Origin of the sequence: Acetobacter sp. (genome assembly GCF_047723915.1) — a bacterium.
Lineage (GTDB): Bacteria > Pseudomonadota > Alphaproteobacteria > Acetobacterales > Acetobacteraceae > Acetobacter.
Genome location: NZ_JBDOBQ010000004.1, coordinates 113,598 through 170,374, shown reverse-complemented (window position 1 = coordinate 170,374; position 56,777 = coordinate 113,598). Strand labels below are relative to the sequence as shown.

The window sequence follows — 56,777 nt, the reverse complement described above, 5'->3', positions numbered from 1 at the left end:
AAAATGTCATGCGTCAGGTTTACCGGCCGCTGGTGCAGGCGGCGGCTCCGCTGGTGTTCACCGGGCTGGAAACGGCGGAACTGGCCAAATACGCCGCCAACTCCTTTCTGGCGATGAAGATTTCCTTCATCAACGAAATGGCCGATCTGTGCGAAAAGCTGGGGGCGGATGTGGAAGATCTGGCCCGTGGCATGGGGCTGGACGCACGCATTGGCAAACGCTTTCTCAGCCCCGGGCCGGGGTATGGGGGATCGTGTTTTCCCAAGGATACGCTGGCTCTTTCGCGCATCGCGCAGGAAAACCAGAGCGGGTGCCGCCTGGTGGAGACCACCGTGCAGGTGAACGAGGCCCGCAAGGCCGCCATGGCCGGACGCATTATTTCGGCCTGCGGAGGGTCGGTTAACGGGCGCACCATTGCCGTGCTGGGGCTGACCTTCAAGCCCGAGACGGACGACATGCGGGAATCGGCCTCCATTCCCATCCTGCATCGTCTGGCGGAGGCCGGGGCCGTTCTCAAGGCCTATGACCCGGTGGGTATGGAGGCGGCAAAGCCGCTCCTGCCGTCCGACGTACTATACTGTGCGGATGCGATGGACGCAGCGGATGGGGCGGATGTGCTGGTCGTGCTGACGGAGTGGGACATTTTCCGCGCCCTGTCGCCCGAAGCTCTGGCCCGTCAGATGCGCACGAAAGTGATTGTCGATCTGCGCAATATTTTTGATCCCGCCGCCATGCGGGCGGCAGGCTTTGCCTACCAGTCCATGGGGCGGCCGTAAGGCTGCCTGTCATACGGGCGTTTACGAACCAAGGGGCATGACAAGATGGCCGTCACCTACGCCACCGTTACATGGGACCAGTTACACCGCGACGCCCGCAGCCTTGCCGCCATGCTGGTGCCGCGCATGCCGCTGCGCGGTATTGTGGCGGTCACGCGCGGGGGTATGATCCCGGCCGCCATTGTCGCGCGTGAACTGGGGGTCCGCCTGGTCGAGACCATATCCGTCGTGACCTATGACGAGGAACACAAGGGCGAGCCCAGTATCATCAAGCAGCCCGATACCGCGGGGGACGGGGAGGGGTTTCTGGTTATTGACGATCTGGTGGATTCCGGTGTCACGGCGCGCATGGTGCGCGAACGCCTGCCCAGGGCGTGCTTTGCCTGCCTGTACGCAAAGCCCGCCGGGCGGTCGCTGGCGGACCTGTTCGTGACCGAAGTGCCGCAGGAGACATGGGTGCTGTTCCCGTGGGATACCGCGCCGCTTTTCGTGCCCCCGCTTGTTGCGGGACAAAAACCTTCCGCTGGCTGAATTTTTACCGCACGGCCCTTGCCACGGATGCAATAGGGGCCTAGGTTCCCGCTCATTCGGGGCGTGGCGCAGCCTGGTAGCGCGCGTGTTTTGGGTACACGAGGCCCCCGGTTCGAGTCCGGGCGCCCCGACCATAGACAAAGCGGGAGGCACACCATGGCCGCGCGTATCTATAGACAATCCAAACCAGCAGGTCAGTCCGGTCTCGCGGGAACGCGGGAATGGATACTCGATTACGGGCAATCCGCCCCGCGTCGGCAGGACGCGCTCATGGGCTGGACCGGCAGCGCCGATCCGTTCGCGCAGGTCAGGCTCACGTTTGAGACGTGCGAGGCCGCTCTGGCCTATGCCGCGCGTGAAAACATTGCCTGCGAGGTCGAAAACCCGGCTCCGCGTATCCGTCGGCCAAAAGTTTACGCGGACAATTTCCGTTCTGACCGTATCCAGAACTGGACGCATTGATTTTCCGCCATTTCCCGATTATTCGAGAAACGCGGCTGCGCCCTTAGCTCAGTTGGATAGAGCAACAGCCTTCTAAGCTGTGGGTCGCTGGTTCGAATCCAGCAGGGCGCGCCAATTCCCCTTTTTCAGCCATCTTGCTATCCTGCCGCCTCCCACGGGGCGTGTGCGGTTTATATCCCGCAAGCCGGTCTGGCGGGCACGGCGCGGGATTGCGCAAACACCTCCGATACGGGCAAAGAAACCCTACGAACAAGCAAGGTGAGACTCGTATGGTGTTTTGTGTTGTCGGGGCAGGGTTCAGCGGAGCGGTTATTGCCAGACATCTGGCGGAGCGCGGGCATAAGGTCGTGGTCGTGGACGAGCGGCCCCATCTGGGCGGCAACTGCCATACCGAACGCGATGCGGAAACGGGTGTCATGGTGCACCGGTACGGGCCGCACATCTTCCATACTGCCGACGAACGCACCTGGGCGTATGTCCAGCGTTTTGGAACCTTTCGGCCCTATATCAACCGGGTCAAGGCCATATCGGGCGGCAAGGTCTATACGCTGCCGGTCAACCTTTTGACCATCAACCAGTTTTTCGGCACAACTCTGGGGCCAAAGGACGCTCTGGCGTTCATTCAGGCCAGGGCCGACCGTTCCATTACGGAGCCCCAGTCGTTCGAGGAACAGGCGCTCAGCATGATCGGGTCGGATCTGTACAGGGCCTTTTTTTACGGGTACACGCGCAAGCAGTGGGGGCTGGAGCCCACGGAACTGCCGGCCTCCATTCTCAAGCGCCTGCCGCTGCGCTTCAATTACGACGACAATTACTTCAACCATCCGTACCAGGGCATGCCCGAGAACGGCTATACGGCCATTATCGAGAACATTCTGGCCGTTGACGGGATCGAGGTGCGGCTGGGCTGCTCCTTCGAAAGCCTGGGCGACACGTTCGAGCACGTGTTCTACACCGGCCCCATCGACCGTTATTTCGGCTTCAGGCTGGGTCGTCTTGGCTATCGCACGCTGGATTTCGAACGCTTTGTGGACGACGGGGACCATCAGGGCACGGCGGTCATCAATTACTGTGACGAGCAGGTGCCCTATACCCGTATTTCCGAACACAAGCATTTTGCCCCGTGGGAGCAGGAACAGTTCTCCAAAACGGTCTGTTTCCGCGAATACAGCCGTCTGGCGGGGGAAGGGGACGTGCCTTACTATCCCATTCGCCTGGTGCATGAAAAACGCATGCTCGACAGCTATATTACCCTGGCGCGGGATGAAAAATCCGTCTCGTTCCTCGGGCGGCTGGGCACATACCGCTATCTGGACATGGATGTCACCATCAAGGAAGCTCTGGCCGCGTGCGATCTGATCGACACGCAGCTTGCTGCCGGCACGCTCGACCTGCCTGCGTTTTTTGTCGATCCGGGCTGAATCCGGGCTGGACGGTCCGCGTGCGGGGCGGGCCGGTGGCGGCGGTTGACGCAAGGGGTGTTTGGGGCAGGGTCGCGCACTTTGGCTCTTGACGCCATGGTGGCGTCGCCGCATTGCTTCGTGCATGCGAGTTGCCGCCATTCTTCTGGCTGCCGGAACGGGCAGTCGTTATGCCGCCACCACAGGGTGCGCCACGCCAAAGCAGTATGTGCTGCTGGCGGGCCAGCCTGTCATCCGTCACGCAGCGCAGGCCCTGTTGCCGCATGTCACATGCATCCAGCCCGTGGGCGATCCCGCGTCGCTGGAGCAGGCGCTGACCGGGCTTGACCTTCTGCCGCCCGTGGCCGGGGGGGAAACCCGCCAGGCCAGCGTGCGTGCAGGGCTGGAAGCGCTGGACCTGCTGCCCGAAGGCGAAAAGCCCGATCTGGTGCTGGTCCATGACGGGGCCCGCCCGTACGTAACGGCGGAGCTGGTGCGCAACGTGCTGGCTGCGCTGGGCGAACATCCCGGCGCCATTCCCGCCGTGCCGGTGGCCGATACGCTCAAAAAGGGCGCACACGGGGTGATCGAGGGCACGGTCCCGCGCGATCATCTGTACCGCGCCCAGACGCCACAGGGTTTCCGCTTCGGCCTGTTCATGGACCTGCACCGCGCAGCGGCCTCGGTCAGTGCCACGGACGACGCCAGGCTGCTGGAAGATGCGGGCCTGAGCGTCGCACTGGTGGCCGGTGACGAAGACAATATCAAACTGACTTATGAGGGTGATCTGGTGCGTCTGGAACGGCTGATCGGCCCCACGCTTCTGCCGCGTGTCGGGCTGGGGTACGATGTTCATGCTTTCGAGGAAGGGCGCCCGCTGATCCTGTGCGGCATTAACGTGCCCCATACGCTCGGGCTTGCCGGGCATTCCGATGCCGACGTGGGCATTCATGCGCTGTGCGACGCCATTTACGGCGCGCTGGCCGAAGGCGATATCGGGCGGCATTTTCCCCCCAGCCAGAACGAATGGAAAGATGCGGACAGCGCGCGTTTTCTGGTTCATGCGGGCCAGCGTATTCGCGAACGCGGCGGCATGCTGGTCAATGCCGATCTGACCCTGATCTGCGAACGCCCCAAAATCGGCCCGCACGCGCAGGCCATGCGCCAACGTCTGGCGGACCTGCTGGAAGTCGGGATCGAGCGGATTTCGGTCAAGGCGACAACCTCCGAACGTCTGGGCTTTACCGGCCGTGAGGAAGGGATTGCCTGCACTGCCACCGTGAGCGTACTGGTTCCCTGAACGGGCCAGGCCCCGCATGCGGGGCCGGAGCCTGGGCAGGCTGTCGTCAGGCTTGCCGCCAAACCTGCCGCCAAGCTGCCAGCCGGACTGGCGGGCGCGGGCCGAAAATGGTCGTATAGCCCCTATATCCTGCTCCGATTTTGGCCGTTTCGGGCTCTTGTCCTTGCGATTGCGGCTGTGGCGGGTTTCCCGATATTAAAATATTGCACGGGGCGCGTTCGCCCGGTATCTCTGCCTAATCTGTAGGCAACTGGAAAAGACCGTGCAAACGCAACCCCTGCTGCGTCCGATTGATCTGGGCGGCGTTCGTCTTGAAACGCCCGTTATTCTCGCACCCATGTCGGGGGTGACGGACCTGCCGTTCCGCAAGCTTGCGCGCAGGCTGGGGGCGGGGCTTGTCGTGTCCGAAATGATTGCGTCCTGGGCTCTGGTGCGTGAGAACGACACTACCCTGCGCATGGCCGAAAGTGCCGACGCCGCAGGCCCCAACGCGGTGCAGCTTGCCGGGTGCGACCCCGAGGCCATGGCAGAGGCCGCCCGTATTGCCGTGGGGCGCGGGGCAGACCTGATCGACATCAATTTCGGCTGCCCGGTCAAAAAAGTGGCGGTGGGCCAGCAGGCTGGCTCCGCCCTGATGCGTGATGAGGCCGCCGCTGCCCGCCTTCTGGAGCAGGTGGTCAAGGCTGTGCCGGTTCCCGTAACCCTGAAAATGCGCATGGGCTGGGACCACCTGCACCTGAACGCGCCTGTGCTGGCCCGGATCGCCCAGGATGTGGGTATTCGCATGATTACGGTGCATGGGCGCACCCGCCAGCAGTTCTATAATGGGACTGCCGACTGGGCTTTCGTGCGCCGCGTCAAGGATGCGGTCAGCCTGCCCGTTATCGTCAATGGCGATATTCTGAGCGTGGATGACGCCCGCAAGGCCCTGGCCCAGTCCGGGGCGGATGGGGTCATGATCGGGCGTGGCTGCTACGGTCGGCCATGGTTTCTGGCGCAGGTTGCCCAGGCACTGTGCCATGGCGTGCAGGTGGCCGACCCCACGCTTGTGGCGGAAAAAGCCATTGTGCTGGAACACTATGCCATGATGCTGGCCCATTTCGGGGACCGGCCGGGCCTGCGGCTCGCCCGCAAGCATGTGTCGTGGTACTCGGCCGGGTTGCCGGGTTCCGCACAGTTCCGCGCGGCCTTCAACCGGATCGACACGGCGGAGGAAGCCGTGGCTACGATCGGTGCGTTCTACGACCGGCAGATCGAAGCGGGAGCCGTGCGTGACGCCCGTACGTCCCGCCATGACGGGGAGCAGCAGGCGCAGGCCTGCGCGGCGTGAAGGAACGCGGGAACAGGCAAGGTCGGCCCGGCGCCGACAACCTGCTCGACAGTCTGCCCGTCCCGTTCCTGGAAGTCGGTCCGCAGAACGAGGTGCTGGCGGTCAACGTCGCGGCCGAAGAATTTTTCGCCATGTCGCGCCACCAGATCATGCAGGGGGGGCTACACGGCCTTGCCCCGCCCGATCACCCTCTTTTTCTGCTTATGGAGCACGTGCGCCAGCGCGGCGGGCGTGTGACGGAACATGACGTGGTGTTCGATTCACCGCGTTTCCATCATGCCAATGTCACGATCGAGGCCGCCGATGTGCCGGATTATCCCGGCATTACGGTACTGACCTTCCATGCTTCCCTTGCCGCGCGCGCGCTGGACCAGCAACTGGCCTATCGTTCCGCCGCGCGCAGTGTTTCGGGCATGGCGGCCATGCTGGCGCATGAAATCCGCAATCCGCTTTCGGGTATCAAGGGGGCGGCGCAGCTTCTGGAACAGGCGGTTACCCAGAGCGACAAGGAACTGGCTATCCTGATCTGCGAGGAGGTGGACCGGATCGATGCGCTGGTCGAGCGCATGGGCATGTTCGGCGAAGCGCAGATGCAGTACCGCGCGCTGAACATTCACCGTATTCTCGAACATGTGCGCCTGCTGGCCCTGAACGGCTTTGCACGCGGGATCCAGATTGTCGAACGCTACGACCCGTCTCTGCCTCATGTCTGGGGCGATCGGGACCGGCTTGTGCAGGTGCTGATCAACCTGATCAAGAATGCTGCCGAAGCCGTAAGGGAATCCGGGCGCGAAGGGCAGATCACGCTGGTGACGAGCTACCGCCCGGGCATACGGGTGGCGGCACCGGGCACAACGCAATGGCGGCACCTGCCGCTGGTGGTGACGGTGCGTGACACCGGCCCCGGTATTTCGCCCAGCGTGCGCCCGCATCTGTTCGAGCCGTTTATTTCCACCAAGGCCAATGGCCGGGGGCTGGGCCTCGCGCTGGTCGGCAAGATCATGGACGATCATGGCGGCACGATCGATGTCGAAAGCAGGCCTGGCCGCACGGAAATAAGCCTGTTCCTGCCCATAGCGGATGACACGGGAGGGGTTGCGCATGCCATGCCACCCCCCTGAACTCTCAGCCAGGCGCGTGTGTTCCCTGAGAGACCGCCAGCCTGCCCGTTGCCCCGTGTTTTTTCCGTCGCCCGTTCCCAGTTGGTTTTGCAGCCATGACCCCGCCCACCATTCTTGTCGCTGATGATGATCGTTCCATCCGGACCGTGCTGGGCCAGGCCCTGGGGCGGGCGGGCTATCAGGTGCTGAGCACGCCCTATGCCTCCACCCTGTGGCAATGGGTGGAGGAGGGCGAGGGCGATCTGGTCATAACCGATGTGGTCATGCCCGATGGCAGCGGGCTGGACCTGATCCCGCGCATTCACCAGATGCGGCCGGAACTGCGGATTATTGTCATGAGCGCGCAATCCACCCTGACCACGGCGGTCAAGGCCACGCAGCGCGGCGCGTTCGAGTATCTGGCCAAGCCGTTCGACCTCAAGGAACTCCAGGCCGTGGTGGCCCGCGCACTCAGCGCAACCCGGCAGGATACAGACAGGCCGGGTGCCGCTCCCCCGGCCCAGATGGAGGAACGCCTGCCACTGATCGGCCAGTCCATGGTCATGCAGGGCATCTACCGGTCCATCGCCCGGCTGACCACTTCGGAACTGACAGTCATGATCACGGGGGAAAGCGGCACCGGCAAGGAGCTGGTTGCGCGTGCGCTGCATGAATACGGGCGCAGGCGCAGCGGGCCGTTCGTGGCGGTGAACATGGCCGCCATCCCGCGTGAACAGATCGAGAGCGAACTGTTCGGCTATGAACGCGGCGGCACGCAGGGGCGCATGCCCGGGCGTTTCGAACAGGCCAGCGGCGGAACACTCTTCCTGGACGAGATAGGCGACATGCCGCAGGAAGCCCAGACCCGCCTGCTGCGCGTTCTGCAGGAAGGGGAATTTACGACGGTGGGCGGGGCGCAGCCCCTGCGGGCGGATGTAAGGATTATCGCCGCCACCCACCGTGACCTGCGCCAGTCCATCCAGCAGGGTACCTTCCGCGAGGACCTGTATTACCGGCTGAACGTGGTGCCCCTGCGCCTGCCGCCATTGCGTGAACGGCGTGAGGATATTCCCCTTCTGGCCCGGCATTTTCTCAACCAGTGCCGGGACGAGGGCGGCAGCCAGCGCCAGTTCGATGACGAGGCCATGGCCCGCCTGCAGGCATGGCGCTGGCCGGGCAATGTGCGCGAACTGGAAAACCTGATCCGGCGCATTGTCGCCCTGCATTCCCAGGACACGATCACCCCGGAACTGATCGATGCCGAACTGGCCGAACCCTGGGCGGTGGAACCCAGGGTCGAAACAGCCGAATCCGGCGAACCGCTGGCGGATGCGCTGTCGCGCCATATCGCGCGTTACCTTGCCGCAGGCCGTGAAGGCATGCCCATGGTCGATCTGCATGCCCGTATTGTTGCGGAAGTCGAACGTCCGTTGATACAAATGACCCTGATGGAAACCAAAGGCAATCAGATCAAGGCAGCCGCCATGCTGGGGCTGAACCGCAACACGCTGCGCAAGAAGATACGGGAACTTGAAATCCCGGTCGTGCGCGGCGCGGTCTGAGTGCGCCCATGACGCAGGGCACCCCCGTCATTCGCCCCTTCCTGTCGCGCAACCGGCTGCGCTGGCTGCTGCGTTCGCTGGAGCGGCGCAGTGTCAGTCTTATTCTGGCGGCACTGGCCCTTTGCCTGGGTTTTGCAACTTTTGTCGTGCTTTCGGCGGGCATGTCGTTCGGACATTACGCGCTGATGGAGCCGCTCATTCTCGTTCTGAACGGGGTGGTGCTGGCCCTGCTGCTGCTGGCTCTGGGTATTCGGGTCTGGCCGCTTCTGGCCGAACGCCGCAAGGGGCTGGCCGGGGCGCGGCTGCATGTGCGCCTGATGACCCTGTTCGGCATTGTGGCGGTCGCCCCTACGCTGGTGGTGGGGGTTTTTGCCACGCTGTTTTTCCATTACGGAATCCAGATCTGGTTTTCCGACAAGGTGAATACGGCGCTCAACGAGGCCCTGCAGGCGTCACGCGGGTATCTGGCCGAACATAACGCCAATATCCGCACCGACGCGTTTTCCATGGCCAACTATATCATGGGGGCCCAGAACGAACTGGCGGCCACCGGCACGGACCTGTTCCAGGATCATGACGCGCTGGCCCAGATGCTGGACAGCCAGACCACCATGCGCGGCCTGACCGAAGCCGTGGTCTATGACCCGATCACCAACAAGGTGGTGGCTGTCGGCGGGTTGATGAGCCGGGCGAACTCCCCGCAGGATCTGCCGCCACCCAATGCCACGGTCATGGCCCGTTCAAGCGATGTGGCCATTCTGGATTCCCCCGATGAACGCACGGTGCGCGCGGTGGTCGAACTGTCGCAGACACCCGCACTCATGCTTGTCATTACGCGGCTGGTGGACCCCGAAATACTCGAACACATGCACCGCACGGAAAACGTGGTGGCCGATTACAAGCGCCTGAACAGCAACAAGGCCAAGATCCAGCTTACCTTTATCATGATCTTTGTGCTGGTGGCGCTGCTGGTGCTGGCCGCGGCAGTGCTGATCGGGCTGGCTCTGGCCAACCAGATCGCCCGCCCGCTCGGCCTGCTGAGTGTCGCGGCCCGCCGGGTGAGCGAGGGCGATCTGGGCGTGCATGTGCCCGAGGTCAACCGTGACGACGAGGTGGCGTCCCTGTCGCGTGCGTTCAACCGCATGACCGAGGAACTGGCCAGCCAGCGCGCGGAACTGATGTCCGCCTACAGCCAGATCAACGAACGGCGGCGCTTTACCGAGGCCGTGCTGTCCGGCGTGTCGGCCGGGGTGGTGGGGCTGGATGTGGAACAGCGGATCGAACTGCCAAACAGGGCGGCCTGCGTGCTGCTCCAGACCGATCTGATGGACGCCATAGGCGAACCGCTGGCCCAGCGTGTGCCCGAGTTCGCACCCCTGCTGACAGAGGCGCGCACCGCCCCCGACCGCGTGCTGACGCGTGAGATCCAGACCGGGCCCGTAGCCAGCCAGCGTACGCTGCTGGTGCGGATCGGGGCGGACCTGCGCGGGAGCGAGATCGAGGGTTTTGTCATTACCTTTGACGACATTACCGCCCTCCAGCAGGCACAGCGCAAGGCCGCCTGGGCAGATGTGGCGCGCCGTATCGCGCATGAGATCAAGAATCCGCTGACCCCCATCCAGCTTGCGGCGGAGCGGCTCAAGCGTCGTTTTCTCAAGGAAATTACATCCGACCCCGAAACGTTCGCGCAATGCGCGGATACGATCGTGCGCCAGGTGGGGGATATCGGGCGCATGGTGGATGAATTTTCCGCCTTCGCGCGTATGCCCCAGCCTGTCATGAAAAACGAGGACCTGACCCGTATCGCGCGTGAAGCGCTGATCCTGCAACGCAACGCCCACCCCGAAATTCTTTTTCATTACCTGCCCGAACAGGACGCGGCGATCGCCCTGTGCGACAGGCGGCTTATCAGCCAGGCCCTTATCAATCTTCTACAGAATGCGGCCGATGCTATTGCCATGACCGAACGGGGCGGGGATGCTGGGGATGAGCACGCCGCCCTGAAGGGGGAGGTATGGGTTACGATTACACAGGATGGGGGACATTTCGCCCTTGCGGTGGCCGATAACGGAGTAGGTCTGCCGCGTGATGACAGGAGCCGCCTGACGGAACCCTACGTTACCCACAAGGCCAAAGGTACGGGATTGGGATTGGCTATTGTGAAAAAAATCATGGAAGATCATGGTGGAACGGTGCGTCTGGAAGACAGGGCGGAGGGAAAGGGAACTGTGGCTACTCTGATTTTGCCGGTGAAGGACGACCATGGCGCATGAAATCCTGATTGTTGACGACGAACCCGATATCAGAATGCTGATAGAGGGTATCCTGAGCGACGAAGGGTATGAAACGCGGGTTGCCGCCAGTTCCGATGCCGCATTGGCGGCCTTTCGGGTCCGCAGACCGGCATTGGTTATTCTGGACGTGTGGTTGCAGGGCTCCAGCATGGACGGGCTTGAAATCCTGCAGACCATGAAGGGGGAGGAACCCTCCGTTCCGGTGGTGATGATTTCGGGCCACGGCACGATCGAGACGGCGGTGGCCGCTCTCCAGCATGGTGCTTACGATTTTATCGAAAAACCGTTTCAGGCCGACCGGCTGCTGGTTGTCGTGCGCCGCGCGCTGGAAGCGTCACGCCTGGCGCGCGAGAACGAGGAACTCAGGCTGCGGGCCGGGCAGGATACCGAACTGTTCGGTGCCAGCACCCAGATCGCCACCATCCGCGCGCAGATCGAAAAAGTGGCGCCAACGGGCTCGCGCGTTCTGATCACCGGTGGCCCAGGCTCGGGCAAGGAGGTTGCCGCCCGCACCATCCATGCCCGGTCCCGCCGGGTGGATGGGCCGTTTGTCGCCCTGAACTGCGCCATTCTGGCCCCCGGCCGGTTCGAGGAGGAACTGTTCGGGCTTGAAGGCGGGGCAGACGGGGTGGGGCGGCGTACCGGCGTGCTGGAACGCGCGCATGGCGGTACGCTCCTGCTTGACGAAGTGGCTGACATGCCCATGGAAACACAGGGCAAGATCGTGCGCGCCCTGCAGGACCAGACATTCGAGAGGCTGGGCGGTGCGGCGCGCGTCAAGGTGGATGTGCGGGTTCTTGCCACCACCAATCGTGACCTCCAGGCCGAAATCATGGCCGGGCGTTTCCGCGAGGACCTGTATTACCGGCTGGCGGTGGTGCCGCTGCGCATGCCAGCCCTCAAGGAACGGCGCGACGATATTCCCGGTCTTGCCGCCCTGTTCCTGCGCCGGGCGGCGGAAATGGCGGGCCTGCCCTCGCGCGTGCTCTCGCCCGATGCGGTGGCCGCCCTGCAGGCCTATGACTGGCCGGGTAACGTGCGCGAACTGCGCAACCTTATGGAGCGGGTGCTGATCATGCAGCCCGGTGGCAGCAACGAGCCGATCCGCGCGGACATGCTGCCCACCACCGTGGGCGAAAGTGCTCCCGCCCTGCTGAAGTTCGATGCGTCGGCCGATGTCATGAGCCTGCCCCTGCGTGAAGCGCGCGATCTGTTCGAAACCCAGTACCTTCAGGCACAATTATTACGTTTTGGTGGCAACATCAGTCGCACGGCGTTGTTTGTTGGAATGGAGCGCAGTGCTTTGCATCGCAAACTCAAGCAGCTTGGTGTAACGTCCGAGGAACGGAGCGCTGGCTGACATGCCTGCATGGGCAGGCCAAGAACAATCAGGACCTGTAAAACACAGGGCCGAGAGAACGGGATAGGGTTTCACACTGTGGAAAAAGAGAATGTACATAATGTACAGGATGTATTTTTAAGCCAGATCCGCCGGGCGCGTGCGGCCGTGACGGTCTTTTTGGTCAATGGCGTCAAGTTGCAGGGGTACATTACGTGGTTCGACGATCAGGTCGTGCTGCTCCGCCGTGATGAACAGACCCAACTGATCTATAAACACGCCATCAGCACGGTCATGCCGAGCATTTCTGTCAATATTCCCGATTTCAACGGGGCGGACGCGAAAGCGGACAGGGACCTGACACTTGGCGACGAGCTTATTTGAGCAAAACCGGTCGCTCGCCACGCGCGCGGCCATTATTCTACCATGGGAACGTTCTGCCCATGGGCAGGACATGCGTGCCGCGGAATCCAGGTTGGAAGAGGCTGTTGGGCTGGCGGCCTCCATCGGGCTGATTATCGTGCGCAAGGCGGTTCTGCTGCTGCGCGCGCGCCGTTCCGCGACCCTGCTGGGCAAGGGCCAGATTGAATCGCTCCAGGTCGCGGTCAAGGCCGACGGGATCGATGTGCTGGTGGTGGACTCGCGGCTGACACCCGCCCAGCAACGCAACCTGGAGACCGAACTGGGCTGCAAGGTTATCGACCGGACAGGGCTTATCCTGGATATTTTCGGTGCGCGCGCGGCCACGCGTGAAGGGTCGCTCCAGGTCGAACTCGCGCATCTGGAATACCAGCGTTCACGCCTGGTCAGGCTGTGGACCCATCTGGAACGCCAGCGCGGGGGCTTCGGCTTTCTGGGCGGACCGGGTGAAACCCAGATCGAGGCCGACCGCCGCATGATCGGCGAACGGATCGTCCGGCTGAAAAAAGACCTTGAACAGGTGCGCCGCACCCGTGGCCTGCACCGTCAGGCGCGCAGGCGTGTACCTTTTCCCGTCGTGGCTCTTGTCGGCTACACCAACGCGGGCAAGTCGACCCTGTTCAATGCCCTGACTGGGGCTGCGGTTTACGCGCAGGACCAGTTGTTCGCCACACTGGACCCGACCATGCGGGCCATTACCCTGCCTTCCGGGCGGCAGGTCATTCTGTCCGACACGGTGGGTTTTATCTCGGACCTGCCTACGGAACTGATCGCGGCGTTCCGCGCCACGCTGGAAGAGGTGGCCGAGGCCGACATTATCCTGCATGTGCGCGATATCGCCCACCCCGACAGTGCGGCCCAGAAAAAGGACGTGCTGACCGTGCTGGAGGGCATGGCGCGTGACGGCATGCTGGAGCAGGACTGGCCGGGCCGTGTGATCGAGGTTCTGAACAAGGTGGACCTGCTGGGTGGTGCTGCTGCCCTGCCCGGAACGGATGAAACGGTTGCCATTTCGGCCATGACGGGCGACGGGCTGGACCGGCTGATGGCGCGGATCGACCAGCGCATTACCTCTGGCATGGAGGTTGTGCGTTACCGTCTTTCAGCGGCGGACGGGGCGGCACTTGCGTGGCTGTACCAGCATGGCGAGGTGATCGGCCGCACCGACCATGAGGAAGAGAGCGATATTACAGTGCGTCTCTCCGCCGAAGATCGCGCCCGTTTCGAGCGCCTGTTCACGCATGTCAGCCCCTGTCTGGTCTGACAGCCACACGCCACGGCGGCGTTTTTGTTGAACCTGCCGTGGATGTTGTCCCGCTGTTCCGGGCGCGTTTTGAGGGGGCTGTCCGGCAAGCCCCAACCCGTGTCTGACACGCTGACTTACGCGGGCGGGTCCGTTCAGTCGAAATCCGCTGGCAGGGCAGGGTCTGCGTGATGGGCGAACAGGCGCTGGATTTCATGCGGGGTAATCCGCCCGTATGACAGGTCTGGCGGGATCTCATCCGCGCCAAAAAAGCCGATTTCGCTGGTCTCGATACTGGTGGTGGCCGCGCCACCCGTAATTTCGCCGAGGAAAAACAGCTTGGTGACGGAAAACGCTTCAGGCGGTTCGTGGCCCTGCCGCGCCCGGTCCAGCGCCATGGCCAGGCGTGTAATACGTACGGTGTAGCCCGTTTCTTCCACAACTTCCTTGGCGGCGTTTTCGGCGGGGGTCAGGTTGACATCGGCCCAGCCGCCCGGAACGGTCCAGCGGTTGTCATCGAGCACTTCGCGCACCATCAGCAGCCGCCCCCGGGTGTCGAAAACACCTGTCCGCACTTCCAGCTTGGGGGTGGCATAGCCGCTCTGCCGGTCGAACAGGGTCTGGATAGTGGCGATATCTGTCGGGCAGCCTGCCGCCATCATCTGTGCCGCAAGGGCTGAAAGCGCCTGATAGCGTTCCCTGTCGAACGGGTCGCGCACATAGGTCAGTCCGGTCTGGGCAATGGCCTGTATGTCGCGCGCCCAGACAAGCCATGTCGGTTCGGGCATGCCTTTTCCTTTGTGTGGGGTCAGTCAAAAAAAACGGGAAGGCCATAAGCCTTCCCGTTCTGTTGTGCGGTCAATGGCCCGGTTGGTAAAGGGGCCGTTGCCGTAAAGGGCCTGCTGGCAGGGTCAGGCCTGGGCTTCTATCTCGGCATCGGTTTTGTCGTTGATCAGCAGCCCGTCGCCATTGGCGGAAACGGTGATCGTATCGCCGTCATGGATGCGGCCTTCAAGCAACTGTTCGGCCAGCGGGTTCTGCAGGTTCCGCTGGATCACGCGCTTGAGCGGGCGCGCGCCGTAAACCGGATCGTACCCTTCATTGGCGAGCCACGCCTCGGCCAGAGCGTCAAGGCGCAGGCCGATCTTGCGGTCATCCAGCAGGCGTTGCAGGCGGGCTACCTGAATATCGACAATCTTGGTCATGTCGGCTTTCTGCAACCGCGAGAACAGGATGATCTCGTCCAGACGGTTGAGGAATTCCGGGCGGAAATGCTCGCGCACCACCTTCATGACCTGTGCCTGAACCATGTCCGGGGTTTCGCCATCGGGCAGGTTTGCCAGATATTCGGACCCCAGGTTGCTGGTCAGGATAATAAGCGTATTGCGGAAATCCACCGTGCGGCCCTGACCGTCGGTCAGCCGGCCATCGTCCAGCACCTGCAGCAGAATGTTGAAAACGTCCTCATGGGCTTTTTCAACCTCGTCGAACAGGATCACCTGATAGGGGCGGCGGCGCACGGCTTCGGTCAGCACGCCACCTTCCTCATACCCGACATACCCCGGAGGGGCGCCGATCAGGCGGGCCACGGCGTGCTTTTCCATGAACTCGCTCATGTCGATCCGCAGCAGCGCCTTGTCGTCATCGAACAGGAAGCGCGCAAGCGCCTTGGTCAGTTCCGTCTTGCCCACGCCCGTAGGCCCCAGGAACAGGAAGGAGCCAATGGGGCGGTTGGGGTCCTGCAAACCGGCGCGGGCCCGCCGCACGGCATCCGCCACGGCCTTGAGCGCGGGTTCCTGCCCCACGACAGAGCGGCGCAGTTCGTCCTCCATGCGCAGCAGCTTGGCGCGTTCGCCTTCAAGCATGCGGTCCACCGGCACACCCGTCCAGCGCGAGACAACGGCGGCAACGCCCTGATCGGTCACGGCCTCGGACACCAGATTGTCCTTTTTCGCGACGTCTTCTTCCGTTTCGCGGGTCTGGGCGATCTGCGCTTCAAGGTTGGGAATAACACCGTACATCAGTTCCGATGCGCGGCCCAGATCGCCACGGCGCTGGGCCACTTCCACATCGGAACGGGCCTGGTCGAGCTGTTCCTGCAGTTTCTGGATCACATGCACGCGGTCTTTTTCGGCGTGCCACGCAGCACTCAGCGCGCCGGATTTTTCTTCCAGATCGGCCAGTTCGGTCTCCACCGCTTCAAGCCTGTCCTTGCTGGCCGAATCTTCTTCACGCCGCAGGGCTTCGCGCTCGATCTTGAGCTGGATGATCCGGCGGTCCAGTTCGTCCAGTTCCTCGGGCTTGCTGTCGATCTGCATGCGCAGGCGGCTGGCGGCCTCGTCAATCAGGTCGATCGCCTTGTCGGGCAGGAACCGGTCGGTGATATAGCGGTTGGACAGGGTGGCAGCCGCGACAATGGCGCCATCGGTAATACGCACCCCGTGGTGGAGTTCGTATTTCTCCTTGATCCCGCGCAGGATGGAGATCGTGTCCGCTACGCTGGGCTCACCCACGAAAACCGGCTGGAAACGGCGGGCCAGGGCTGCGTCTTTTTCAATGTATTTGCGGTATTCGTCCAGCGTGGTCGCGCCAATGCAATGCAGCGTGCCGCGCGCCAGTTCGGGCTTGATGAGGTTGGAGGCATCCATTGCCCCGTCGGTCCGGCCAGCGCCCACCAGCGTGTGCATTTCGTCGATGAACAGGATGACCTGCCCTTCGGCGGTTTCGATTTCCTTGAGGACGGCTTTCAGCCTTTCCTCGAATTCGCCGCGATATTTCGCACCCGCGACAAGAGCCCCCATGTCGAGCGAGAGCAGTTTCTTGTTCTTGAGCGCTTCGGGCACGTCGCCGTTTACGATACGCTGGGCCAGACCTTCCACAATGGCGGTCTTGCCCACGCCGGGTTCACCGATCAGCACGGGGTTGTTCTTGCTGCGGCGGGCCAGAACCTGTATGGCGCGGCGGATTTCCTCGTCACGGCCGATTACGGGGTCGAGCTTGCCCTGCTGCGCCACTTCCGTGACATCGCGGGCATATTTTTTCAGGGCATCAAAATTTGCTTCAGCGCCTTCGCTGGTCACGGTACGGCCTTTGCGCAGGGTGGTAATGGCTTTTTCCAGCGCCTCGGGCGAGGCGCCGTTGTCTTTGAGGGCCCGCCCGGCGGGGGAGTCAGTCGCACTCAGGGCAGCCAGCAGGCGGTCCTGGGCGACAAAACTGTCCCCGGCTTTCTGGGCGGTCTGTTCGGCGGCATCGAGCGCGCGGATCAGTTCCGGGGTTGCCGCGGGCTGTCCAGCGCCACCCCCCTGCACCTTGGGCAGTTTGGCCAGCGCCTGCTCCGTGGCGGCCTTTATTGGCTCGGGGTTACCGCCCGCGGCACGGATCAGCGACGATGCAGCCCCTTCGGGGTCGTCCAGCATGGCCTTGAGCAGATGTTCGGTCGTAAGCTGCTGGTTGAAATCACGCAGGGCAATGGTTTGCGCCGCCTGCAAAAAACCGCGCGAGCGTTCCGTAAATTTTGCAATATCCATAATATATTCCCTCTTGTCCCTTTTTTGTCAGGCGACTGAAGGCCCTTTGTTCCGTCCCATCAAAGGCAACGGTCTCAGGCTCTGTGGCTTCCTTTTCAAGATTGGAAATCCCGCGCCTGTAATCAAGGGGTTGGAGCCATGCAGGCGGGTAAAGTATGCCGCGCCTGCGTCGGGGCAGCGCCGGGGCAGGGCTGTCGCGCAGGCACAAAAAAGGGCGGAACCCCGGAAGGTTCCGCCCCGTCCTTACCCCATGGGGGAAAAGGGCCTCAGGATGCGCTGAGCTGGGCTTCGGCGAATTCATAGTTCGCCAGATTGTCGAGGAAGTTGGTCACGTAGTCGGGGCGACGGTTGCGGAAGTCGAGGTAGTAGGCGTGTTCCCACACATCCAGCCCGAGCAGCGTCTTGCCCTGGTTTTCCGCCAGCGGGTTGGAGCCGTTGGCCGTCTTGGTCACAGCCAGCTTGCCCGAAGGAGCCAGCACCAGCCAGGCCCAGCCGGAACCGAACTGCGATGTGGCGGCTTTCTTGAATTCGTCCTTGAAGGTTTCGACGCTGCCGAAATCTTCCTTGATCTTGGTTTCAAGCGCTGTGGGAATGGCCCCACCCTTGGGGGAGAGGTTGTTCCAGAACAGGATATGGTTCCAATGCTGACCGGCGTTGTTGAACACCGGAGCGATGGATGCATCGCCGCGCACGGCAAGAATGATTTCTTCCAGGGACTTGCCCTGCAGTTCCGGCTTGGCTTCCACAAAGCCGTTCAGTGCCGTCACATAGGCCTGATGGTGCTTGCCGTGGTGGAGTTCGAGCGTTTCCTGGCACATGCCGCGCGCAGCAAGCGCATTGGTGCTGAAGGGGAGGGCAGGCAGTTCGAAAGCCATTATACTACTCCAATATTAAGAGACTGGTCGCACGCAGAGCGCGTCTGTTCCAGAGCTATGAGCCCAGGCCCGGCGCGTCAAGGGTAAGGGGCGTGACACCGTTATTCTGCTCCGGCGATCACGGAAACTTGCCCTTCTGGCCGGGTGGGTTGCAGGGCGGGGTCTGGTGCGGCATTGCCCGGCGCGGCTACACCCACTTACGCACGGCGCGCGGCGGGGTTGCACGCTCCAGCCCGCGCAGTGCAACGGTGCATGGCCATGAAGGGGGAAAGCAGGCATGGGTGCGAACGCGACGGATATGGCGCAGGACGCGCTTTTTCGCATGGCTGCGGCAGACCCCGACCGCATGCTGTGCGCGCGTTTTCTGCCCCGGTCCTGCCGGTCTGGTGCATGGGCCGTTCTCGGATTCCATAACGAGGTGATCAGGGCCCTCGCACCGGGTCGCTCGGGGGCGGTGGCCGGTTCCATGGCGGGGTATATCCGCCTGCAATGGTGGCGCGACGTGCTGGAGGGGGTGCGTGGCCCCGAACACGAACTGGCCCCCCGCCTTGTGGCTCTGGTGGAGCAGGGGCTTGTGGCGCGCGCGACCCTGCTCAGGCTTGTCGCCTCGGCCGAGGCCGAACTGGCCCAGCGGGATGCCGAAGGCGCGGGCATTGCCCAGTGGCGTGGCATGCTGCGTGATGGCGCTGGCGCACTCCAGCGTGCCATGGGGGAACTGCTGGGCGTGCGGGATGACAACATTCTGCTGCGGCTGGAGGCCTGCGGCATGGCGTATGGGGCAGGGGCCATGCTGCGCCATGGGGCCGTTCTGGAGCGCGGTGGCCGGTTCCTGTTCCCCGGCCCGGCGGAGGACCTGCGGCGCGAAGGCCAGCGCCTGCTGGCCGAACTGGCGGGGCCCGGCCTGTCGGCCTCATGGCGGGCGGCGGCCCTGCCTGCCGTGCTGGCCCGGCGTGACCTGGCACGGGGGGGAGAACAGGCCGGGCACCCACGCGGGGTGGGCGACCGGCTTGCCGTCATGGCGGCGGGGGCAGGGCTGCTCCGTCCGTTCTAGTCGTCGTTGGCGACGATTTTTTCCATCACCCCGATCAGGGCGGAATAATCGGCATCCGGCGCGGCGCGGCGGGTCAGGGACAGCTGCTGTGTCACGGCCCCCATGGTGGGCACGGGTACGGCCAGCCGGGCTGCGGCGTCCAGCAGCAGGCGCATGTCCTTCTGCATCAGGCGGGTGGGGAACTGGGATGAAAAATCCCCAACCTTGGCCATGCGGATCTTGCGCTTGTGGTGGGGGGAGATCACGGCCAGTTCATCCATGGCGTTGAACAGCATGTCCCGTTCAAGACCTGCCGCCAGGCCGTAGGCAATGCCTTCGGCTACAGCGGCCAGCCCCGCGCCCATAATGCCATTGACCACCAGCTTGAGCCGCGCGCCGCTACCGGCGGGCCCCGCGTGAATGGTCATGCGCCCGATGGCGTCGAACACAGGTTTGGCCCGCGCGATGGCGTCATCGGTTCCTCCTGCCAGCACCAGCAGGTTCGCACTTTCGGCTTCCGGCGTGCTGCCCGAGACAGGGCAGTCGATCACGCAGATGTTTTTTGCCGCGCCCGCATCGAACAGGGCCTGCGCCGCCTCGGGCGAGACGGAGCTTGTGTTCAGCAGCAGCCCGTTTGCACTCATGCCCGCCAGTGCGCCATCGGCCCCGTACATACTGGCATCCAGCGCTTCATCGTCGGGTACGCAGACCAGAACGATGTCGGCCTTGCGCGCGACTTCGGCCGGGGTGGGCAGGAAAGGCGTATCGCCTTTGCCACCCTTGCCCGACGGCGTGTAAGCCACGGCGGCAAAGCCCGCCTTGGCCAGGTTTTCGGCCATGCGGCAGGCCATGGCGCCAAAACCGATAAATCCGACAGTCTGTTGAGATGACATGGTAAGCTAAAACTCCGGTAGAGTATGTGGTTACTTGAGTGCTATCAGGTATGCTTCAGGTTACTATAGACCGATCAGGGCAGAAGTCTTTCCTCAGCCGCTATCAAGGCAAGGTCCCGTAGCGGGAGTGCAAGCAGAATCTGCCAGCGCAGATGAGCGTGTGCAAACGCCGTGGGACGGGAAAGGCGCGTCATGGAGTGTCGCAAACATCAGGACCGGATACAGCCAGCGGCTTTGCGCAGGCGCTCGAGGGTGTCCCCCTTCATGCGCCAGATTCTGTTCTACCTGCTGTTCATGGCCCCGGCCATAACGGAAATATCGGGTCTCTGGCTGGGGTGGGCCGCGGCCCTGCCATGGCAGCAGGCCCTGGATGAGTTCGGGCGTTATGCGTTCCGTTTTCTGCTGGTGTCGCTGCTGGTGACACCGCTCAGGCGTTTTTTCAAGCTGAACTTCATGGTCTATCGTCGGCCTCTGGGCCTTCTGGCGTTCAGCTATGCGGTGCTGCATGTCGGCCTGTATGTCTGTGGCACGGCACGGCTGAACCTCATGCGGGTCCTGCATGATTTCGGCAGCCATCTTTTCATGCTGTTCGGTGCGCTGGCGCTGCTGTGCATGACGGTGCTGGCCGTTACCTCCACCCGCTCCGCGATCATGCAGCTTGGGCGCAAATGGACCGAACTGCACCGTCTGGCCTATATGGCCATGGTGCTGGCCTGCCTCCATTACAGTCTTGCGTTCAGGACATGGAAGATCGAACCCCTGCTTTACGCGGCCCTGGCGCTGGCTGTGCTGGGCACGCGCATGTTCAGGCCCCGGCGATGCGGCACATGCGCGCCCGCCTCCGCGCCCGCCCCGGCTCCCGTCCACGCCCCGTCACGACAGGACACCGCCCCACCCCACGGCTGAGCACAATGCCGCGGCCCGCGGGTTGGCATGGATGACGGAGACCGCCTTGCCCCGTTCCTGCAGGCGCGCAACTGTCTTGCCCAGCGTGTCCGCGGCACTGATATCCCAGATATGGGCGTCAGCCAGATCGATGATGACACTGGGGGAGGCGTCCTGAAAATCCACCGTGTCGGGCAGGATACTGGCGGAGGCAAAAAACAGTTCGCCCCGCACGCGGTATAGCCGTGTCAGCCCGTCGGGGCTTGTCTCCGGCGTGACGCCTGCCAGTTTCATGACCTGGAAGGAAAAGAACAGTCCGTTCAGCAGCACGCCACAGGCCACACCGGCGGCAAGGTCATGTGTAGCCACCACCACCGCCACGGTCACAAGCATGACAAGCGAAGACAGGCGCGGGTGGCGGGCCAGATCCCGCACCGAACGCCACGAAAACGTGCTGATCGACACCATGATCATGATCGCGACAAGGGCTGCGACCGGCACGCGGGCAACAAAACGGTGCAGCACCACCAGCAGAAGCAGCAGGAATGCGCCAGCCGTAAAGGTCGAAAGCCGGCCCCGCCCGCCATAGCGCAGGTTGCCTACGGTCTGGCCGATCATGCCGCACCCGGCCATGCCACCGAACAGGCCCACCAGCATGTTGGAGAGGCCAAGCCCCGTGCATTCCATGCGCTTGTTGCTGTGGGTGTCAGTTAGTTCATCCACCACGGCTGCGGTCATGAGCGATTCCAGCAGCCCCACCATGGCCATGGCAAAGGCATAGGGCAGCACGGTGGTGAAGGTGGCAACATTCAGCGGCACGCTGGGCAGCACCAGCCGGGGCAGGCCTTCGGGCAACGGCCCCAGGTCGGCCACCACATGCACGGGCAGGTTCAGCATGATGCTGAGCGCACTGAGTGCCAGAATGCAGACAAGGGGGGACGGCACGGCCGTTGTCACACGCGGCAGCAGGTAGATGATGGCCAGCCCCACGCCGATCAGGGCGTAGGTGTGCCAGGTGACATGCAGCATCTGCGGCACCTGGGCTGAAAAGATCAGAATGGCCAGCGCGTTGACAAAGCCGGTTTCCACCTCGCGCGAGACAAAGCGCATGATGTTCTGCATACGCAGCAGCCCGAACACGATCTGGATGAATCCGGCCAGCAGGGTTGCCAGCAGCAGGTACTGGTAGCCATGGCTGTGAACCAGATCGGCCGCCACAAGTGCCACCGAACCCGCCGCCCCCGAAATCATGCCCGGCCTGCCGCCCGTGATGGCAATGGCGATACTGATGACAAAGGACGCGAACAGCCCGACCTGGGGTGCGACCCCCGCCGCGTAGGAAAAGGCGATCACCTCGGGAATGAGGGCGAACGTGCCGACCATACCGGCCAGGACATTGCGAACCGGTTCATCCGTCCATTCGCGAAGATACTGCTGAACTGTCACGCGGCTTCTGGCTTCCTGTGCTGGGTGGGGTAACGGCGGATACGGTCCGGCATAGACCGCGCAATCGTATGCGCAAAGGGCCTTTATGGACCAGCCCGCGGATCGGCCGCATGGCGGCGGGGGGAATTGTGCTGCACCCGCAAGCCCTTTATGCCTCGGACATGGCAGCTTCTTCCGTGTCTTCCCCCCTGATCTGGATTCTGGCTGGCGAGGCCAGTGGCGACGTGCTTGGCGCGCGTCTCATGCAGGCGCTGCGCGCGCGGGTACCTGCCATCCGCTTTGCGGGTGTGGGGGGTGCCCGCATGGCCCAGCAGGGGCTGGACAGTCTTTTTCCCATGCGCGATCTCGCGGTCATGGGGCTGGTCGAGATCCTGCCGCGCCTGCGGCATCTGTCGCGGCGGCTGGATCAGGCCGTGGCGGATGTCAAAGCCAGAAAACCCGATCTGGTGATTACGATAGACAGCCCCGGCTTTGCCCTGCGCCTGTTGAAAAAAATCGGCGGGCTGGGCGTGCCGCGTATCCATTACGTGGCCCCGCAGGTCTGGGCGTGGCGGCAGAAAAGGGTCAGGGAGTTTCCCGGCCTGTGGGACGAACTGTTATGCCTGCTACCGTTTGAGGAGGATTTTTTCAGCCGCCATGGGCTGAAAACCCGCTTCGTGGGGCACCCGGTCATTCAGTCCGGCGCGCGCGATGGCAATGCCGCGCGGTTTCGCGCAAGGCATGGCCTGGCGGATGACGCGCGTATTCTGGTGCTCATGCCCGGCAGCCGCCGTTCGGAGGTGCCGCGCCTGCTCCCGGTTTTCGGGCAGATGCTGGCCCGGCTTGCCACCGCCATGCCCGATGTGGTGCCCGTGGTGCCGGTCTCGAACGTGGTTGCCCCCACAGTGGAGCGTGCGACGCGGAACTGGCCGGTCAGCCCCATTGTGGTGACCGATCTTGCCGACAAGCACGACGCCTTTGCCGCCGCCGGTGCGGCTTTGACCAAATCGGGCACATCCACGCTGGAACTGGCGCTGGCTGGCGTGCCCATGGCCGTAACCTACCGGGTTAATCCCGTGACCGCGTTTCTGGCCCGGCGTCTGATCCGCGTGCCGTTTGTGGCCATGGTGAACCTGCTGGCCGGGCGTGCCGTCGTGCCCGAACTGTTGCAGGAGAACTGCCGCCCGGACGTGCTGGCCCGCGCGGTGCAGACCCTGTTTGAAGACACGGCCGCAGCCCAGGGCCAGAAAGAGGCTTTTGCCCAGGTGCTGCGCGGACTGGAAGGGCCGGGCGGCATGCTGCCGGCGGACGCCGCCGCCCAGGCGGTACTGGACCTGCTGGCCCGCACAGGAGCCTGACGCGAGCAGGGCAGCACCGCGTTGCACAGGCGGGATAGGGTGTTCTGATGCGGGAGGGGAAACACCCGTTTTGCCTGCCTATCTGCCTGCCTGTCTACCTACCTACCGACCTGTACCGGCCCGGCATGCGTCTTTGCGGCAAAAACCATAGCCGCGCCAGTTCGCTGCACGTGGATTTTTTTGACAGCGCCCGGACAGCAACGCTCGCGGTGCGAACCGTATCAGCTATGGGAGTGGTAGAGTTGCGCCGGGTCCACAAGCGGCTTGCTGATTTCGGTCAGTCCTTCGGGGGTAAAGGCGCGGTAAAAGCAGTTGCGGCGGCCCGTATGGCAGGCAACGCCGATCTGGTCCACCAGCAGCAGTACGGCGTCTGAATCGCAGTCCAGCCGGGCCTGCACAAGGTGCTGCACCTGACCCGAGGTCTCGCCCTTGCGCCACAGCCCCTTGCGGCTGCGCGAATAATAGCACACCCGCCCGCTCTGCAATGTCTCGCGCAGGGCGTCCGCATTCATCCAGGCAATCATCAGCACTTCGCCCGTGTCGTGCTGCTGTGCGATGGCTGCGATCAGCCCTGCCTGATCGTAGCGGATGCCTTCCAGCATGGTGTCGAGCACGGCAGGGGTAGGGGCGGTGTAGGGTGGCATGGTCATTCCGGAGCGGTGGGGGCGGGGGGTGCCGTGTCGGGCGCTTTATCGGGCACTTTGAGTGCTGGCGCCAGCCAGGCCGGGGGGCGTGCAATCAGGGCGTGGCCGTTGCAGTGCAGCGGCTTGTCGGTGGCGTCCACTTTCAGCAAAGCAAGGCCGATGTGATCGTGGGACGAGCGGAGCTGGCCCACCTCCACCCCGTCATGGGTAATGGAGGTGCCCGGCGCAGGCAGGGGGTGGGTGCTGGCAACGGGCACCATACGGCGTTTGAGCAGCGTGCGGTAATGCATGCGTGCCGTGACCTCCTGCCCCAGAAAACAGCCTTTCTGCCACGAAATGCCGCCCAGAAGGTCCATATTGGCCTCGGCCGGAAGGGTGCGTCCGGGTTCGCAGTCCTGAACGCCGTCGGGCAGGCCGAGCATGAGGCGGTGCTGGTTGTATTCCAGCTCGCTTGCGGTGAGCGGCGTATCCGGGGCGGCGTCTATCAGCCGCCAGCCCGCGTTTTCCAGCCGGGGGTCGCGAAAGGCGATGGCATTTTCCAGTATCGCGCTATCGGGGTCGTTCCCCCATGCGACATGCACGGACAGGCCGGTCAGTTCCAGTTGCACATCGGCCCGCAGCCGGAAGCGCAGCAGCAGCGTGCGCAGGCTTTCCGCCTGGGTGGCGGCGCAGTCCAGCAGCAGGCAGGCGTCATCCGGGTCGGCGGTGACAAAAAAATCCGCCTGCCAGCGGCCCTGCGGGGTCAGGAATGCGGACCACGTGCCAAGCCCCGCCTCCACGGCGGCGATATCGGCTGTCACCAGCCCCTGAAGAAAGCGGACACGATCAGCGCCCGAAAGCTTGAGAACGGCGCGGCTGGCAAGTGGGGCGACATGAGCCTGGGTCGTGGGGGCGGGGGCGGACATGGGATGCTCTCCCGTATTATAATTCGGTCAATGGAACGTCCCGGCCAGACTACATCCGGGGCTCTGGCTTGGCCAGTGGCGCGCGGTGCATGGCCTGTGTGCCCGTGGCACCGGTCTTGCCCTGTTACGTCTTACGGCAGCATGGCAAGGCATGGCCGCAGGTGGTCCTGTGCTGTATAACCGCTGATGGGGGCATGAAGTTTCACGCACTCAGGGTTTCGAACACGTCCCCCGCGGGGGGGAGTGCGCGGATATGGGTGCGGTGCCATAGCGCATAGAACAGCAATGTCCAGGCAGCGGCCCCGGCGCGGGTATCATCCGCGTTTGTGAACAGGTCGCGCACCCGGTCGGGCCGGGCAATTTCGGCAATGCAGTCCTGCCGCGCGACCAGTTCGCCCAGACGCCCGCCGTCCTGTGCGATCCAGGTGCCGATGGGGACGCTGAACCCCTGCTTGGGCGCGAACGGGCGGGCGCCGGGGTTATGCTGCGCCAGCCACATGCGCAGCAGCCATTTGCCTTTGCCCTGGCGGGTACGCAGGGTGTCGGGCAGGTGGGCTGCCACCTGCGCCAGGGCGGGGTCCAGTAGCGGCGTGCGTCCCTCCACCCCGTGGGCCATCAGGCAGCGGTCCAGCTTGAGCAGCAGGTCATTTGGCAGCCATTCCGCCGTGTCCACGGCCTGCAGGCGGGCCAGGGCCGTGGGGGCGGTATGGGCCGCCATTTCAGCCGTGGCGATCCCGTCGCGCCAGTGGGTGTTCTGCGGCCCATCGGGGTCGCGCAGAACACCCAGTCCGTCAAACATGCCGCGTCGCCACATGCGTTTGCGCCCGCGCCACCAGGGCCGGGCGGCGGCACGGTACCGACCGTAGCCGCAGAACAGTTCATCCCCCCCTTCGCCAGAGAGAATGACCCTGACATCCTTCGCGGCTTCGCGCGCCAGCAGCCAGGTGGGAATAATGGCGTAATCCGCCACCGGGTCGTCCATGCAGGCCACAATGGCGGGCAGGTTCCGCCATACGATTGCACTTGTAATGCGCAGGGTCTGGTGTTCGGCCCCGGCGGCGCGGGCGAGTTCCTGCGCGGCGCCTGCCTCGTTGGCGGCGTTGCGGGCGTCGAACGTGGCGGTCCATGTGCGCAGGGGGGCGGTGCGTGGCAGGCGCGCCATGGCCGTCAGCAGGCAGGCGCTGTCTATGCCGCCGGACAGGAACAGGCCAAATGGCACGTCAGCGCGTTCATGGGCGCTGACGCTGTCCATCAGTGCTGCGTCCAGCCTGTCCAGCGCCTGTGCCTCGGACGTGAGAAGTGCCGATGGCGCAACAGCGGGCAGCGCGGGCAGGCGGCTGCGCTGCATGACCCGGTTCCGGGCCACGCGCAGGGTCTCGCCGGGCAGAAGGCGGCGGATGCCGGGAAAAATGGTGTCCCGCCCGGTGGTGAACTGGAGTTGCAGCAGTTCCGCGCGCGCAGGGGCGGCCACGGCCCGCCGGGCCAGCCCCGCCTGCAGCAGCGCTCCGGGTTCGGAGGCAAAGGCCAGCCCCGCGGGTGTGTCGGTATAATAGAGCGGCTTGATACCGAAGGGATCGCGCGAAAGCAGCAGTTCCTGCCGGGTGGCGTCATACAGGGCCACGGCATACATGCCCCGCAGGTAGCGGGCGTAGTCCGCGCCGTGTTTTGTCCACATGACCAGGGCGGATTCGCAGTCGCTGCCGGTATGGAAGGCCCCCGGCCCGATCTCATCGCGGATACACGGATCGTTGTAGATCTCGCCATTGGCGACAAGCGTGCCGCCCTGCCCGCGCAGGGGCTGGTCCCCGCCTGCGATGTCGACAATGGACAGGCGCGTATGCACCAGATCGACCGGCCCCAGCCGGGCCACATGCGCACCGTCCGGCCCACGGTGGCGCAATGCCTGCGCCATGCTGTCCAGGGTCGCGGCCGCGCAGGGCGGGGTGGACGGGGCGTAGATCAGCCCGGCAATGCCGCACATGGGCTCAGCCCTCCACGGTGGCGAGAAAATTATGCCATGCGGCAAGAACCGGCGGGGCGGCAAAGGTGCTGTCGTAGTCCTGCCGTCCGGCTGCGGCGATGCTTTGCGCCAGTGCGGGGTTTTCCAGTATTTCGTTAATACCCGCAGCCAGTGCGTTGGCGTTTTCGACGGGAACCAGAATACCGTTCTCTCCCGTACGGATCAGTTCCTCCGGGCCGTCGGCCGCTGCGGCCACGACCGGCTTTGTCGCGGAAAACCCTTCGATCACCACATTGCCCAGCGGTTCGTGCCGGGACGGGCAGACAAGGACGGAACACGCCCGGATCAGCCCGCCCGGACTGTCGGCCCAGCCGGGCATGATGACGCGGCCCGCTACTCCTTCGCGCCGGGCCAGGTCCTCAAGGACTGCGCGTTCAGGCCCTTCCCCCGCAATGACCAGCGGAATGGAGGGGACATGACGCATGGCCCCGATCAGGACATCGAACGCCTTGTTTCTGTGCAGCCGCCCCAATGCCAGCAGGAAGGGGGTGCCCACCGGCACGCCGGCGGGCCATACGGGGGCCACCTGTCCCAGGTCCGTTGCAAAATTGGGCAGGTAATGCAGGCGGCTGCGGTCCCAGCCCTGCCGCGCCATCCAGCGGACCAGCCCACGGGTGTTGCCGATCAGGTGCGAGCAGCGGCGGTAATAGGACAGGTCGTAAAACCCGCCCAGCCGCCCGGCAAGAATCCAGTCACCCTGCGGGGCAAAGCGTGCGGCCCTGTTCATCCAGGCCACGGCCACGCGGGGTGCGAAGGTTCTGAGCGCGCGGCGCAGGGCCGGACCGGTACGCAGGTCCAGCAGGCCGCCAAAAGGCAGTTGCAGCGGGGTTGCGCCGCCGTCGCGCAGGCGTCGTGCCCGTGCGGCGCTGTGACGGATGACCGGCAGGACATCAAGCCCTGAGCGGGTCTGCTCAATGCACAGGCGTTCAAAGAACAGTTCAGCCCCCCCGGCGGCCGACCCGGCCATAAGATGGGCGACTTTCAGCCCGCCGGGTGTAAGGGGCGTGCCGGAGGCAGGGGCTGACTGTGTCATGGGCGTGCGTCTTCCAGCAGGGTCAGGGCGGCGTGGGCCACGTCCGGGGTTTGCAGCCCTGTCATGGGGGTGGCCCCTTCCGGCCCGGGGGCTGCGATCCACCGCGCGTGTAGCCCGGCGGGTGCGTATTCCGATGCGCGTGAGGGGCCGAACAGCCCGAGGGTGGGTATGCCCGTGGCCGCCGCAAGGTGCATGAGCCCGGAATCGTTGCCGACATACAGCGCGCAGCGGGCCAGCATGGCGGCGGTCTGTGTCAGGGTGAAGTGCGCTCCCGCGTCAATGGCGTCGGGCAGGGCCTGCAGGACGGGGCGGGCCAGGCGCGCCTCATATTCGCCCGGACCGTAGAAAACGGCCAGGCGGGCCTGCGGGTAACGGGCGTGCAGGGCGTGCCACACAGCAACGTAGCGCTCGGCCGGCCAGATCTTGCCATCCCAGTTGGCGGTGGGGCCAAAGGCCATGACCATCGGCCCGGGTGGTATAATACGGGCCGCGCCGTCGCGTTCGGCCCGGGTGGTCCAGACCGTGGGCAGGGGGGGCGGGATCAGGTTCAGGACCCCGGCCAGATGTTCCAGCCGTCTGCCGGGGCGGCGACCGCCGCGCATGATGTGGCGCCTGCCCGCACGCAGGAAAAAACTTGTGGCCGAACCACGCAGGTCCACAACGATATCCCAGCGCTGCGGTGCGCAGGCCCGCCACAGGTCAAGCCAGTGCAGATCGTAGCGGCGTTTGTCCATGACAAGAATACGTTCGAGTCCCGGCACGTTGCGGAACAGATCGGCCGCGACCGGTCCGCAGGCAATGGTCATGCGCGCATTCGGGTAACGCTGTATCAGTGCTGCCAGAATACCGGTTGAGAGCACGGCGTCGCCCAGCCGTGTGGCCGTGATGAAAAGAATGCGCATTGGTATGACTCTATACCCAAGCGGGTGATTTTTCCAAGTAATGCTCCTGCGGCGCTGCCTTCGTGCTGCGTTCATGCCGTCAGGGCCACCGGCGGGATATGGACTTTTGCGCGGCCTGTGTCAGAACTTCGGAACAGGTTATGGACAGGGCCCTGCGCGGGCTTGGGCAGCAGGGGCGGGCAACGCACCGCCCTTGCGACGCAGGGCAGCAGAAGGATTGAAGTATGATGCGCGGAAATTCGGTTGTCGTGGCCGTCGGGGTCATGGTGCGGCGTGTGCGTGGCATGGCGGGGCCTGTCGCGGTGGCCGCGGCTCTGGTGCTGCCGGGGCTTGCGGTCCCTGCCCACGCGGCGGAACGCGGGTGGAGTGCGGCAGGCTGCGGCGATGAACCTTCCGCACCCGCGGTCGATGTTTCCACGGTGCAGCGTTACAATGCCAGCGTGGATCAGGTGAGCGCGTATGAAAAAGCCGCCCGCACGTACAATGCCTGCGTCACCCGCGCCGCCGTGAAGGAAGAAACCGCCATCAGCGACGAGGCCCGGCAGAAAATCGCCTATGTCCATGACAGCAGCGCTGCCATTCAGTCACGCATTGCCTCCAACTTCACGCGCTTGACCACGGCACTCAAGGCCGGTGGCGCAAAGTTGCAGAAGGACACGCCCTGATCCCTTAAATGTCCTGATCCCGTATGTCCTGCCCCCGCACGCCCTGCCGGGCAGGGGCAGGCAGGGCAAAAACGCGGCCCGGGACGCATGGCCCGCACAATGGCCGGGGTCTGTCCCACTTTTGCGCGGCCCCACTTTTGCAGGGCCCCACTTTTGTAGGGCCAGGCGCATGAGCGGGCCTGCGGCCAAGTTCTGCCTTGTATGATACGCCGGGCTGGGGCAGATAGCGAAAGACGGATCGGGCGGAATGCCCCGTAACACGCAGCAGGAACACACCGGATCGTGGCAGAGGATCTTTTCAGGGAAGTCGACGATGAAATGAAGGCCGAGCGCCTGCGCGTCATGGCGCGGCGCTATGCCGGAGCGGCGGCGGGGGTCGTTCTTCTGGCTGTGGCGGGTGCGGGCGCGTGGTCCTGGCGGGCGTCGCAGCACAAGGCCGCGGCCCTGGCCGCGACCGGCCAGTATCTGACCGCCCTGCGCCAGACCGACAACCTGCCCGTTCATCAGCCGGGCTCACCCGTGACGCCGCCGGGCGGCACGACGCAGACCGGGCTTGAAACCCTTGGCCGCCTTGCCTCCGGCGGGCCTGAAGGCATTGCGGTGCTGGCCCGCATGCAGGAAGCGGGCGTGCAGGCCACGCGCGGCGATCTCAAGGCGGCACTTGGCGCATGGGACGCGGTGCAGACCAACGAAAAGGCCGACCCGGCCCTGCGGGACATGGCCATGCTGCTGTGGTGCCAGCACCAGATCGATACGGGGGATATCGCTGTTCTGCGCTCGCGCCTGTCGGTGCTGGTGGGCAAGGGCAAGGCGTGGTACGGCCTCGCGACGGAAGCGCTGGCCCTGCTTGACGTGCGCGAAGGCCATATCGAAGACGCCCGCAAGAAATTCGCCGCTCTTGCCATGGCGGCCGACGTGCCACCTGGCGTGCGCAACCGCGCCCAGGACATGACACAGGCGCTCGACCCGTCAGCAGGATAAAAGCATGAGCAGCAAGACACAGCCCCCCGCAGACGGGCGTTTCGGGTTAACCCGCAGGACCCTGGTGGCCGGTGGCGCCCTGGCCCCCATTCTCGCCGCCTGCGACGACGATGACGACAAAAGGCCGATCATGACCGGCCACCGCAAGGATGTTCTGTCATCCGGCGCGGGTCTGGAAGTCGACCGCGAAGACAAGACCCCCATTACCGTTCCGGCACCCATTACCGTGTCGGAATGGCCGGTGAACGGTCGCGTGCCAACCCATGTGGGCGCCAATTATGCCTGGGGCGGCCTGCACAGGCGCTGGCGCAAGAGCATCGGGGCGGGTATTTCCGAACCCGATCTGCTGGCCTGGGCGGCACTCGGGTCTTTGGGGCGCGGTATCATCCTGACACCCCCCGTGGTGTCGGGCGGGCGCCTGTTCTCGGCGGATGCGCAGGGTGTTGTGCGGGCCTTCGAATGGCCGGGCATGCGCCATATCTGGACGTTCAACCCGCGTCCGAAAAAAAGTCGGTCCAGCAATCTGGGCGGCGGCCTGGGTGTTGACGGAAACACGCTTTATATTGTCGACGGCGTTTCGCAGGCGATCGCGGTCGATGTCGCGACCGGCAAGGTGAAGTGGCGCACCGATCTGGGTATTCCCGGTCGTTCCGCCCCCACCATTGCTGACGGGCGGGTGTTTTTCGGCACTATCGACGAACGCTTTTTCGCGCTGGACGCGGCAACGGGCCGACAGTTGTGGAGCTACACCGCGACATCGGTGGAAACCACCATATTTGGCCAGCCAGCCCCCGCCGCCGCCAACGGCGTGGTGATCGCGGGCTTTGGCGGGGGCGATCTTGTGGCGTTCCGCGCGGAAAGCGGCGAAGTTGTCTGGAGCGTGATGCTCGGCAACGTGAACAGCCAGGCCAGCACCCTGAACCTGACCTGCGTGCGCGGCCTGCCCGTGATTGTCGGCAGCGTGATCTATGCCGTGAGCATGGCGCAGGTTCTCGCCGCCATCGATATCCGCACCGGGCGCCGGGTCTGGGAACGTTCGATCACCAGCCTGAACAATATCCTGTGCGTGGGCGACTGGCTGTTCGTTCTCTCGCTCGATGAACAGCTTGTCTGCGTGGACCGCCTGTCGGGCCATGTGCGCTGGATCACGCAGTTGCGCAAGTTCCGCCTGGTTCTGCCCATGAAAGACCTTGTGACCTGGATCGGCCCTGTCATGGCGGGGGGCAGGCTTGTCTGCCTGAGCACCCTGCCCGAAAACGGCATGGTCCACCTGGACCCGGTAACGGGCGCCATTCTTTCGGTCGACGCCATGGATGGCGTGTCCTTCATGCCCCCGACAATCGTTGACAACCAGATGCTGGTTGTCACCAACGATGGATACATCAACGCTTATGGCTGATCGCTACAAGCCCATGCGGCCTGTCCCGCCCTTACCAACGGCGGATCTGCCTGTTGTTGTTATTGCCGGTCGCCCCAATGTCGGCAAATCCACGCTGTTCAACCGCCTTGTCGGGCGCAGGCAGGCGCTGGTGGCCGACACCCCGGGCGTGACGCGCGACCGCAAGGAAGGTGTCGCCCTGGTGCGCGGGCGTTACGTACGCCTGATCGACACGGCCGGGCTGGAGGAAGCCGCCCCCGAGAGCCTGTTCGGCCGCATGCGCGCCTCGTCCGAGAGCGCGTTGCACGAGGCTGACCTGATCCTGTTCTGTATCGATGCGCGTTCGGGCATTACACCGGCGGACGAGCATTTCGCCCAGTGGATACGCCGCCAGAACCGTCCTGTCCTGCTGCTGGCCAACAAGGCGGAAGGCCGTCAGGGCACGGCTTCCGCGCTGGAAGCCTATGCGCTGGGACTGGGCGAGCCCGTAGCCCTTTCGGCCGAACACGGCGAAGGTGTGACCGACCTGATGTGGGAAATTGCCGAACGTCTCCCCCCCGAATCCGCCGGGGAAGACACGGACGATATGCCCGCCAGTGACGGGGATGAGGACGATGCCCGCCCGGCAGGCCCCCTGCGTGTGGCCATTGTGGGCAGGCCCAACGCGGGCAAGTCCACCCTGCTGAACACCCTGCTGGGTGAAGAGCGCATGATTACCGGCCCCGAACCCGGGCTTACGCGCGATTCGATAGCCGTGACCCTGCGCGACGACGAGGGCGAGTTCGAAATTGTCGACACAGCCGGCCTGCGCAAGAAGGCGCGTATCGATGAAGCGCTCGAGAAAATGTCTGTTTCCGCGTCGATCGAAGCCCTGAAAATGGCCGAGGTGGCGGTGCTCGTGCTGGATGCAACGCTTGGTGTGCATGAGCAGGACCTCCAGATTGCCCGCCTGATCGAGCGTGAGGGCCGGGCCTGTGTGCTGGCCCTGAACAAGTGGGACGCGGTGGAAGGCAGGACCGAAACCCGCAAGGCCATTCTGGACCGGCTGAGCATTTCGCTGGCCCAGATGCGGGGCGTGCCGGTGGTGACGTTTTCCGCCCTGACAGGCAGCGCCGTGCACAAGCTGCTGCCCGCCGTGCGCGAGGCGGCGGCGATCTGGAACGCCCGTGTGCCCACGGGTGAGCTGAACCGCTGGTTCGAGGCCATGCTGGAACGCCACCAGCCCCCGCTGGTGAACGGCAAGCGGCTCAAGCTGCGCTACATTACGCAGGTCAAGTCGCGGCCTCCCACATTCGTCATTTTCGGGACCCGGGCGGAACAACTCCCCGAGGATTACAAGCGTTACCTCGTCAACGGCTTGCGGGACACGTTCGACCTGCCTGGTGTTCCCATCCGGTTGCAGACGCGTGGCACCAAAAATCCTTACGCGGAGTCCTGACCGGCGCATGCAACATCCACAAACACCCCCGCAGCCTTCTTCCGCACAGACAGGCGGGGCTGGCGGGGTCAAAGCCCAGGCCGCTTCCGGCGGCGCGGCAGCGGGTGTGGAGGATGGCCGGGACGATCCGCAGGACGCCAGTCAGAGTGCCGGTCAGAGTAGCAGTCCGGGCGTGCATCAGGGACTATACGGCCCGGCCCGCAACTGGGCCATGCTGGCGGTCTCCCTTTCCGTGTTTCTGGCATTGCTCGACTATGCCATCGCCAATGTGGCGCTGCCCGATATCGCACGGGACCTCAAGGCGTCGTCTTCCGCATCGGTGTGGATCGTCAACGCCTATCAGATGGCGAGCCTGATCTCGCTGCTGCCGCTGGCCGCCCTTGGCAGCCGTGTGGGTTTCGCGCGGCTTTGCCGGGCGGGCATTATCCTGTTCATGGGGGCGTCGCTGCTCTGCGCGACGGCCACCACCCTGCCGATCCTTGCTGGGGCGCGCGTGCTCCAGGGTATAGGGGGGGCGTGTATCATGAGCGTGAACATCGCTCTGGTGCGCTTTATCTACCCCCATGCGGAAATCGGTAAAGGTGTGGCGCTTAACGGCGTGGTGGTGGCGCTGGGCGTGGCTTTGGGGCCGACGACAGCCGCCGCGATCCTGACCGTTGCGTCCTGGCCGTGGCTGTTCTGGATCAACCTGCCGCTGGGGGCCGCGGCACTGGCCATGGCCTACCGTGCGCTACCCGTTACCCCGCGCACGGGCAGAATGCCCGACCCGCTGGGCAGCGTGCTGTGCATTGTAGCGCTGGGCGCGTGTATCATGGGGGGAGACGGTCTGGCCCATGCGGAAGGCTGGCAGCTTTCCGTGCTGTTGCTGCTGGTGGGTCTGGGGGCTGGTGTGCTGCTGGTCCGCCGCGAAAGCGGGCTGACCCACCCGATCCTGCCGGTCGACCTGCTGCGACGGTGGGATTTTACGGTGGCGTTCCTGACCGGGTTCGGCGGGTTCGTTTCTTCCAACCTGTATATCGTGTCCATGCCGTTCATGCTGCATGACACGCTGGGCATGAGTTCCGCCGCGACGGGGCTGCTCATTACCCCCTGGCCGATCGGCATCATGCTTTCTGCCCCGGTCATCCGCGGTGTTGCGGACCGGGTTTCCGCCGGGGTGCTGTCCTCTATCGGGCTGGCCATTACGGCGGGCGGGTTTTTCCTGCTCTGGCTGCTGCCTGAACATCCCTCCGCCTTCGATATCGCGTGGCGCACAGGCATTGCGGGGTGGGGGTTCGGGTTTTTCCAGCCGCCCAATAATCGGGCAATGATGGTTTCGGTCCCGCATCACCGTGCGGGTGGGGCCAGCGGCATGGTGCAGGTCGCACGGCAGGCCGGGCAGACGGTGGGGGCCATGGGTGTGGCTGCGTTCTTTACGTGGTCACTGGCCGGGGCCACGCATCGTTGCCTGCTGATGGCGGGTTGTGTTGCCCTGTGCTCGGCCCTGCTGAGTGCGAGCCGTCTGGTGCAGAAGCCGCGCTGAAGCGCCGACAACCCTGCACATGGCTGAAATGTCTTTTGGGGCTGTCGCATAAAGGGCAGCGCCAGCCAGTGTTCTGCGCCTGAACCGGCTTTTACGCCAGGCAGGGGTGGGGATGAAGATTGCCGCTGGAGATGGGGCGATCAGCGCAGCCGGGCAGCGGGACCGCCAATACGTGCAGATTGCTTGCCCGACTGGGCTATGACAGCCGTTTCTTGCCCGGTGCGCCTGTCCTGCGCGGGTGTTGGCAGGACAGGCGAAAGACCTGTGGTTCAGATCTCGCTTTCGAGGAAAATCCGGCTCGTATCGCCAGTCCATGCGCCATAATAGCGTTCCAGCCAGTGTTCGGCCTGGGTAGGGCCACCTGCGGCAAGGGCTGTCAGCGGGGCCAGATAGACCCATTCGCTGGCCTGGCTTTCCTCATCGATTATGTCGCGTGCCTGCAACCCGTCCATCGAGATGGCCAGCATCTGGGCTGCCAGGTCACGCACCGTGCCTTCGCCCCAGGGGGTGTCCAGCCCCATCATGGGAACGAGTTCGCGCAGTTTCACGTAGTCTTCCCACGGGTTGGCGCGCACCAGTTCCCACGCGGCCTCAAGGGCTGCGGAATCGTAGAGCAGGCCGGTCCAGAGTGCTGGCAGGGCCATGGTCATTTCAGGCGATCCGGCATCCGCGCCGCGCATTTCCAGGAACTGCTTGAGCCGTACATCGGGGAAGGCGGTTGTAATATGGTCTTCAAAGTCACCGATGGTGGGTTGCAGGCCTTCCAGCCCGTCCTGACGGTCACCGTTGAGCCATGCGCGGAAGGACCGGCCTGCAACATCGATCATCCTGCCCTCGCGCATGATGAAATACATCGGCACGTCCAGCAACCATTCCACGTAACGCTCGAAACCGAAATCCGGCTCGAATACGCATGCGGGCATGCCTGAGCGGTTATTGTCGGTATCGGTCCAGATTCTGGCGCGGTTGGACAGGAAATTGTTAGGCTTGCCCTCCACGAAGGGCGAATTGGCGAACAGGGCGGTGGCCACGGGCTGGAGCGCCATGGACACCTGCATCTTGCGCACCATGTCCTGTTCGGACCCGAAATCCAGATTGACCTGCACGGTGCAGGTGCGCTGCATCATGTCCAGCCCCAGGCTGCCGACCTTGGGCATGTAGTTGCGCATGATCGCGTAGCGCGACTTTGGCATCCAGGGCATGGTGTCCCGCGCGGCGGTGGGGTGGAAACCCAGCGGGGCGAAGCCCAGCCCCAGCTTGCGCGACAGCAGGCGTACCGCGTCGTAATGGGCGTTCAGTTCACGCGCCGTTTCATGCAGGCTGCGCAGCGGTGCCCCGGAGAGTTCGAACTGCCCCGCGGGCTCGAGCGAGATGGCTGCCCCGGCTGCGACCCCCTGGCCCTTGAGGCCGATAATGTTCCCGTTGTCCAGAACCGATGTCCAGTCATCGGGTTCGGCTTTCTGCAACCCGCTCAGCAGTGCTTCGATCCCCTGCGGGGCATAGGGCGGGGCGCTGTAGGCCGGCCGTGTCGTGCCGGTATTGCCGGCGGGTTCGGGGCGGATAAAGCCGAACTTTTCGTGTTCGGTGCCAATACGCCAGGCGTCGCGCGGTTTGCAGCCCTGGGCAAGCAGGCCGGCAAGTTCGCGGACAGAGCGGATAGGAGTCTGGTCTGCTGCACCGGGATTGGACATCTGGCTTATCTGATCCTTGAAAAAAAGCCCTGCCATTCAATTCGGGCAAGGCAAATCCAATACGCTATTGTGACAAAACAGTGCCTGAACGCAACCCGTCCCCCATAAGGGCGAGTCCGGCGGCCATGGCGGTGTCGGCCCGTAAAATAAGTGGCCCCAGCGACACGGGAAACACGAACGGGCGTGTCAGCAGGAGCTGGCATTCCGCGTCGCTCAGCCCGCCTTCGGGGCCGATCAGCAGTCCGTCGCCCGGTTTTGCGGTACGCAAGGGATCAGGCTGTGCCGTTCCGGGCACTCCCTCGCGCAGATCCATGCGCTCCATGGCCGTGAACAGGCGGGCTGTCTGCGGCCAGCCCCCCAGCAGGGTGGCGAGCGACTGTGGCGGTGCCACATGCGGTACGTCAAGGCGTTCGCATTGTTCCGCTGCTTCCGTGGCGATGGCGCACAGCCTTTGCGGGTTGATGCGGTGGGTGTTGGTCCGCTCCGTCACGATGGGCAGAAAAGTGCTGACCCCCAGTTCGGTCCCCATGCGCAGCACCAGATCGGTTGCATCGCGCTTGAGCAGGGCAAAAGCCAGTGTCAGTTCTGGCACGGGGCAGGGTGCCCGCAGGGGGCGTTCCAGCCTGAACAGCCCCCGGTCCTTGCGGATTTCGGCAATGCTGGCCAGCCATTCCCCGGCCTGGGCGTTGAACAGCCGCACCTCGTCCCCCGGCTGGCGGCGCAGTACCGTGCCCAGGTAGCGTGCCTGTTCGCCCTGCATGGCGCAGGTGGCCCCCACATCGACCGTGGGCAGCGTATCGGGGGCCATGAAAAGCCGCGGTAGAAGGGTAATGCCGGTCATGTCGGGGTATGATTGGGCCAGGGCTGGAAGGGTAAAAGTAACGTCGGGTTCTGTTTAGGCACGAAAGCCCCGATCTTGCCAAGAGCAGGTGTTGGGCGAACCCGGCTGGCCGGAGCCTGCTGCGGGGGCGCGTCGCCGCCAGCGGGGGGGGGCACCCGCATGGCGCGGTATCGGGTAAAGGGTGTACGGGGCATCTGGCTGTGGCAGGGCTGGTTGCGGGTGCTTATGGTGCGGCCCGCTTTGTGGCATAGACTGCCGCACTTTGTTTTTTCGCAAGCCGGGGGCCTGACGCAGCGTGCCGAGCATGAGCAGATATACCGATATCAGGGTGACGGGCTGGATCGCCCGCCTGCCGCCTTCCCTGCAGGCTTATGTGCTGCTGGCACGGCTTGACCGGCCTATCGGCACATGGCTGCTCTGGCTGCCGGGCATATGGGGTATTCTTCTGCCGCAGGGGGTGGCGCCGGCCGAACGGATCAGGCTTGTCATCCTGTTCGGGATCGGGAGTCTGGTCATGCGGGCGGCGGGGTGCGTGGTCAATGACATGTGGGACCGCGACATAGACCGGCAGGTGGAACGCACCGCCGGGCGGCCGCTCGCCAGCGGTGCGCTGGGCATGAAGCAGGCCACCGCCTTTCTGGCGCTGCTGCTGCTGGCCGGTCTTGGGGTGCTGGTGCAGCTCAATACCCTGTCCTGGCTGCTGGGCGTGTCCTCGCTTGTGCTGGTGGCCTTTTACCCGCTGGCCAAGCGTTACACCTGGTGGCCCCAGCTTGTCATGGGGTTTACCTTCGGCTTTGGCGCTCCCATGGGGTATGCGGCCGCAAGCGGGCACCTGTCCTGGGCGCAGGCAGCACTTTATGCCGCAACCATTGCCTGGCAGCTTGGCTTCGATACGATTTACGGCTTTCAGGATATGGAGGATGACGCGCGGATCGGCGTCAAATCCACATCCCGGCTGATGGTGGGGCGGGCCAGGCCCTTTCTTGGCGCATGTTATGCCGTGGCGGCTGCCTTTCTTGCGCTTGCGGGTGTTCTGGCGGGGGTGTCATGGCTGTTCTGGCCCGTTCTGCTGCTGCCGCTGGGCCTTCTGGCCCGGCAGGTGGCAGGCCTGAACCCGGCCGACCCCGCCCTGTGCCTGCGGCAGTTCCGTGCCAACCGTGAAGTCGGGCTGGCCGTGGCCCTGGCGTTGGCGGCAGGGCTTTTGCACCCGTAAGGGGGCGGGCTGTTCGCGTCGGGCGAAATGCCATAGTGTTGCCGCCATCCCCCTTCAGGCAGGTGTCATATCCTGTCCGCCCGGATCTGAGGGCTCAATACCTGAGGGCTGAATGCGAGTTGCCGTGCCGATGAAATCCGTTTTCCGCGCTGTCCTGCCGTTATGTGTCACCCTTGCCGTCATGGAGGGTGTGGCCCCCACAGGGCAGGCTTTCGCGCAGGCAGGGCAGCAGGCTGCTGCCATGTCCGTGCCCGCCGGTGCGCCTGCGAGCACGTCCGCGGAGGTGGAGGCGGCTCCGCTGTCCAGCGCGGACAGGGAATGGCTGCAAAAAATCGAACAGGTCCTGAACCGTTCCAATACTTTTCAGGCGCGGATCCAGCAGCTTGACGCCAATGGCAGGCGCACGACCGGCACGGTGTGGATGAAACGCCCCGGCCAGATGCGCCTGGCCTACGACGCGCCGTCGCCCCTGCTGCTGGTCGCGACGGATGGCAAGGTTGTATTCCGCGACAGCAAGCTGGACCAGACGACCGTCATTCCCATCGAGCGCACGCCGCTAAGCCTGCTCCTGCGCGCGCATGTCAGCCTGTCCGACGGGGTGACGGTAACGGATTTCCAGCATGCCCAGGGGCTGGTGCAGGTTACGCTGGCACGCACATCAGCCCCGGGCGACGGCACGCTGACACTGGTGTTCCACGAAAAACCTCTGGCCCTGCGCTCATGGAGCGTGGTGGATGCGCAGGGGCGGCAGACGCAGGTGACCCTGTTCGACGTGCATGAGGGGGCGGACCTGCCAGCCAGCCTGTTCGTGGCGCCAGCCGAGCCGCAATAAGCCCCGCCATAAATCGCGCGGCCCGTCCCTGCCTGCCGGGCATTTGCCGCCAGACCGTTCCGGTTTGCGCCACGGTCTGGAAAAACCGGCGACCCGACGCGATATAAAAGGTGGAACAGCAAGCGGAGGAACAGGCGTGCATGGTCGCGGGGCATGACAATCCGATGATGGGGGACGATCTGTTCGGCCAGGGCGATGCGTCACCCAAGCGGGGTGGCGGTCGGTCAGCCCCCACCCAGCCGCTGGCCGACCGGCTGCGCCCGGACAGGCTTGAGGATGTGGTGGGGCAGGGGCACCTGCTCGGCCCCGATGGCGCCCTGACCCGCATGCTCGAACGCGGGTCGCTGGCCAGCCTGATCCTGTGGGGCGGGCCCGGCGTGGGCAAGACCACCATCGCCCGGCTGCTGGCCAGGGCGGCGGGGCTGACCTTCGTGCAGCTTTCGGCCGTTTTTTCGGGTGTGGCGGATCTGAAAAAAGCGTTCGATACCGCACGCAGGCTGGCGCAGACCGGCGGTGGTACCTTGCTGTTCGTCGATGAAATCCACCGCTTCAACCGGGCGCAGCAGGACGGCTTTCTGCCCGTGGTCGAGGACGGTACGGTGGTGCTGGTCGGGGCCACGACCGAAAACCCGTCCTTTGCGCTCAATTCCGCCCTGCTGTCGCGCTGTCAGGTCATGGTTCTCAACAGGCTGGACGACCCGGCGCTGGAGGCCCTGCTGGCCCGCGCGGAAGAAGAGACAGGCCAGCCCCTGCCGCTGACGGAAGACGGCAGGGCCACGCTGCGCGCCATGGCCGATGGCGACGGGCGCTACCTGCTGAACATGGTCGAGCAGATTCTGAGCCTGAAAACCACAACCCCGCTGGACGCCCAGGCTCTTGCCCGCCTGCTGGCCCGCCGCGCCGTGCTGTACGACCGCGACCGGGAGGAACATTACAACCTCATTTCCGCGCTGCATAAATCCATGCGGGGGTCAGACCCGGACGCCGCATTGTACTGGTTTGCACGTATGCTCGAAGGGGGGGAAGACCCACGTTACCTCGCCCGCCGGCTGACCCGTTTCGCGGCGGAAGATGTGGGCATGGCCGACCCGCACGCCCTGCCGCTGGCCATAGCCGCGTGGGAGACCTATGAACGCCTGGGCTCGCCCGAAGGGGAGCTTGCCCTGGCCCAGCTTGTGGTGCATCTGGCCACGGCCTCCAAGTCGAATGCGGTCTACAAGGCTTACGGGGCTGCACGGCGTGCCGCGCGCACCACGGGCAGCCTGATGCCGCCAGCCCATATCCTGAACGCCCCCACGAAGCTGATGCAGGAGATCGGCTACGGCAAGGGGTACGAATACGATCACGATGCCGATGAAGGCTTTTCGGGGCAGAATTATTTTCCCGACGGAATGCGGCGGCAGAGCTTCTATACCCCTGCCGGCAGGGGGTATGAACGCGAGGTCCGCCACAGGCTCGAAACATGGGCCCGCTTGCGCGATCGGCGCCAGTCGTGAATATCGCAGCATGAGCGTTGTCAATCTTACCGTAACGGAGGACGAGGCCGGTATCCGCCTCGACCGTTATTTCCGCCGCCACTACCCGCATCTGACACAGGGCGGGTTGCAGAAACTGTGCCGCACGGGCCAGATCCGTGTCGATGGCCGCCGGGTCGAGGCGTCCACCCGGCTGGAACCGGGCCAGAGCGTGCGCGTGCCGCCCATTCCCATGGCGGCCAAGCCCGCGCGGGATGTGCCGTGCCCGCTGGATGAACGGCTGGTGCGCGAGATTCGCGCCATGGTCGTCTATCAGGACCAGCATGTCATTGTCCTGAACAAGCCCGCGGGCCTTGCCGTGCAGGGCGGGCCGGGCATTACCCGGCACGTGGACATGATGCTGGACGGCCTGCGGGAAGAGGCCGAAGACCCGCGCCCCCGTCTTGTGCACCGGATCGACCGCGACACGTCGGGCCTGCTGCTTCTGGCCCGCACGCCGGGGGTGGCGGCCAAGCTCGCGGCCGCTTTCAGGGGGCGTGACGTCAAGAAAATCTACTGGGCGGTGGTAGTGGGCAGGCCGGACCCGCTCTCGGGCGAGATCGACCAGCCTCTGGCCCGGCTGGGTGCCGGGCCGGGCGCCATTACGGTCGCGGCCGACCGCAAGGACCGCGACGCGCAGATGGCCCGCTCCGCTTACGAGGTGCTGGATTCGGCGGCGCGCAGGTTCTCATGGCTCGAACTTTCGCCCCTGACAGGGCGTACCCACCAGTTGCGCGTGCATTGCGAATCGCTGGGCACGCCTATTCTGGGTGACCCCAAATACGGGGGCGAGACCGCTCACCCGTCGGGTTTTGTCGATCAGTTGCACCTGCATGCGCGCATGCTGGACATGCCGCACCCTGCTGGCGGGCGCTTGACAGTCTATGCCGAACTGCCCGCCCATATGCGCGAAACATTCCGCGATCTGGGCTTTACGGCGGGGTCCACGCCCAAATCCGTGCGTCGGGGCGGCTGAACCCCGGCCCCAGGGGGGAGAAAAACACATGCGTGTGAAATGGAAAGTCGGCCTGATGGCTGGCGCCATGGTTCTGGCTCTGGGCGGGGGCAGCATTGTCTCGGCCACGCAGGAGGCCGACTGGCTCAAGACCCGGCTGGTCGACGCGCTGGAAGCGTCCTCGGGGCGGCATGTCGCCATCGGGTCGCTGCATGTCTGGCTGCTGCCTTACCCCTGGGCGGAAGCCCGCGACGTCCGCCTGTCCGGCATCGCGGATGACGGTACGGACATGCTGAACGTGGGTGAGGTGCGCGCGCGCCTGGCCCTGCTGCCGCTGTTCTCGCACCGGATCGCGCTTGACGACATCAGCATAATAGCCCCGAAAATTGTCCTGCGCCGCTTTGCCGATGGCGCGGCGGACTGGCAGTTCACCCCCCGCGCGGCAGAGTCGCAGGCAGGGTCGGGCGGCAATGCGGCGTCAGGGGGCATGCACTGGAACCTGGATGTCTCGGATGTCAGCATCCGTAACGCCGACCTGCATTGGGCCGATGCCATAAGCGGGCTGTCCGGCACGGTGGGTCTGGATACGGCAGGTGTGAAGGGGCTGGGGGGCAATGCCCCGGACTTCGATATTCATGGGACAAAGGGCAAGGGCGCGTTTGCGATCACCGGCCATACCGGTCCGCTTCTGCCCCCCGGGTCGCCGCTGCCGGTCCAGTTGCGGCTGGCCTATACCCTTGACGGGCATCCGGCGGGGCTTGCCCATCTGGATGGTGTGCTCAAAGGGGTCGAGGGCACGGGTGGGGCCGCCCTGCGGTTTGGCGGTTCCGTCGGCCAGTTGCGTGACCTGAATGCGCTTTTCCCGCATGCCAACCTGCCCGACGGGCAGAATATATCGCTCGATCTGGCCTGGGCCGGACGTGCCACCGGGCAACAGGTGCAGGTGCTGCACCTGCGTGCTGGCAAGGTCGATCTTGCCCAGTGGGTCCCGGGCACCGTGCTGACAGATGCGACGGCCGATGCCACCAGCCCGACTGACGCGCTGGCGATCAGGCTCGCCGGGCAGATGAACGGCCAGCCTCTGGCCCTGTCGGGCAAGCTGGGCACGCTGGCCCGGCTTGCTGCCTTTGTGCCGCAGCTGAATGGCCAGTTTGCGGCGCCCCCCGCCAGTGCGGGCATGCCCGGCGCAGATACGGGCGACATGCCTACGGGCAGCACGACTGGCGCAGCGCAGGCCATGGTGCCGGTTGATCTTACCCTCAGCCAGGGGGGTGCCAGCGTGCAGGTTCATGGCGGTGTCAGTCCCGGCCAGACCGTGCTTGACGGGCATGGCACGCTGGACCGGGTGGCCATGGGGCCTGACCTGCCCGTGTTCAGTGGCATGGGTATCAACGGGCATGTCGATATCGCGGATACGCGCCGGCTTGTCGCGCACCCCGACCTTCCCACGGCTCTTGCTGTCGTGGCCGCCACGGCCGACGTGCAGGCGCAGGGTGTGCAGTGGCAGGGGGTGGACTGGACGCAGCTTACCTCCCACGTGGTGGTGCAGAATGCGCGCGTGACGTTCGACCCCGTAACGGCGCAGGGCAACGGCACCGCTCAGGCCGGGCGGCTGGTTTACGATCTGTCGGGCCCCGTGCCGCAGATCGCGATGGAGGCGCATTCCGTCTTTCTGCCGCTTGTGGCCATACAGCGCTGGTTCGGTCTGCCGCCAGACATGCACGGAACGGTGCAGTTCGTCGGTGCGTTGTCCACCCAGGGTGCCGACATGGCTCAGAGGCGGCGTAGCCTTGCGGGCCATATGGGGGCTTCGGTCGTCAATGGCAGCATCAGCGGGTCCTTTCTCAAGTCGCTGCTGGGGCCGCAGGTGCCGGTCAAGGGCTCCATGCCCATCCGCTGTTTCGGTACGCATATGCAGTTCGCGGATGACACGGCCCATATCGACCTGCTGGGGTTCGAGAGCGATATCGTGAAACTGAGCGGGCATGGTACGGTGGCCATGGGCACGCAGGCGCTTGACATGCACCTGACCCCGCAGGTGCTGCTGGGCGGGGCGTCCGCCGCATCCGCGATCGCGGTTACGGGCACGCTGGCCAATCCGCGCCCGACGATGGAGGCCGGTTACGATGGCGGGCGCTACGGCATTACCATAGGTGGCAATGCGGGCGGGGACGACAATACATGCCCGGCCCTGCTGTCCGCCGCGCGGGAAGGTGGGCCAGGCCCCGCCGCCCCCGAGAAAAAAGCCAGCAAGGCGGATAAGGTCATGAATCTGTTGCATGGGCTGGGGCTGTTCAAATGAGCGATGCATCGCCTTCGGGGCATATGCCGCCGCGCCAGCACGCTGGCCGTAAACGGTTCTGGAAACAGGTGAGCGTCGGACCCGAGCCCCTGCCGGGTGACCCCACGGGCGGCACGGGCTATGCCGTCCATCTTGACGGGCGGAGCGTGCGCCTGCCCGGCAAGGCGCCCTTGTGCGTGGCCTCGCGCGCGCTGGCGCAGGCCCTGGCGGAAGAATGGCAGGAAGCCGGCCAGACGGGGGAGGGATATTTCACCCCCGCCGACCTGCCGCTGACCGGCCTTGCGGGGTCCATGATCGAACGCATTCCCGCAGCCCATGACGGCGTGGTGGAAAGCCTTCTCGCCTACGCGGACAGCGACCTGCTGTGCTACCGGGACGGAGCCAACCCCCGTCTGGCGGCCCAGCAATGCAAGGCATGGGATCACTGGGTGCAGTGGCTGGAGCGCACATTCGGGGTGGAGGTGCGGGTGACATCGGGCGTCATGCCCATCCACCAGCCCGCGCAGACCACACAGGCGCTGGGTGCCGTGCTGGCGGGACTGGATGCGGCCGATCTGGCGGGGCTGGGTGTGGCTGTGCCGGCCATGGGCAGCCTTATCCTGGGGCTGGCGCTGCTCAGGGGGGCTGGCACACCCACCGAACTTGTGGCCTGCGCCACATTGGACGAACGCGCCCAGATGGCTGTCTGGGGCGAGGATACGGAAGTCACGGACCGTATCGCGGCGATCCAGGTCGAGGTGGAACACGCCGCGCGTTTTCTGGCGCTGGTCAGGGCGGGCTGAACCCGCCGGGCACGAAGTTTCTTGACACACGGGGGGTGATGCCGTAACCCCGCCGTAAATCAGGCCCGTCACTTCGCGAAGGTTCGCGCAGTGACGCGTTTTGTTATGGGGTTGCTGCTTTTGTTCGAAGCTCTTTCAGGCAGGCTTTCAGGCGTTTTTGACGGGCTCGCCAAGCGTGGCGCGCTGTCCGAAGCCGACGTGATGGAGGCCATGCGCGAAGTCCGTCTGGCCATGCTGGATGCCGACGTCGCACTGCCTGTGGTCAAGGACTTCGTCAACAAGGTCAAGGAACGCGCCGTCGGGCACGAAGTGCTGGACAGCATTTCCCCCGGTCAGGCTGTTGCGAAAATCGTCAATGACGCGCTGATCGACGCGTTGGGTGGTGCGGGTGCGGTGCCCCTGAACCTGAACGCCGTGCCCCCCGTGCCGGTGCTGATGGTGGGTCTGCAGGGTTCGGGCAAGACCACGACCTCGGGCAAGCTGGCGCTGCGGCTGAAAAACCGCGACCGCAAGAAAGTGCTTCTGGCCTCGCTCGATACGCAGCGCCCGGCGGCCCAGTTGCAGCTTGCGCAGCTTGCCCAGCAGGCGGGTGTTGTCTCCCTGCCCATCATCGCGGGGCAGACCCCGGTTGAAATCGCGCATCGCGCGCTCGATACCGGTCGCCGCGAAGGGTATGACGTCGTTATCCTCGACACGGCGGGCCGTCTCTCCATCGACGAAGCGCTGATGGAAGAAGTCCGCCAGATCAGGGATGCGACCCAGCCCGCGGAAACGCTGCTGGTGGTCGACGCCATGACCGGGCAGGACGCGGTAAACACCGCCAAGTCCTTCAACGAGGCGGTGGGTGTGACCGGCGTTGTCATGACCCGTATGGACGGTGACGCCAGGGGTGGCGCCGCCCTGTCCATGAAGGCGATCACCGGGGCCCCCATTAAGCTGACGGGTTCGGGCGAAAAGCTGGATGCGCTGGATGAATTCCATCCCGAGCGTGTGGCTGGCCGTATCCTGGGTCTGGGCGATATTGCCGGGCTGGTTGAAAAAGCCGCCGACACGCTCGACCATGAAGAAGGCGAGCGCCTGGCCCAGCGCATGATGGCTGGCAAGTTCGATCTGGACGATTATGCCTCGCAGATCCGCCAGATCAACAAGCTCGGCTCCATTTCCGGCATTCTGGGCATGCTGCCGGGCATGGGCAAGATCAAGGAGGCCATTGGGGACAAGGATCTCGATCAGTCCATCCTCAAACGCCACCTTGCCATTATTTCCTCCATGACCCGGGGTGAGCGCAAAGCGCCCGCCATTATCAAGGCGTCACGCAAGAAGCGGATCGCCGCGGGGTCTGGAACAACGGTTCAGGACGTCAACAAACTGCTCAAGCAGTTCGATATGATGTCCTCCATGATGAAGCGCTTCAACAAACTGGGCGTGAAAGGTCTCATGCGCCAGGGAATGTCCGCGCTCATGCCAAAGGGAATGGGTGGAGGCCCGCCGGGTGGTCCTGGTGGTCGTCCCTTCCGCTGATGCGGCCTGTTTCTGCGAATAGTTTTCGGATTTTTGTTTTTGGGTCTGGAGTAGTCTGAATGAGTCTTAAAATTCGTCTCGCCCGCGCGGGTGCAAAAAAGCGCCCTTACTATCACATTGTCGTGGCTGACAGCCGCAGCCCGCGCGATGGCCGTTTCATCGAGAAGGTTGGCGCCTACAACCCGATGCTGCCGTCCGAGCATGCAGACCGCGTGCGCCTGACCGCCGAGCGCATCACGCACTGGCTGTCGCAGGGTGCGCAGCCGACCGACCGCGTGGCCCGCTTCCTGGGGAATGCCGGCCTGGCCGAAAAGCCTGCCTTCCGTGAGCAGCCCAAGAAGTCCGCGCCCAAGAAGCGCGCTCAGGAACGTGCAGCGGCTGCGGCCAAGGCCGCGGAAGCAGCAGCCTAAGGCTGGTATGATCCGTCATGAGCCCTGATCTCATTCTGATCGGTGTTGTGGGTAAACCGCATGGGGTGCGCGGGCTTGTGCACGTGCGTTCCTATGCGCAGGACCCGCAGTCGCTCGCGCAGTATGAGACCCTGCTGGACGATCAGGGCCGTAAATGGACCCTGCGCTGGCGTGGGGCGGATGGCGTGGCCCAACTGTCCGATGCGCAGGGCAGGCCCGTGGCCGACCGCACGCATGCACAGGCACTGGTGAACACCCGCCTGTATGTGACGCGTGAGGCTTTGCCCGAGCCGGAGGAAGACGAATTCTACCATGCCGACCTGATCGGGATGGAAGCGTTCGAAAACGGTCTTTCACTCGGGCGGGTGCTTGCGGTGCATGACTATGGTGGCGGTGCCAGTCTGGAACTGCCCGGCGGCGTGCTTGTGCCGTTCACGCAGGCCTGCGTGCCTCAGGTGGATATGGCGCAGCGCGTACTGTCCGTTCACCGCCCCGAGGAAATCTCGGGCGAGGAAGGGCGCGGCGTGGGGCGGCAGGTGGCGGCGCGGGCATGACCTGGCAGGCCACGGTCCTGACCCTGTTCCCGGAAATGTTTCCGGGACCTCTGGGGCTGTCCCTTGCCGGGCGGGCCTTGCAGGCAGGGCTGTGGGCGTGCCGGGCGGAAGACCTGCGGCAGTTCGGTCTGGGCCGACACCGCGCGGTGGACGACACCCCTTTCGGGGGCGGGGCGGGCATGGTGATCCGCCCTGACGTGGTCGATGCGGCTTTTTCCGCCACACAGGCGGGGGCAGACGTGCCACGGGTGTATCTGTCGCCACGTGGGCGGCCGCTGACTCAGCAGGACGTGCGGCGCTATGCCGCAGGCCCGGGGGTCATGCTGCTGTGCGGGCGGTTCGAGGGAGTGGATGAGCGCGTTCTGCAGGCGCGCGGTGTCGAACAGGTCTCGATCGGGGATTATATTCTCTCCGGTGGGGAAACGGCGGCACTGGTTCTGCTGGATGCGTGTGTGCGCCTGCTGCCCGGCGTGATGGGGTGCGAGGAAAGCGGCGTGGAGGAAAGTTTTTCCGACGGGCTGCTGGAATACCCGCATTATACCCGCCCCGCTGTATGGGACGGGCATGCGGTGCCGGATATCCTGCTTTCGGGCAACCACGCGGCGATCGCTGCGTGGCGGCACAAGCAGGCGGAAGAAACAACGCGGGAAAGACGGCCTGATCTGTGGTCGGCCTGGCTGGCTCGCAAGGAAGCAAACAGGGCTGTCGCTGTGGGCGGGACCGCACAGGCAGACCATTAGGGGTTCGAGGAAGGATACCGAGATGAACATTATTCAGCAGTATGAGGCCGCCGAAATCGAGCGCCTGACAGCAGCGCGTGCAGTGCCCGAATTCGAAGCCGGCGACACCGTGCGTGTTTCCGTGCAGGTGAAGGAAGGCGAGCGCGTGCGTCTGCAGGCGTTCGAAGGCGTTGTGATCGCCCGTTCCAACAAGGGCCTGAACAGCAACTTCACCGTGCGCAAAATCTCCAACGGTGAAGGCGTGGAGCGCGTGTTCCCGCTCTATGCCCCCACAGTGGCCGAAATCAAGGTCGTGCGTCGTGGTAAAGTGCGCCGCGCGAAGCTGTATTATCTGCGTGGCCGTAGCGGCAAGTCCGCCCGTATCGCGGAACGTCCGCGCGACGTTGCGGCTCCCGCCGCCAGCTGAGAGTACACGACCGCGCAGCATACGCGGTCTGATCTGATCTGCTGAACCCGGCTGGAGATCTGCCAGCCGGGTATTTGCAATCGTGGCAAGGCTGAAACGCGTCCCCATATTAGGGCAGGAGCGCTTGTCAAGACATTGAAGGAGGAGGCCATGGCCCCGCGTACGTTGTTCGACAAGATCTGGGATGATCATGTCGTGGAAACCCTGCCGGACGGGACCTCCATCCTTTATATCGACCGCCATCTCCTGCACGAAGTCACCAGCCCGCAGGCATTCGAAGGCCTGCGCCTGGCCGGGCGCCGCCTGCGCCACCCCGAAAAGACGATTGCGGTCGTGGATCACAACGTGCCGACCTCCGATCGCACCAAGCCGATCGAGGAGCCCGAAAGCCGCAACCAGATCGAGACGCTGGAACGTAACGTCAAGGAATTCGGCGTTCCGTATTTTCCGCTGCTGTCGGCCAACCAGGGCATCGTGCATGTGGTGGGGCCCGAGCAGGGTATTTCCCTGCCGGGCATGACCATCGTCTGCGGCGATTCCCATACCTCCACCCATGGGGCGATGGGGTCTCTGGCCTTTGGTATCGGCACGTCCGAAGTCGAGCACGTGATGGCGACGCAGACCATCCTGCAGCGCCCGGCCAGGAACATGCGCGTGACGGTTGAAGGCACGCCGGCCCCGGGTGTATCGGCCAAGGATATCATGCTGGCCATTATCGGGCATATCGGCACGGCTGGTGGCACGGGCCACGTGATCGAATTCGCGGGCTCGGCCATTCGCGGGCTGGACATGGCCGGTCGCATGACCATCTGCAACATGTCGATCGAGGCAGGAGCCCGTGCGGGTCTTGTCGCCCCGGACGAGACCACGTTCGAATACGTGCGTGGCCGTCCTTACGCCCCCAAGGGCGAGGACTTCGACAACGCGGTGGCATGGTGGAAAACCCTGGCCACCGACGAAGGCGCTCATTTCGACAAGGATGTCACGCTCAGGGCCGAGGATATCAGCCCCACGCTGACATGGGGTACCAGCCCCGAAACCGTGCTGCCCATTACCGGCACCGTGCCCGACCCGGCCACCCAGACCGATGAGGCGACGCGCGCGCAGATGCAGCGCATGCTCGACTATATGGGCCTGCAGGCGGGCCAGCCCATTGCCGGCACACCGGTCGATGTCGTGTTCATTGGGTCATGCACCAACAGCCGGATCGAGGATCTGCGCGCGGCGGCGACCGTGGCCGCCGGGCGCCGCGTGGCCGAAGGCGTGCGTGCCATGATCGTGCCCGGCTCGGGCAACGTGAAGCGGCAGGCGGAAGAAGAAGGCCTGGACCGGATTTTTCTGGATGCCGGGTTCGAATGGCGCGAGGCGGGGTGCTCCATGTGTCTGGGGATGAACCCCGACAAGCTGACACCGGGGCAGCGCTGCGCTTCAACCTCGAACCGCAATTTTGAAGGACGGCAGGGCCCCGGCGGGCGCACGCATCTGCTTTCCCCCGCCATGGCGGCGGCGGCGGCGGTTACAGGACGCCTGACGGATGTGAGGGAGTTGGTCTGATGGAAAAATTCACCACGCTTTCGGCCGTGGCCGCAGCCCTGCCCGAAGCCAATATCGATACCGACAAGATCATTCCCGCGCGGTTTCTTAAAACCACGCAGCGCACGGGGCTTGGCAAGCATGCGTTCGACGCCATGCGCTACAACCCCGACGGTAGCGAGAAACCGGACTTCGTGCTCAACCGCGAGCCCTGGCGTAAAGCCGAGATTCTGATCACTTACGAAAACCTGGGCTGTGGCTCCTCGCGCGAGCATGCCCCCTGGGCGTTGCTGGATTTCGGCATTCGCTGCGTGATCGCGCCGTCCTTTGCCGATATTTTTTTCAACAACTGTTTCAAGAACGGCATTCTGCCGATCTCCCTCCCGCGTGAGATCTGCGATGAGCTGATGGGCGATGCCGCCATGGGCAGCAATGCGCGCCTGAGCGTGGACCTGCAACGCCAGGTGGTTATAAGACCTGACGGGCAGGAAGTGCCGTTCGAGATCGATCCGTTCCGCAAGCACCTGCTGCTCGAAGGTCTGGACGATATTGGCCAGACCCTCCAGCACGAACGCAGTATTGATGGCTATGAAAGCCGCGAAAGTCAGGCAAAAGCCTGGATGCCGACCATTCATATCGATTGAATTTTAATTTCGGAGCGCCGCCATGAGCGAACAGACCCCCCCTGTCAAACTTCTTGTCCTGCCTGGTGACGGGATCGGCCCGGAAGTCATGCGCGAGGTCGGGCGGGTTATTGCCTGGCTGGAAAAAAAGCGGGGCATGGCGTTCGACATCACCCATGATGTGGTGGGTGGCGCGTCGCTGGCGGAATATGGCGTGCCGATCCGTGACGAAGTGATCGAAAAGGCCTGGGCGGCGGATGCCGTGCTGTTCGGCTCGGTCGGTGACCCGAAATGGGGGCATGTCGGCTTCGACAAGCGGCCGGAAGTGGCCATTCTCAAGCTGCGGCAGGAACTTGGCCTCTTTGCCAACCTGCGCCCCGCACAGGTGTTCGACGCGCTGGTGGATGCCAGCACCCTCAAGCCCGATGTCGTGCGTGGTCTCGATATCATGATCGTGCGCGAGACGGTGGGCGGCATCTATTTTGGTGAGCCTCGCGGTATCGAAACCCTGCCCGACGGCAGCAGGCGCGGTATCAATACCGAAGTCTACACCACGTCCGAGATCGAACGGGTGGCGCGTGTAGCGTTCGACCTGGCCCGCAAGCGCGACAACCGCGTCTGTTCCGTTGAAAAATGCAACGTGATGGAAAGCGGACTGTTGTGGAAGGAAGTCGTGACGCAGGTGCATGCGCGCGAATTCCCCGATGTGGAACTCAGCCACATGCTGGCCGACAACTGCGCCATGCAGCTCGTGCGTAACCCGCGCCAGTTCGACGTGCTGGTAACGGGCAACCTGTTTGGCGACCTGCTGTCCGATCTGGCTTCCATGCTGACCGGCAGCCTTGGCATGCTGCCTTCCGCTACGCTGGGTGCGGTGCAGGACAATGGCAAGCGCCCGGCTTTGTATGAGCCTATTCATGGCAGCGCCCCCGACATTGCGGGGCAGGGTATTGCCAACCCGATTGCGCAGATTCTCTCTTTCGCCATGCTGCTGCGCTATTCGCTCAACAGGCTGGATGAAGCAGCCCTGATCGAACAGGCCGTGTCCAACGTGCTGGCGTCGGGCCTGCGCACGGCCGATATCATGTCTCCCGGCATGGCGCGTGTCTGCACCTCCGTCATGGGGGAGGCGATTGTGCTGGAACTGGACAAGCTCCAGAAATAACGCTTTTCAAAAGTCGTAAAAAAAGGCCGTATCACCCGCGTGATACGGCCTTTTTCTTTGTCAGGTTGTCTGCATTGCAGGATGACCGGGCAACGGGCAACGGGCAACGGGCAACGGGCAACGGGCAACGGGCAACGGGCAACGGGCAATGCAGACAACCTGACAAAGAAAAAGGCCGATGCCTGATGGCAGATCGGCCTTGTTCCGTACTGAACCGGTGCAGACAGACGACTTCTAAAAAGCTCTGTCTGGCTGGCTTGCGGGTTTTTTCAGAACTGAAAAACTGCCCGCTACCTGCCTGACCCTGGCTCTCAGGTCGTCCTGCAGGCTTTAGAAGCCTTCGCGCTCCAGGCGCTTACGTTCCATCTTGCGGGCGCGGCGAACGGCTTCAGCCGCTTCACGAGCCTTGCGCTCGGACGGCTTTTCAAAGTGCCGACGCAGCTTCATTTCGCGGAAGATGCCTTCGCGCTGCATTTTTTTCTTGAGCGCCTTGAGAGCCTGATCGACATTGTTGTCACGGACGAGAACGTGCACTTGGTTACTAACCCCTGTTCAGAAAATCCGGTTGCCCGGTTTTTGGAAGGCCAAAAAGAAAAAAGACCCCGGCGTATCCTTGCAGGACACACCGATTCCTCTGTTGGGGCTCTCTATAACATGGGCTTTGCGCAAGATACAATTTGTTCTTGCACTTCTGCTCTGCACGAGCGTGTGTTTTATGGAGGTGGTGTAGCAGGAAGGACAACAGCGTAATGGCCGTTCTGGCAATAGCCCGTATGGGGCACCCGGTTCTTTTGCAGGTCGCCGGTGACGTGGCCGATCCCACGGCGCCGGAAATCCGGCGGCTGATCGCGGATATGCGTGAAACGCTCGATCAGAGCGGAGGTGTGGGGCTGGCTGCTCCCCAGGTGTATGTTTCCGCCCGGCTGTTTCTTTATTCCGTGCCGGAATCACGGTCCGAAGGGGCGGACGATCCGGCGCTGCCCGTGCAGGTGCTGATCAATCCGCGGATCGAACCCGCCGACGACGAGATGCTTCTGCGCATGGAAGGCTGCCTGTCCATTCCCGGGCTGCGCGGGCAGGTGCCCCGTTACCGTAAAATACGCTATAGAGGGCAGGACGAAAACGGTGACATCGTGCAGGGTGTGGCCACGGGCTTCAGGGCACATGTCATGCAGCATGAAATGGACCACCTGGATGGTATTCTCTACCCCATGCGCATGACCGATCTGGGCCGGCTGGGGTTCGATGCGGAAATGATGCGTTACGGGGCAAGAGCATGAGCAGTGTACCAGGCAAGGCCGAGCAGATGGTGTCCTATGCCGTGGCGGCGCTGGCCATGGGAGTTATGCCGGCCCCTCTGTCACGCGATAGTGATCGTGATGCCGCCCTGCACAATCTGGCGGCGGTGGCGGGCCAGCGGGGCTGGGGGGTGGATGTCCTGCGCGATGTCGCGGGGCCGCACGCGGACCTGCTCTTTCCCGGTGGAGATGTCGAGATTGTTGAGGCCTGGTCCGACCTGTGCGACCGCATGATGCTGGATGCCATGCAGGATGTGCAGGAACCCCGGCTGAGCAGGCGCGTGCGCCAAGCCATTCTGTGCCGCCTGCCTGCCGACGATACGCGGCGTGCGGCTGCCGGCAAGGCCATGGCCGTGGCTTTCGCCCCGCACGGGCGGGCGGCCTTCCGGCGGGCCTGGGTCCGCACGGTCAATGCATTGTGGCAGGCAGCGCGTGACGATTCTACCGGTGTGACCTACCTGACCAAACGGCTCAGTCTGGGCCATATCTATGCCATGGTGTTTCTGTACTGGCTGAACCGTGGGGGCGATGCCGCCGCCATGGGCGCGTTCGTCGACAGGCGCCTGGCGGCTGTGCGACGTATAGGGCAATGGAAAGCCCGTCTTGTGGGCGGGCTGGGGGCGTCGCCGGCAAAGGCGGCGGAATAACGGGGCCAGCATGCGGCATCACGCGCCATGACCCTTCCACCGTCCCGGGATGCAGCGGGGGCCGATCTTCTCTTCCTGCGTGAAGAGCGTCTGCGTCTGGCCCAGACACTCATGTTCCTGGTCGGACGTGACATGGCCGAGGCCGTGGCGCCCGTGCTGGAGGAGGTGGGGCTGGGCCGCGCGCATCATCGCGTGTTGCAGGCGCTGGCGTTCAGTCCCGGTATTCCGGTCACGCATTTGCAGGACATTCTGGGCGTGACAAAGCAGAGCCTGGGCCGAACCCTGCATGAGCTTGAAGCACGGCAGTATCTGGAAACCCGGCGCGGCAGAAACGACAAGCGCCAGAAGCTGCTGTACCTGAGTGCCGCGGGCAAGGCGGCGGAGGCGCGCCTGTTCGCGGTGGTGCGCCAGAGGCTGGTCACGGCCTACCGCGAGGCAGGGGGTACGGCGGTGGAAGGGTTCCGCCGGGTCATGCGTGGCATGTTGTCGGATCATAGTCGCAGTCTGCTGGCAGAGGAGCCTTCGGGGCGCAGGGAGGTTTCGCATGGTGGCTAGGCAGGATCTGATGGAGGGGCAGGTGGCCCCCCATGTGCTGGTGGTTGACGATGATCCGCGCCTGCGCAGGCTGTTGCAGCGCTATCTTTTCGAACACGGTTTTCGGGTGAGCGTTGCCGCCAGTGCCGCGGATGCACGTTCGAGCCTGGAAGGCATTCAGCCCGATGCGATCGTGCTCGATGTCAGCATGCCCGGCGAAAACGGGCTGGAACTGACCCGCGCCCTGCGTGCCGCCGGGCAGGACCTGCCCATTCTGCTGCTGACAGCACGGGGCGAGCCCGCGGACCGCATAAGCGGGCTGGAATCCGGCGCGGACGATTATCTGGGCAAGCCGTTCGAGCCGCGTGAACTGCTGTTGCGGCTCAAGGCCCATCTGCGGCGCAACCAGCCGGCCCCGGCATCGGACAACCTGCGTGTCGTCCGGCTGGGCGACAAGGAGTTCGACCCCGCCCGCATGCTGCTGGCAGGGCCCAGGGGGAACATCCACCTGACCGGGGGCGAGGCTGCCCTGCTGGCGGTTCTGGCGCGCCGACCGAACGAGGTCTTCACGCGCGAGGATATCGCCAAGGCCATGGACATGGGTGAAATTGGCGAACGCGCGGTGGATGTGCAGGTCACGCGCCTGCGTCGCTGCATAGAGCCCGACCCGCGTGAGCCGCGTTTTCTGCACACCATTCGCGGGCGTGGCTATGTGCTCAAGCCCGGCCTTTAGAACGTGACATGAGAAAGCGGGTCTTCGGTCGCCTTTTTTTCGTGCCCAACCAGACCCGGAGCATGGAAAAATCCATCCGCCGGGTTCTGCCGCGCTCCTTTTTGGGCCGGTCGCTGCTGATCGTGCTGTTCCCGCTGCTGATAACCCAGGGCATCGCACTCGATCTGTTTTATGGCAATTTTCTTCAGGTTGTCTCGCGGCGGCTGTCGGACAGTGTCACCTCCGAAATCGTACTTTCGCTGAACGCGCTCGAGCGCCTCAAGCAGCCGGAAGACAAGCAGTGGTTCGTTGAACAGGCCCGTCAGAACCTTCAGCTTGTCGAAACCTGGCATGGCGGGGCACGGTTGCGCCGCTTCGGGTCGACCCATGTGCTGGGCCCGATGGATGACGATCTGGCCCGGGCGCTGCGCAGCGCCATCAGCTATCCGTTTTTTGTGAACTGGCGGCAGAACCCGCGCACGGTCAAGATATCCATTCAGTTGCCCGATGGCGTGCTGGATGTGGATGCGCCCAGAAAGCGGCTGGACATGGGGCAGCTCTGGCTGTTCGTGGGCTGGACGCTGGGTAGCACGGTTCTGCTGTCGGTTATCGCAAGCCTGTTCATGCGCCAGCAGGTCAAGGCAATCAGACTGCTGGCGCGGGCGGCCGAACAGTTCGGGCTCGGGCGCGACATCGGGCCCATCCGCCCTGTTGGCGCGCAGGAAGTGCGCAAGGCGGCGGTGGCTTTCAACCGCATGCAGGAACGTATTTTCCGCTTTGTCTCACAACGCATGGGGGTTCTGGCCGGGGTTTCGCACGATCTGCGCACGCCCCTGACCCGGCTGCGGCTTTCGCTGGCCATGCTGCCCCAGTCCGGCACGCTCCAGGCAGAGGATATCAGTCAGGATGTGGAGGATATGGTCGGTGACGTGGTCGAGATGGAACACATGATCGAAAGCTATCTCGCCTTTGCCCGGGGGGAGGGGGCTGAAACCGTCACGGAGGTGGAGCTTCGCGCATTTCTGGAAGATGTGGTGACTGCCGCCCGCAGGACCGGGGTGCGGGTGAATGCAATCGACGTGCCGACCGACCTCAAGGTGCCCATGCGGCCCGACGCCATGCGGCGCACCTTTGCCAATCTTCTGGACAATGCTCGCAGGCATGATGCGTGCGTGAGCCTGAAAGCCTATCTGGCTGGCAGGAACATCTGCGTGCTGGTTGACGATGACGGGCCGGGCATCAAGCCCGAGCGTCGGGCGCTGGTGC

General features: G+C 64.3%; 52 protein-coding genes and 2 tRNA genes (2 of these 54 cut by a window edge). 41 read left to right on the top strand and 13 right to left on the bottom strand.

Features of this window, described 5'->3' with window-relative positions; all coding sequences use genetic code 11:
- From ABF990_RS04595 to hflX, 14 genes are all read left to right on the top strand, one after another.
- Positions 1 to 776 carry the 3' portion of a UDP-glucose dehydrogenase family protein gene (locus tag ABF990_RS04595; protein ID WP_415500000.1) on the top strand. 565 nt of this gene lie to the left of the window's left edge, so only the last 776 of its 1,341 coding nucleotides appear in the window; the start codon falls outside the window, past its left edge; the stop codon is at positions 774 to 776.
- Positions 777 to 821: 45 nt separating this feature from the next.
- The gene (gene gpt, locus ABF990_RS04590; protein WP_415492272.1) at positions 822 to 1,307 is read left to right on the top strand and encodes a xanthine phosphoribosyltransferase; all 486 of its coding nucleotides are present in this window, start codon (positions 822 to 824) and stop codon (positions 1,305 to 1,307) included.
- A gap of 57 nt (positions 1,308 to 1,364) precedes the next feature.
- Positions 1,365 to 1,441, top strand: a tRNA-Pro gene (locus ABF990_RS04585).
- A gap of 22 nt (positions 1,442 to 1,463) precedes the next feature.
- Positions 1,464 to 1,769 (top strand): ETC complex I subunit, encoded by a 306-nt coding sequence (locus ABF990_RS04580; protein WP_415492271.1) that lies wholly within the window; start codon positions 1,464 to 1,466, stop codon positions 1,767 to 1,769.
- A gap of 37 nt (positions 1,770 to 1,806) precedes the next feature.
- Positions 1,807 to 1,883: transfer RNA gene (locus ABF990_RS04575), tRNA-Arg, on the top strand.
- Between the two features lie 155 nt (positions 1,884 to 2,038).
- On the top strand, positions 2,039 to 3,190 hold the full coding sequence (gene glf, locus ABF990_RS04570; protein ID WP_415499999.1) for a UDP-galactopyranose mutase: 1,152 nt from the start codon (positions 2,039 to 2,041) through the stop codon (positions 3,188 to 3,190).
- Between the two features lie 124 nt (positions 3,191 to 3,314).
- Positions 3,315 to 4,469 carry a 2-C-methyl-D-erythritol 2,4-cyclodiphosphate synthase gene (ispF, locus tag ABF990_RS04565; protein ID WP_415499998.1) on the top strand — a complete coding sequence of 385 codons (1,155 nt, stop codon included), beginning with the start codon at positions 3,315 to 3,317 and terminating at the stop codon, positions 4,467 to 4,469.
- Between the two features lie 262 nt (positions 4,470 to 4,731).
- Positions 4,732 to 5,799, top strand: coding sequence for a tRNA dihydrouridine synthase DusB (gene dusB / locus ABF990_RS04560; protein WP_415499997.1), 1,068 nt, complete (start codon positions 4,732 to 4,734; stop codon positions 5,797 to 5,799).
- Entirely contained in the window at positions 5,796 to 6,920 is a 1,125-nt protein-coding gene (locus ABF990_RS04555; protein ID WP_415492267.1) for a two-component system sensor histidine kinase NtrB, read from the top strand. The genes dusB and ABF990_RS04555 overlap by 4 nt, the downstream gene beginning before the upstream one ends.
- Before the next feature lie 95 nt (positions 6,921 to 7,015).
- Positions 7,016 to 8,461 (top strand): nitrogen regulation protein NR(I), encoded by a 1,446-nt coding sequence (ntrC, locus tag ABF990_RS04550; protein WP_415499996.1) that lies wholly within the window; start codon positions 7,016 to 7,018, stop codon positions 8,459 to 8,461.
- Positions 8,462 to 8,469: 8 nt separating this feature from the next.
- Positions 8,470 to 10,734, top strand: a complete 2,265-nt coding sequence (locus ABF990_RS04545; RefSeq protein WP_415499995.1) for an ATP-binding protein — start codon at positions 8,470 to 8,472, stop codon at positions 10,732 to 10,734.
- Complete coding sequence (locus ABF990_RS04540; protein WP_415491676.1) at positions 10,724 to 12,115, top strand: sigma-54-dependent transcriptional regulator; 1,392 nt, start codon at positions 10,724 to 10,726, stop codon at positions 12,113 to 12,115. The genes ABF990_RS04545 and ABF990_RS04540 overlap by 11 nt, the downstream gene beginning before the upstream one ends.
- A 78-nt stretch (positions 12,116 to 12,193) precedes the next feature.
- On the top strand, positions 12,194 to 12,478 hold the full coding sequence (gene hfq / locus ABF990_RS04535; RefSeq protein WP_415491675.1) for an RNA chaperone Hfq: 285 nt from the start codon (positions 12,194 to 12,196) through the stop codon (positions 12,476 to 12,478).
- Positions 12,459 to 13,778, top strand: a complete 1,320-nt coding sequence (gene hflX, locus ABF990_RS04530; protein WP_415491674.1) for a GTPase HflX — start codon at positions 12,459 to 12,461, stop codon at positions 13,776 to 13,778. Before hfq ends, hflX begins: the two co-directional genes overlap by 20 nt.
- A 134-nt stretch (positions 13,779 to 13,912) precedes the next feature.
- On the opposite strand, the gene ABF990_RS04525 is transcribed toward hflX, so the two are convergent.
- From ABF990_RS04525 to ABF990_RS04515, 3 genes are all read right to left on the bottom strand, one after another.
- Positions 13,913 to 14,545 (bottom strand): NUDIX hydrolase, encoded by a 633-nt coding sequence (locus tag ABF990_RS04525; protein ID WP_415491673.1) that lies wholly within the window; start codon positions 14,543 to 14,545, stop codon positions 13,913 to 13,915.
- A gap of 123 nt (positions 14,546 to 14,668) precedes the next feature.
- On the bottom strand, positions 14,669 to 17,284 hold the full coding sequence (clpB, locus tag ABF990_RS04520; protein WP_415491672.1) for an ATP-dependent chaperone ClpB: 2,616 nt from the start codon (positions 17,282 to 17,284) through the stop codon (positions 14,669 to 14,671).
- A 266-nt stretch (positions 17,285 to 17,550) separates the two neighbouring features.
- Positions 17,551 to 18,159 (bottom strand): superoxide dismutase, encoded by a 609-nt coding sequence (locus ABF990_RS04515; protein ID WP_415491671.1) that lies wholly within the window; start codon positions 18,157 to 18,159, stop codon positions 17,551 to 17,553.
- Between the two features lie 277 nt (positions 18,160 to 18,436).
- Between ABF990_RS04515 and ABF990_RS04510 the strand changes: the two genes are divergently transcribed.
- Positions 18,437 to 19,210 (top strand): squalene/phytoene synthase family protein, encoded by a 774-nt coding sequence (locus ABF990_RS04510; RefSeq protein WP_415499994.1) that lies wholly within the window; start codon positions 18,437 to 18,439, stop codon positions 19,208 to 19,210.
- Here the strand turns inward: ABF990_RS04510 and ABF990_RS04505 are convergent.
- The gene (locus tag ABF990_RS04505) at positions 19,207 to 20,082 is read right to left on the bottom strand and encodes an NAD(P)-dependent oxidoreductase (protein WP_415491669.1); all 876 of its coding nucleotides are present in this window, start codon (positions 20,080 to 20,082) and stop codon (positions 19,207 to 19,209) included. The genes ABF990_RS04510 and ABF990_RS04505 overlap by 4 nt on opposite strands.
- A 192-nt stretch (positions 20,083 to 20,274) precedes the next feature.
- Between ABF990_RS04505 and ABF990_RS04500 the strand changes: the two genes are divergently transcribed.
- Entirely contained in the window at positions 20,275 to 20,988 is a 714-nt protein-coding gene (locus ABF990_RS04500) for a sulfite oxidase heme-binding subunit YedZ (protein WP_415499993.1), read from the top strand.
- Here ABF990_RS04500 and ABF990_RS04495 read toward each other — a convergent pair.
- The gene (locus tag ABF990_RS04495) at positions 20,956 to 22,413 is read right to left on the bottom strand and encodes a SulP family inorganic anion transporter (RefSeq protein WP_415491665.1); all 1,458 of its coding nucleotides are present in this window, start codon (positions 22,411 to 22,413) and stop codon (positions 20,956 to 20,958) included. The genes ABF990_RS04500 and ABF990_RS04495 overlap by 33 nt on opposite strands.
- Positions 22,414 to 22,574: 161 nt before the next feature.
- Here ABF990_RS04495 and lpxB point away from each other — a divergent pair, with 161 nt between their 5' ends.
- Complete coding sequence (gene lpxB / locus ABF990_RS04490; protein ID WP_415500067.1) at positions 22,575 to 23,750, top strand: lipid-A-disaccharide synthase; 1,176 nt, start codon at positions 22,575 to 22,577, stop codon at positions 23,748 to 23,750.
- 221 nt (positions 23,751 to 23,971) lie between these two features.
- Here the strand turns inward: lpxB and hisI are convergent, their stop codons facing one another.
- The 5 genes from hisI to ABF990_RS04465 all read right to left on the bottom strand — a co-directional run bounded on the left by hisI (position 23,972) and on the right by ABF990_RS04465 (position 29,254).
- Positions 23,972 to 24,394, bottom strand: a complete 423-nt coding sequence (gene hisI, locus ABF990_RS04485; RefSeq protein WP_415491664.1) for a phosphoribosyl-AMP cyclohydrolase — start codon at positions 24,392 to 24,394, stop codon at positions 23,972 to 23,974.
- A 2-nt stretch (positions 24,395 to 24,396) separates the two neighbouring features.
- Positions 24,397 to 25,299 carry a YgfZ/GcvT domain-containing protein gene (locus tag ABF990_RS04480; RefSeq protein WP_415500314.1) on the bottom strand — a complete coding sequence of 301 codons (903 nt, stop codon included), beginning with the start codon at positions 25,297 to 25,299 and terminating at the stop codon, positions 24,397 to 24,399.
- 202 nt (positions 25,300 to 25,501) lie between these two features.
- The gene (gene asnB / locus ABF990_RS04475; RefSeq protein WP_415500313.1) at positions 25,502 to 27,280 is read right to left on the bottom strand and encodes an asparagine synthase (glutamine-hydrolyzing); all 1,779 of its coding nucleotides are present in this window, start codon (positions 27,278 to 27,280) and stop codon (positions 25,502 to 25,504) included.
- Positions 27,281 to 27,284: 4 nt separating this feature from the next.
- Positions 27,285 to 28,352, bottom strand: coding sequence for a glycosyltransferase (locus ABF990_RS04470; protein WP_415500312.1), 1,068 nt, complete (start codon positions 28,350 to 28,352; stop codon positions 27,285 to 27,287).
- Positions 28,349 to 29,254: a glycosyltransferase family 9 protein gene (locus tag ABF990_RS04465; RefSeq protein WP_415500311.1), complete on the bottom strand. Its 906-nt coding sequence runs from the start codon at positions 29,252 to 29,254 to the stop codon at positions 28,349 to 28,351. Before ABF990_RS04465 ends, ABF990_RS04470 begins: the two co-directional genes overlap by 4 nt.
- Positions 29,255 to 29,517: 263 nt before the next feature.
- Between ABF990_RS04465 and ABF990_RS04460 the strand changes: the two genes are divergently transcribed.
- From ABF990_RS04460 to ABF990_RS04440, 5 genes are all read left to right on the top strand, one after another.
- Positions 29,518 to 29,919, top strand: a complete 402-nt coding sequence (locus tag ABF990_RS04460; protein WP_415500318.1) for a hypothetical protein — start codon at positions 29,518 to 29,520, stop codon at positions 29,917 to 29,919.
- A gap of 282 nt (positions 29,920 to 30,201) precedes the next feature.
- Positions 30,202 to 30,900: a hypothetical protein gene (locus tag ABF990_RS04455; RefSeq protein WP_415491659.1), complete on the top strand. Its 699-nt coding sequence runs from the start codon at positions 30,202 to 30,204 to the stop codon at positions 30,898 to 30,900.
- A 4-nt stretch (positions 30,901 to 30,904) separates the two neighbouring features.
- Positions 30,905 to 32,299: a PQQ-binding-like beta-propeller repeat protein gene (locus ABF990_RS04450; RefSeq protein WP_415491658.1), complete on the top strand. Its 1,395-nt coding sequence runs from the start codon at positions 30,905 to 30,907 to the stop codon at positions 32,297 to 32,299.
- A gap of 13 nt (positions 32,300 to 32,312) precedes the next feature.
- Positions 32,313 to 33,716 (top strand): ribosome biogenesis GTPase Der, encoded by a 1,404-nt coding sequence (gene der, locus ABF990_RS04445; protein WP_415500317.1) that lies wholly within the window; start codon positions 32,313 to 32,315, stop codon positions 33,714 to 33,716.
- Positions 33,717 to 33,723: 7 nt separating this feature from the next.
- The gene (locus tag ABF990_RS04440) at positions 33,724 to 35,238 is read left to right on the top strand and encodes an MFS transporter (RefSeq protein WP_415500310.1); all 1,515 of its coding nucleotides are present in this window, start codon (positions 33,724 to 33,726) and stop codon (positions 35,236 to 35,238) included.
- A gap of 269 nt (positions 35,239 to 35,507) precedes the next feature.
- Here ABF990_RS04440 and ABF990_RS04435 read toward each other — a convergent pair whose 3' ends face one another.
- A complete protein-coding gene (locus ABF990_RS04435) occupies positions 35,508 to 36,929 on the bottom strand; it encodes a glutamate--cysteine ligase (RefSeq protein WP_415491656.1) in 1,422 nt (473 codons plus the stop codon).
- A gap of 64 nt (positions 36,930 to 36,993) precedes the next feature.
- Positions 36,994 to 37,770: a 16S rRNA (uracil(1498)-N(3))-methyltransferase gene (locus ABF990_RS04430; protein ID WP_415491655.1), complete on the bottom strand. Its 777-nt coding sequence runs from the start codon at positions 37,768 to 37,770 to the stop codon at positions 36,994 to 36,996.
- Between the two features lie 304 nt (positions 37,771 to 38,074).
- Between ABF990_RS04430 and ubiA the strand changes: the two genes are divergently transcribed.
- The 14 genes from ubiA to leuB all read left to right on the top strand — a co-directional run bounded on the left by ubiA (position 38,075) and on the right by leuB (position 52,320).
- Positions 38,075 to 38,983, top strand: coding sequence for a 4-hydroxybenzoate octaprenyltransferase (gene ubiA, locus ABF990_RS04425; protein ID WP_415500309.1), 909 nt, complete (start codon positions 38,075 to 38,077; stop codon positions 38,981 to 38,983).
- A gap of 130 nt (positions 38,984 to 39,113) precedes the next feature.
- Positions 39,114 to 39,815 (top strand): LolA family protein, encoded by a 702-nt coding sequence (locus ABF990_RS04420; protein ID WP_415500308.1) that lies wholly within the window; start codon positions 39,114 to 39,116, stop codon positions 39,813 to 39,815.
- A 140-nt stretch (positions 39,816 to 39,955) separates the two neighbouring features.
- The gene (locus ABF990_RS04415) at positions 39,956 to 41,311 is read left to right on the top strand and encodes a replication-associated recombination protein A (protein ID WP_415500316.1); all 1,356 of its coding nucleotides are present in this window, start codon (positions 39,956 to 39,958) and stop codon (positions 41,309 to 41,311) included.
- 10 nt (positions 41,312 to 41,321) lie between these two features.
- Positions 41,322 to 42,305: an RluA family pseudouridine synthase gene (locus ABF990_RS04410; protein ID WP_415500307.1), complete on the top strand. Its 984-nt coding sequence runs from the start codon at positions 41,322 to 41,324 to the stop codon at positions 42,303 to 42,305.
- A gap of 28 nt (positions 42,306 to 42,333) precedes the next feature.
- Complete coding sequence (locus ABF990_RS04405) at positions 42,334 to 44,586, top strand: AsmA family protein (protein ID WP_415500306.1); 2,253 nt, start codon at positions 42,334 to 42,336, stop codon at positions 44,584 to 44,586.
- Entirely contained in the window at positions 44,583 to 45,368 is a 786-nt protein-coding gene (locus ABF990_RS04400; protein ID WP_415490230.1) for an ATP12 family chaperone protein, read from the top strand. The genes ABF990_RS04405 and ABF990_RS04400 overlap by 4 nt, the downstream gene beginning before the upstream one ends.
- Positions 45,369 to 45,488: 120 nt before the next feature.
- On the top strand, positions 45,489 to 46,889 hold the full coding sequence (gene ffh / locus ABF990_RS04395; protein ID WP_415490337.1) for a signal recognition particle protein: 1,401 nt from the start codon (positions 45,489 to 45,491) through the stop codon (positions 46,887 to 46,889).
- A gap of 59 nt (positions 46,890 to 46,948) precedes the next feature.
- Positions 46,949 to 47,299, top strand: a complete 351-nt coding sequence (gene rpsP, locus ABF990_RS04390) for a 30S ribosomal protein S16 (RefSeq protein ID WP_207846575.1) — start codon at positions 46,949 to 46,951, stop codon at positions 47,297 to 47,299.
- Positions 47,300 to 47,316: 17 nt separating this feature from the next.
- Positions 47,317 to 47,853 carry a ribosome maturation factor RimM gene (rimM, locus tag ABF990_RS04385; RefSeq protein WP_415490231.1) on the top strand — a complete coding sequence of 179 codons (537 nt, stop codon included), beginning with the start codon at positions 47,317 to 47,319 and terminating at the stop codon, positions 47,851 to 47,853.
- Positions 47,850 to 48,593, top strand: a complete 744-nt coding sequence (gene trmD, locus ABF990_RS04380; RefSeq protein WP_415490232.1) for a tRNA (guanosine(37)-N1)-methyltransferase TrmD — start codon at positions 47,850 to 47,852, stop codon at positions 48,591 to 48,593. The genes rimM and trmD overlap by 4 nt, the downstream gene beginning before the upstream one ends.
- Positions 48,594 to 48,615: 22 nt before the next feature.
- On the top strand, positions 48,616 to 48,999 hold the full coding sequence (gene rplS / locus ABF990_RS04375) for a 50S ribosomal protein L19 (RefSeq protein WP_415490233.1): 384 nt from the start codon (positions 48,616 to 48,618) through the stop codon (positions 48,997 to 48,999).
- Positions 49,000 to 49,149: 150 nt separating this feature from the next.
- Positions 49,150 to 50,553 carry a 3-isopropylmalate dehydratase large subunit gene (gene leuC / locus ABF990_RS04370; protein ID WP_415490234.1) on the top strand — a complete coding sequence of 468 codons (1,404 nt, stop codon included), beginning with the start codon at positions 49,150 to 49,152 and terminating at the stop codon, positions 50,551 to 50,553.
- Entirely contained in the window at positions 50,553 to 51,176 is a 624-nt protein-coding gene (leuD, locus tag ABF990_RS04365) for a 3-isopropylmalate dehydratase small subunit (protein WP_415490235.1), read from the top strand. Before leuC ends, leuD begins: the two co-directional genes overlap by 1 nt.
- A gap of 22 nt (positions 51,177 to 51,198) precedes the next feature.
- The gene (leuB, locus tag ABF990_RS04360; RefSeq protein WP_415490236.1) at positions 51,199 to 52,320 is read left to right on the top strand and encodes a 3-isopropylmalate dehydrogenase; all 1,122 of its coding nucleotides are present in this window, start codon (positions 51,199 to 51,201) and stop codon (positions 52,318 to 52,320) included.
- A 330-nt stretch (positions 52,321 to 52,650) separates the two neighbouring features.
- Here leuB and rpsU read toward each other — a convergent pair whose 3' ends face one another.
- Positions 52,651 to 52,854, bottom strand: coding sequence for a 30S ribosomal protein S21 (gene rpsU, locus ABF990_RS04355; protein WP_003623949.1), 204 nt, complete (start codon positions 52,852 to 52,854; stop codon positions 52,651 to 52,653).
- 215 nt (positions 52,855 to 53,069) lie between these two features.
- Between rpsU and def the strand changes: the two genes are divergently transcribed.
- The 5 genes in view from def to ABF990_RS04330 are tightly spaced (at most 27 nt apart) and all read left to right on the top strand, a layout consistent with a single transcriptional unit that may run on beyond the window.
- Positions 53,070 to 53,600, top strand: a complete 531-nt coding sequence (gene def / locus ABF990_RS04350) for a peptide deformylase (protein ID WP_415490237.1) — start codon at positions 53,070 to 53,072, stop codon at positions 53,598 to 53,600.
- Positions 53,597 to 54,265, top strand: coding sequence for a rpsU-divergently transcribed protein (locus ABF990_RS04345; RefSeq protein ID WP_415500305.1), 669 nt, complete (start codon positions 53,597 to 53,599; stop codon positions 54,263 to 54,265). Before def ends, ABF990_RS04345 begins: the two co-directional genes overlap by 4 nt.
- Before the next feature lie 27 nt (positions 54,266 to 54,292).
- Positions 54,293 to 54,820 (top strand): MarR family winged helix-turn-helix transcriptional regulator, encoded by a 528-nt coding sequence (locus tag ABF990_RS04340; RefSeq protein WP_415490239.1) that lies wholly within the window; start codon positions 54,293 to 54,295, stop codon positions 54,818 to 54,820.
- A complete protein-coding gene (locus ABF990_RS04335) occupies positions 54,810 to 55,532 on the top strand; it encodes a response regulator (protein ID WP_415490240.1) in 723 nt (240 codons plus the stop codon). The genes ABF990_RS04340 and ABF990_RS04335 overlap by 11 nt, the downstream gene beginning before the upstream one ends.
- Before the next feature lie 8 nt (positions 55,533 to 55,540).
- Positions 55,541 to 56,777 carry the 5' portion of an ATP-binding protein gene (locus ABF990_RS04330; RefSeq protein ID WP_415500304.1) on the top strand. Its footprint extends 146 nt past the window's final position, so only the first 1,237 of its 1,383 coding nucleotides appear in the window; it begins with the start codon at positions 55,541 to 55,543; its stop codon lies beyond the right edge, outside the window.

Excerpts from the sequence above, each read along its gene's own strand:
- gpt (WP_415492272.1), top strand. The coding sequence starts at position 822 with ATGGCCGTCACCTACGCCACCGTTACATGGGACCAGTTACACCGCGAC.
- ABF990_RS04580 (WP_415492271.1), top strand. The coding sequence starts at position 1,464 with ATGGCCGCGCGTATCTATAGACAATCCAAACCAGCAGGTCAGTCCGGT.
- glf (WP_415499999.1), top strand. The coding sequence starts at position 2,039 with ATGGTGTTTTGTGTTGTCGGGGCAGGGTTCAGCGGAGCGGTTATTGCC.
- ispF (WP_415499998.1), top strand. The coding sequence starts at position 3,315 with ATGCGAGTTGCCGCCATTCTTCTGGCTGCCGGAACGGGCAGTCGTTAT.
- ntrC (WP_415499996.1), top strand. The coding sequence starts at position 7,016 with ATGACCCCGCCCACCATTCTTGTCGCTGATGATGATCGTTCCATCCGG.
- ABF990_RS04545 (WP_415499995.1), top strand. The coding sequence starts at position 8,470 with ATGACGCAGGGCACCCCCGTCATTCGCCCCTTCCTGTCGCGCAACCGG.
- ABF990_RS04540 (WP_415491676.1), top strand. The coding sequence starts at position 10,724 with ATGGCGCATGAAATCCTGATTGTTGACGACGAACCCGATATCAGAATG.
- ABF990_RS04525 (WP_415491673.1), bottom strand. The coding sequence starts at position 14,545 with ATGCCCGAACCGACATGGCTTGTCTGGGCGCGCGACATACAGGCCATT.
- clpB (WP_415491672.1), bottom strand. The coding sequence starts at position 17,284 with ATGGATATTGCAAAATTTACGGAACGCTCGCGCGGTTTTTTGCAGGCG.
- ABF990_RS04515 (WP_415491671.1), bottom strand. The coding sequence starts at position 18,159 with ATGGCTTTCGAACTGCCTGCCCTCCCCTTCAGCACCAATGCGCTTGCT.
- ABF990_RS04510 (WP_415499994.1), top strand. The coding sequence starts at position 18,437 with ATGGGTGCGAACGCGACGGATATGGCGCAGGACGCGCTTTTTCGCATG.
- ABF990_RS04505 (WP_415491669.1), bottom strand. The coding sequence starts at position 20,082 with ATGTCATCTCAACAGACTGTCGGATTTATCGGTTTTGGCGCCATGGCC.
- ABF990_RS04500 (WP_415499993.1), top strand. The coding sequence starts at position 20,275 with ATGGAGTGTCGCAAACATCAGGACCGGATACAGCCAGCGGCTTTGCGC.
- lpxB (WP_415500067.1), top strand. The coding sequence starts at position 22,575 with ATGGCAGCTTCTTCCGTGTCTTCCCCCCTGATCTGGATTCTGGCTGGC.
- hisI (WP_415491664.1), bottom strand. The coding sequence starts at position 24,394 with ATGCCACCCTACACCGCCCCTACCCCTGCCGTGCTCGACACCATGCTG.
- ABF990_RS04480 (WP_415500314.1), bottom strand. The coding sequence starts at position 25,299 with ATGTCCGCCCCCGCCCCCACGACCCAGGCTCATGTCGCCCCACTTGCC.
- asnB (WP_415500313.1), bottom strand. The coding sequence starts at position 27,280 with ATGTGCGGCATTGCCGGGCTGATCTACGCCCCGTCCACCCCGCCCTGC.
- ABF990_RS04470 (WP_415500312.1), bottom strand. The coding sequence starts at position 28,352 with ATGACACAGTCAGCCCCTGCCTCCGGCACGCCCCTTACACCCGGCGGG.
- ABF990_RS04465 (WP_415500311.1), bottom strand. The coding sequence starts at position 29,254 with ATGCGCATTCTTTTCATCACGGCCACACGGCTGGGCGACGCCGTGCTC.
- ABF990_RS04460 (WP_415500318.1), top strand. The coding sequence starts at position 29,518 with ATGGTGCGGCGTGTGCGTGGCATGGCGGGGCCTGTCGCGGTGGCCGCG.
- ABF990_RS04450 (WP_415491658.1), top strand. The coding sequence starts at position 30,905 with ATGAGCAGCAAGACACAGCCCCCCGCAGACGGGCGTTTCGGGTTAACC.
- der (WP_415500317.1), top strand. The coding sequence starts at position 32,313 with ATGCGGCCTGTCCCGCCCTTACCAACGGCGGATCTGCCTGTTGTTGTT.
- ABF990_RS04440 (WP_415500310.1), top strand. The coding sequence starts at position 33,724 with ATGCAACATCCACAAACACCCCCGCAGCCTTCTTCCGCACAGACAGGC.
- ABF990_RS04435 (WP_415491656.1), bottom strand. The coding sequence starts at position 36,929 with ATGTCCAATCCCGGTGCAGCAGACCAGACTCCTATCCGCTCTGTCCGC.
- ABF990_RS04430 (WP_415491655.1), bottom strand. The coding sequence starts at position 37,770 with ATGACCGGCATTACCCTTCTACCGCGGCTTTTCATGGCCCCCGATACG.
- ubiA (WP_415500309.1), top strand. The coding sequence starts at position 38,075 with ATGAGCAGATATACCGATATCAGGGTGACGGGCTGGATCGCCCGCCTG.
- ABF990_RS04420 (WP_415500308.1), top strand. The coding sequence starts at position 39,114 with ATGAAATCCGTTTTCCGCGCTGTCCTGCCGTTATGTGTCACCCTTGCC.
- ABF990_RS04415 (WP_415500316.1), top strand. The coding sequence starts at position 39,956 with ATGGTCGCGGGGCATGACAATCCGATGATGGGGGACGATCTGTTCGGC.
- ABF990_RS04410 (WP_415500307.1), top strand. The coding sequence starts at position 41,322 with ATGAGCGTTGTCAATCTTACCGTAACGGAGGACGAGGCCGGTATCCGC.
- ABF990_RS04405 (WP_415500306.1), top strand. The coding sequence starts at position 42,334 with ATGCGTGTGAAATGGAAAGTCGGCCTGATGGCTGGCGCCATGGTTCTG.
- ABF990_RS04400 (WP_415490230.1), top strand. The coding sequence starts at position 44,583 with ATGAGCGATGCATCGCCTTCGGGGCATATGCCGCCGCGCCAGCACGCT.
- rpsP (WP_207846575.1), top strand. The coding sequence starts at position 46,949 with ATGAGTCTTAAAATTCGTCTCGCCCGCGCGGGTGCAAAAAAGCGCCCT.
- rimM (WP_415490231.1), top strand. The coding sequence starts at position 47,317 with ATGAGCCCTGATCTCATTCTGATCGGTGTTGTGGGTAAACCGCATGGG.
- trmD (WP_415490232.1), top strand. The coding sequence starts at position 47,850 with ATGACCTGGCAGGCCACGGTCCTGACCCTGTTCCCGGAAATGTTTCCG.
- rplS (WP_415490233.1), top strand. The coding sequence starts at position 48,616 with ATGAACATTATTCAGCAGTATGAGGCCGCCGAAATCGAGCGCCTGACA.
- leuC (WP_415490234.1), top strand. The coding sequence starts at position 49,150 with ATGGCCCCGCGTACGTTGTTCGACAAGATCTGGGATGATCATGTCGTG.
- leuD (WP_415490235.1), top strand. The coding sequence starts at position 50,553 with ATGGAAAAATTCACCACGCTTTCGGCCGTGGCCGCAGCCCTGCCCGAA.
- leuB (WP_415490236.1), top strand. The coding sequence starts at position 51,199 with ATGAGCGAACAGACCCCCCCTGTCAAACTTCTTGTCCTGCCTGGTGAC.
- def (WP_415490237.1), top strand. The coding sequence starts at position 53,070 with ATGGCCGTTCTGGCAATAGCCCGTATGGGGCACCCGGTTCTTTTGCAG.
- ABF990_RS04345 (WP_415500305.1), top strand. The coding sequence starts at position 53,597 with ATGAGCAGTGTACCAGGCAAGGCCGAGCAGATGGTGTCCTATGCCGTG.
- ABF990_RS04340 (WP_415490239.1), top strand. The coding sequence starts at position 54,293 with ATGACCCTTCCACCGTCCCGGGATGCAGCGGGGGCCGATCTTCTCTTC.
- ABF990_RS04335 (WP_415490240.1), top strand. The coding sequence starts at position 54,810 with ATGGTGGCTAGGCAGGATCTGATGGAGGGGCAGGTGGCCCCCCATGTG.